Here is a 57,671-nt window from a genome sequence, read left to right on the forward strand (position 1 = left end):
TCTCGTCGTAAACGCCCAACACATGAAGGCTGTCCCTGGTCGAAAGACGGATGTAAAGGATTCCGAATGGATCTGCGATCTCCTCCGACATGGATTGCTCAAAGCAAGCTACATCCCTGACCGAAACCAACGGGAATTGCGGGAACTGGTCCGTTACCGCCGAAGCCTCATTCAGGAGCGAGCTCGTGAGCATAACCACATACAGAAAGTTCTCGAAGGCGCCAACATCAAGCTTGCTTCCGTGGTGTCCGATATTATGGGACTTTCCAGCCGGGACATGCTCGAGGCCATGGTAAATGGCGAGTCGAATCCGGAAACGCTGGCTGGTTTCGCACGCAGAACGATGAAGAAAAAGAAAGAAGAGCTTGAGCTGGCGCTCCGCGGAAACATGAGCTCGCACCAACGCATGATGCTAAAAACAATGCTTACCCACATCGATTTCCTTTCGGAGCAAATCGCTGAGCTTGACACAGAGGTAGCCAAACGGCTCGCCCCTTTTCAGCAGGACCTGGATCGACTGGACAGCATTCCGGGGGTCGCTCGGCGAACCGCTGAGCAAATCCTTGCCGAAGTTGGAACCGACATTGCTTCGCGTTTCCCGAGTGCAGCACATTTATGCTCATGGGTCGGTCTCGTTCCAGGTCAAAACGAAAGTGCCGGCAAACGCAAGTCCTCCAAAACGCGCAAAGGCAACAAGTATCTCCGTTCCGCCCTCACCGAAGCAGCTCAATCCATACGGGGATCTGATAACTACCTTGGAGCCCAATACCGGCGAATCGCCGCCCGCAAAGGAAAACGCCGGGCCGCTGTTGCCGTTGCGCATTCGATCATGACGATCACTTACTATTTGCTAACCCGACAGGAAGAGTACAGGGACTTAGGTTCAGATTACTTTGAGAAACGACACCAAGACGCTATCGTTAGACAAACCGTCCGAAAGCTCGAAAACCTTGGCTTGCTGCGCCTTGTTTCGTATTGCCTTTTTTAGGGATACGCGCTATGAGTTATTTTCAGGGTAGCGTAATGATTCACTGTGATACTGTTCACCGCAACAGGGCTATCAGTTGATACTGGTTAATCGGCTTCGACATTCAAACTCTTTGTGTAGCCTTATAAAATACGTCACCATGCATATGTTGAATTCTGTCCCAATTGACGGGATTGGTTGTATCTGGGGTGCGGTGCTCTAGTATGGCTTGATATAGGACTGTTTTCTCTTCCAAATGAGCAACGTGCAGTTTGGCCTCTTCGAGCTTAGCGAGCGCCGCTTCCTTATGTTCCATCATGAGTGTGTAACGTTGCGAAATGGTGGAGTCCCCCTCGAGACATAAATCGATATACATTTTAATGGCCCCAATCGGCGTCCCGGATTGCTTGAGGCATTTGATGCCATGCAGCCAGTTGATCGATTCTTCGTCGAATAATCGAATATTATTCTCATTGCGCTGTACGCTTGGCACCAGACCTTTATCCGTGTAAAAGCGCACAGCGTGCTCGGTGAGTCCCGTGACTTGTGCGGCTTCTTTGACTGTATACATGTGGAATCCTCCTTGAAAAAAAGAATAATAGCCTCTTGCCTTCGTGTAACACGAAGGTACTAAGCTTATTGTAATGCAACTGAGCCGTAATCGGAATTCCCTCTCCAGTCCCCGATTTCCGGGATACGCACCGGTTGCTGTTATACATTTGATCCATAGGAGGAATTTCAATGCAAACTGTAACTTTGAACAACGGTGTGAAAATGCCGATCCTAGGCTTCGGCGTCTACCAGATTCCCGATGCTGTAGAGTGCGAGAACGCGGTGTACGAAGCACTGTCGGCCGGTTACCGCTTGATTGACACCGCCGCCGGTTACCTTAACGAGGAAGCGGTCGGACACGCGATCAAGCGCAGCGGTGTACCGCGTGAAGAGCTGTTCATCACGACCAAGATTTGGGTTCAGGATGCCGGCTACGAGAGTGCCAAGCTTGCGTTTGCAAAGTCCCTGAAGAAGCTGCAGCTCGACTATCTCGATCTGTACTTGATTCACCAACCGTTCGGCGATTACTACGGCACTTGGCGCGCGATGGAAGAGCTTTACCGTGAAGGCAGAACCAAGGCTATCGGGGTCAGTAACTTCATGCCGGATCGTCTGATGGACCTCATTGTGCATAACGAAATCGTGCCCGCTATCAATCAGATTGAAACGCACCCGTTTTACCAGCAGACAGAGAGCGGTGCTTTCTTGAAAGAGCAGGGTGTGCAACACCAGTCGTGGGCGCCGTTCGCTGAAGGACGTAATAACCTGTTTTGCAACGAAGTTCTGACCTCGATCGCAGAAAAACACAACAAATCCGTCGCCCAGATCGTATTGCGCTGGCTTGTTCAGCGAGAAGTTGTTGTCATTCCAAAATCGATACACAAAGAGAGAATCGTCGAAAACTTCGACATTTTCGATTTTACGTTGAGCGCGGATGATATGGAACACATTTCCGCCCTCGATACACGGGAGAGTCTATTCTTATCGTACCGAGATCCGGGAGTCGCCAAGATGATGGGAAACTGGAGAGTCGAACTGTAAACCTTTTGGCCTGGTCTAGTGAAGAGCAGATAATTCTGCCCCTCCTCATCAAACCATACGTGAGGTTTTCCCTCATACGGCTTTCCGATGTTCGTCATTCATGTGCTTGCGGATTACAATAGCGTTTTGAGTCCACATAATGCAGACAATGATTTTACTTCGCGTATGCATCATCGAAAGACGAAAGCCGAAACATCCAAAGGCCGCGTCTATTATACGACCCAGCAATGGTTGTGTCGTAAGGCCGAGGAGAGGATTATTTGAAAGTGATTAAATGGATGACCAGGCTCAATATCGTTCTGAACAAAGATTATTGTGAAGCCTACACATCTATTGATGGAAATGCATAGATTAGCTATCACAACAAGGAATAGGATAAGGAAGTTATCCGGATGCGACGGAAATGCTCTATACCGGATAAACCCTGATACTACCCCTTGCTTGTAACACTTGGAGTTCTGGGCAGCGTACTCTACGTGCTCTGAATGGGGGGCTCACCCAACCCTCCCATTCTTTTTATTTCAAATAAAATCCAGTCTTTTAGGTGTTGGCAATGTTCTACTCCTGAAAAGGACCTCACTGGTAGAGTATTCCCCTACATACTAAGTGTTGCTGAGAAATTTAAATTACTTAGTAACAGGAATACATTTTTATCAACACAAGAACACCCTTCTGCTAGATTCATAAACTGAGTTCAGAAAGGAGAAGATGATAACATGGGAGCAGCGACATTTTGCCTGGTTACGATTACTCTGGCCTCTATCGTTCAAACCGTTCCACCACTTCCGCCTGTAACGATTCCGGTGGGGGTCAATCTGATAACAGCCGTTCCATTTCCCGAGGTTGGAGGCAATGTCACCATTGATCTCTTGCCCATACTAGGGGTCGACCTTGATATTACGGTCCCTTGTCCGAGTGTCACGACTCAAGCTGTTGTTATTACTCCGGTATTAACTGCAAACCTCGTTATTACCGTAACTGAATCTCCGTAATGAGAACGTTAGGGATCGGGTAGCAGTGTCCCCGCTGGCTTCGGCTGGTGGGGATCTTGTTGATCCGGCTTAATTGTTCCCTTCGCCTGCCTTTGTAAGCGCGCTTACACCAGTGCGACATAAAAAAACTTTACAGAAGGGACATTCTGTAAAGTGGGTTGGCAAGTATTCTATCCAATGTTAAATAACTTGAGATGACGCGATTGCTAACCACTAGTTGCCGAATATGTAGATTGATTTTGAAAAAAAGTATCACTTTTAAAAATAAGTAAATAAATAATAAAGTTAAACTCTTGATAAATGTTTGACATTTAACGAGGTGTGATCTAAAATAATGTTAAGGCGTACTCTGTTTACACTAGGAGGTGAATGGTAAAAATAAGTCAAAGATAGTTACCACATGATTTTAAACAACCTTATTTCAGAAAGTAATGGATGAACACTTTACTTAGTAACACTTTTGGGGAACATTTTATTAGGAAACTTTAGCACCAACAAACGTGAAAAATGACAAGCTGTGCGGCAGACCAGCGTCATACAACAGAAAATTAATTTAATTCAAAGAATTTGTTGTAGAACTAGTTGATAATATGCCGTAAACAGGCGCCTATAACACTATTAAATGCACGACCAAACAGACCAAACACCATATAACTTTATCTACCTTATGGTACCTTTCAGGGTCGCGCTTAAGGAGACACAAACAATATTATGAAAAAATTTGAAACCGGAAAGCTGTCTGCCAAAGGAGTCGTTGCGATACCCATCAAAGTCAGAAACTTACTCGGTGTTGAGGAGGGTGATAAGCTCGAATTTGAACAAATCGGTGATGAAGTCATTGTTCGTGGTATTAAGAAAAAATCGATTTTCGACGCCTTTGGTGTATGGGATATCGATGAATCTTTAATAGACGTAAGAGAAGTCAGAGATCAATACCGAGAGGAGCTGATTACTGATGACTTGGCCCGTCAAAGATAACAGGAGGCATATGGTTCATGCAAAAGTACGCGGCGGACGCAAATATTGGATTAAGGATTCTCGTTGGCAACCATGACGTTGCCTTAGCGAAAAGTGATGCGGAACGGGCTGCGGCGGAGCTCATGTATCTTCGCACCCGATCCGTTTTACAAAAAGTGAACAACGGAGAAATCGTACTTGTCTTTACCGATGCAGTAATTGAGGAAATGGTATTCGTAATGGATAGAATTTATAAAGTGGCTCGTGAAAAAATATCATCGATGATTCTGCTGCTTATTGAAGCAGATGGCGTCGAAGCCAGTACAACCATTCGTGATACGTTAAGGTTGTTCGCAAAAATAAAGTTGGATTTCGTTGACATAAAGCTCAGCGTTATAAGCAAAGAGCTTGGTATTCCGATACTTACATGGGATAAAGGCTTCAAACAATTAGATAATTGCGAATATTATGCCCCTAGTGAGCTTTCCATACAAGAAGACGAGGGCAAGAACTAATATCGATTTCATAGTGTAAAGGTAGCTCTATTGGCTGTCTTTTATTATTTGAGAACATCACCATTCCAAACTCATGACAAGAGGCCGATGTAAGCTGGCAAGCCGGTCTCTTCGTCTCGTTAAGCAGTATCAAAAAGAAAAAAATTCTTTTGGGGAAATTTTTTAATGCTCTTAGATCCTCTTGAGAGTCTTTACAGAAATATTCTGATTACCACGCTCTACATGGCCTAAAAAAGAAACGTGAACCCTGACACGATCTGCGAGCTGCTGCTGAGTAAGGCCTATGGATTTCCGAAGTTTTCTTATTCTTTGGCCTATATGCTCGAAAATCTATTAAAAACCGCGTAAAAACAAGGCTTTACCATTATTTATGGTACGGTTCTCCCCGCTGTCTGTAACGGCAAGTTTTAATGCCATCATTTACGGATGGCCTTGGACTTTCCATTTTGCCTTTTACTTCCATAACCTTCAAGACACTCATCTTCTCTAAAGATGGGCAGTTATCCATTCACGAGCACTGGACAAACGGTGCAGGATAGCAGCCTGTTTTAAATTCAATAACCCCAAATCAACTGATGTTTCTATGTAACCTACTATTTGATCAAACGTAAAAACATTAAGTTTTTGATTTGCAACTTCCTTTGCGTACTCCATATCTCCCAGAACATAAGGAATGAATTCTTCGACATCTTTGGACTTAACCTCTTGTAAGTCAATGATTGTTGGAATGTAATATAATAACTTTCTCAATTCATCTCTTAAACCATAGTGCTCCAGTAATTTTCCGTTTAGTAACCTGAAATCATTATGGTATAAACCATGCATTTCTTTATCGGCATCCATTCTGTTTCTCAACCAAGAAAGATAAAAACCTTTCAGCCATATTTCATCACCAATTAAATGTGTATAATATCCCAATATATAATGACTATCTGCTTGTGAACTATATTTATTCAAAAATCCTTTATAGTCTACACTTCTAGAATAGTCTTGATGTTCACCTGTAAAGAAATGTGATTCGTTTTTAGTTGTAACAGCATCTGGAGCAATGCTTCCAAGTAAAAACGGCGTTCTATCTTCTATCGAAAGACGCTCAGCAATTCTATTTGCAATAATTACATGCATTATTCTTGAACCCACTCCTTCGTCCTCCCATTCGTCCATGAATAAACAATCTTACCACTACCTTCCTAAAAGCGGTATACCAAATCATGTTTCTCGATTCAAGATACGGGTGTTGCAAACACCCAAACCTACTATGCGATAGATATTTGGTTTGGTTCTGCCGAGTGAACGCTTATACTGAGGCAAACGTAAGCGTACTGGTCTGTGATAAAGAAAATGATCAGAAATTCCTGGACTCAAAAGATTGCACCACTAATTCAATTCTATAGAGCTGACGCCTTCAAGGCGTCAGCTTTTACTATCTCATAATTCACATAAGTTCAGATGACCAAGATGCGATTAAAACTTTCCCCTTATCAATGTACCGTCTGCCGTCCAGAGCGCGATCGCGGGCTGGCCTTCAGGACTGCAGCAACTGGTGGTTCGCCGGCATCCGGGAAACTTCTGCACTTGTCCAGCTTTGCCGCAGCACTACTTCTGCAGCCGATAGGGACGCTGATCGCAGGCTGGCCAGCTGGGTCTGCAGCAGCTGGTTCGCCGGCGTCCCAGGTACCAGCCGCACTGGCCTGCTTCGTCGCGGCATTACTCCTGCAGCCGGTAGCCAATACGCTGATCGCGGGCTCGCCTTCCGGATCTGTAGCAGTTGATCCGCCGGCTATTACTCCAGCAGCCGGCATCCAGGAGGTTGATCGCGGTTTGGCCATCCGGATCTGCAGCAGCTGCCCCGGCAGCGTCCGGGCATGCCGCACACGGCCAGCGTCGCCACTGCATAACTCCAGCAACCGGCATCCGGGACACTGATCGCGGTCTGGTCTACTGATCCGCTGAAACTGGCCCTCCGGCTCAAAGAGGACGGTCCGCACGCAGCCGGCTCGCCGCGACATTACTACTGCACCAGGGTAACCAGGGCCCCGATCGCGGTCTGGCCATCCGGATCTATAGCAGCTGGCTCACCGGCGCCCCGGCGTCGGGTGAGCCAGCCTTGTCGCGACATAGCTCCTGCTGCTGGGCATCCAGGACTCCGATCGATGTCTGGCCATCCAGATCAGCATCAGTTGGATCGGGCCCGGGTACCGGCCGCATGTGGCCAGCATCGCTGCTGCATATCTCCTGCAGCAGGAGCCAGTACTCGATCGATGCCTGGTCATCCGGATCAGCGGCAGTTGGTTCGCCGGTGCCCCGGAATACGGCCGCACGTGGCCGGCTCGCCACGACACTGCTCCTGCAGCCAGGGAGCCAGGACTCCAGCGTAAGCTTGGTTCTCCGGATTTCCCCAAGCCGGGCCGGGTGCCGCTGGCCGCGCTCTTGGTTCTCCGTTTCAGGAAACTTTTGCAACTCTATTGTTGACACTTATAAATAACAATACACTGATAATGTAAATAAATTGTTCCTGTCCAAGAATAAGGGAGTGATCTTGTATGCATAAACTTTTTTTTATTCTTATCATCTGCACAGCATCACTACTCGTATCATCATGCCAACAAAAAGAACCTAAATTTGAAAGTCATGCAGAAGTCATCAAAGTTATGGATAAAAAAGAAGAAGAACAAAAACTTAAGTGGTGGATAGAAGGCGAAAGGGCCAATACAGGTGAAAAAGTAATTATTAATATGGAACAAAATGTTTGGAATTTATTGGAGTTAAAACATTCTTACCTGATAGGTTATGAAAAATCCAAGAATAAGACATTTGTTCTAACTCAAATATTTCGACGATAGTTTATAGGTAAATCATGCACACAATAAATGGAAGTAGTTTTAATGAAAGACCCCCTTAATGACGATTAACCGTTATTATTTTTAATGAGTTTTTCAATTTTTTCATTTGGAACGCTTACTGTCAAGTCTCCCTCCCGCGCTTCCCAATCTACAAAGACAATAAAATCATCCGTTATATCTAAGATTTCATTCCATTCATATTCGTTCAGTCTCATAGATACTTCAAACATAATCTGTTCCGTTTACTTCCACCACTCACCGTAATAAGCATCTAGCGTTCTTACTTATCTTCTTCCTCCTGTAGACCGCTGTATGCAATGTTCTCTTTCACATCGGTACTGTGGTCATCCACCCAGCGCTGCGGATTTTGGGAATTAATCATCTCCTGCAAATGTTCAATTCGTCCACGTAGAGCCAGGCAAATTGCATTAGCGCGATCTTCGTCCACAAAGATCGAACCATGGAAAATATTCCGCACCTCTTTTTCAATCCCGTCCAGCGCGGACAAGTCCAGCCAATCGAAAGTGGTCACCAGCTTGATCTGCTCATTATGATCCTGCTTGAACGGCTTACAGGTTAGCTTGCCGTCTGCACGAATCAATCCGATCGGCTTGGAAAACCAGAGTGACGAGCCGCTATCGTAGATCGGCGCTGGCCCGACCCACTCCAACGTCTCCGCATGGCGAATCACGCCAAAATTGTTCTGATGCCGATCTTCATTGGCAATCAGGTAATCCACCACCATCATTTGGTCAAGTGCCTTAACAACGCTTGGGATACCCATCGCCTCGCAGCAGTTCACATAATGCTGATACACGGAAACATGATTTGGCTTTTGCTGGGTATGCATCACATACCAGGCAGTAATGAGTTCAGTCTGCGGGGTAATGAAATTTTCACAAACACTGTAAGGGTAATCTTCCTGCTCCATTAACGTGTACGGAACATGAGGGATGCCCAGCCGCTCCATGATCTTGCTGGCAATTACTTCATTATACGGTTCTTGCTGGGTCGCCCCGCTTCCCCCCTTGACCAGACAACGTTTGCCAGCCATAATCGCCCATTTCTTTTTCAGCCAGCCATCAGATGTGTTGTCCGGCGACATCAGGCTCATCGCTTCTGACGAACCTTTTCCAAACAATACATTCCCCACATCCTCCGAAAAGGGATTGTCGAAAAAGTTAATGGCGCTCCACCTTAAATCCGATGCAGACGGACGTATCCAGTATTGATCCGACAAGCTGAGTCCGTAGCTTTTATCCAGCAGCTTTTGAGTCGTAGACAGGTTCAACTCAATAAGCGCTTCTTTAATCCCGTCTCGGCTGGCCGGAATCGCACGGCCTCTCCACCATTCATTCAGTGCTCCGCGGTCTATTTTCCCCTTCTTGACAGGTATTCCTACTGGCACATGCTGCTTCGAATAGACCTGTCCAATTGCTGAAATGGAGACTGTCGCTTCATCCAGTTCAATCTCAGCCACGAGTTCATTTTTGTGCATGAGTGTGAATGATTTATTCCAGAAATCGGCCATACCGTTCACTCCATTTCTCGATACCTTCCTTCTATTATACCAAGTCAGCAGCAGCTTCGTCATAAAGGCTTTAATAATTTCCTATTTCTTCTAAAGGAATCTCAATTAATCAAGAGCCGCAACCTTATATATCCTGATTGGCGTTAAGCCGGTTGCCGCATCCATCATTGCGAGAAATTCAAGGCTTTCAGTCATTTCTTGGGAGTGCTGTTGATTCTGCTCCTTGATGCGCTAACGGTTGCGTGGTATGCGAAAACGGTTTTTCCGTGCAAGTCCTGACAAGCAATAATTCGGTTACCGCTCATCAAGAAATTTTGTCAATCTTGTCTTACTATAAATATCCAGAGTCATCCAATTCTATAAGTTGAAAACCGAATATACGGGGCTGAAATCGAGATGAATAACCTTGTTCTCTCTTCAAGCGAGACTGTAATCGTATATCGTCCGCACGTAAAAGTCCCTCCTAAATGGTTTTAAACCAATTATACGGACAAAATCTTCGATCGAAAAGGAATTTACTTTCCCCCTCCATCCCCTGCAGTATATTCAATAAAAAAATGTTCACAATGGGATTTATACCTTACAAATTTGAGGAGGATCATTGTGCTTAAAAGAAAAGATACATGGAAACCTGAAGAGGACGAGTTACTAGCCACTGTTATACTTGAGCATATTCAATCGGGACAATCACAACTGACTGCGTTCGAGATGATTGGCGAAAAGCTTGACCGTACTCCAGGAGCATGTGGTTTTAGATGGAATTCGACCGTAAGAAAGCAGTACAGTGAAAGAATACTTGAAGCTAAAAAAAGCAAACAACATCTTAAAATGAGGAGTACGAAGAAATCGGTACCAAAACCCCATGATCATCCGAATGTTCAACTACCTCGCGCAATTGTTGAGCAATTGTTGGAGACCGTTAACGTCTTGATGGAACAAATTGAAAAGCAAAAAGGATTATTGATGGAGCGAAATAACGAAATAAACTCCCTCAGAATCAAACTTGAAAATGAAAAACCACAGCAATTACAATCGGAAGATTACCAGAGCCTGATAGAGATTCTCAATAGAGCTAGACAGCTTGGTGTTTACGAAAGGCATGGTAAGATTGGCTGAACGAATAAAGATGCTTCCGATTTGACGCACCACCACAAGCGGAGTTGGCTGTACCTCGCTACTTCTCGCTGAATGGAATGCGTCCGCGACTTAACAGAACAGTTTCATGCTTAATGGGTAAGTGTACTTTGGACGAGTGGAGAGAAATCATTGATGTGTCGAACGGCAAAAAGGCTATAATCACAGAAATCCGATGAAGACGGTCACCGTGAGGCTATGCTTGACGATGGCTGCTTCACTCGGAATGAAGCCGTTTCGGGACATGTCGAACTATCAGCTGGAGTAACTACTTACGAGACAACGAATACTGAGTATGCAGGTGAGACTGACGGCGCTGCTCGTGTTCAAAAATGTGCCAGTCCGTCCAGTGAAATGGACCATTACGCCTGACGGTACGATGATGGTTCCCGCCAGGGAACTACTAGTAAGCCTTGTAGCCCTTGGATACGAACTGAAATGGGAACCGGAAGAAGAGAAGCTGACAGCGTCCCGTCGTGCCGGTCCGACATGGATCTTCCGTGCCAGTAAGCCGGATGCTGAAATTTAAGAAGACGGCGTCGTACGGAAGATCCCGCTTGACGCGGTACCTTATATGGTACCGCACCGGATCTGGATTCCCCTCAGAATGACGGCCGAGGCGAGCGGGCTTGCGGTCGAATGGAGCCCGTACGACCGGATGGTAACGGTTGGAGATCCAAACGAGCGGTTCCACTTCAATGTAACGACACGGGCGGACGTCAGCACGTCCAAGCCACCGGACTGCTTCAAGCGTAAATGAAGGCGCATTAGTAAACCAATTCGCTTCTCGATGATTCTTTCCGGATTGCTACAATGAAAATACGAACGTCATGCCCGCGGCCGGAGAACCGGCGGACTTGGTGTTGATCGGAAACCCTTACCGGTTCGACGAGACGTCAGCATCTATAGCATCTCACGCCCCCGGCGATCCCACGACACTGCGTTTCCTGCTGTTCGCTAAGACTGGCACGAGAAGCTTGGTTTGCAGCGGCCACCACGATTGATGAGATGTACGAGGTTCTTCGTCATTTCGCCAAGTATGACCGGGTACGCAAATAGTGCCAACCTTGGCTCGTTCTCCCTGGTTGAGCAGGCTTTTACCAGCAGTCCCAGCTGGTTCGGGGTGGTCATAGATATGTTGGAACGGAAGGCTTACAGTGGCTGTCCCGGGTTTACACAGAAGGCCTGGTGGATAAGGAGTATCCGCTGCTCGAGTATAGCTCGGCGATTGAACGGATGCGTAACAGATACGCGGGTGTCGGGTCGGTTGCAATGGATCAGGCGGCACGCTTGACTGTGGAGCACGTCAGCACCGAACAAAAGCGGGCGTTGTGGGTTCCGTTGTCAGGTTGTAAAGACAGACGAAATTGAGCCGATCGCGCCTTGGAATATCGAGGGAGCGGGAATATACATCATACCGCTTACTGTCCCAGTCTGCAAATGCCCGGATTGAAAGAAGTTACTCTCCTTCCTTTAGTGCCTCCCTCGCCTTTTGGCCCAGGTCATCCTCGATTGGGGCCGGGTAGAAGAATACAGCATCTTTTTGTCTGCGGTGGTAATTATTTTCGTCGCCGTAGAATTGCAGCGCTTTACGCAGTCTCTTGGACTCCTGTCCAAACTCACCTATGTCGTTGGCATAATCAGTTTCGAGGGTTTGGACTCGTTTTTGAAGTCTATCGATTTCTTCGGCCTGTCTCTCTACTTCCCCAAGTAGAAATTCAGTCGTTTCGGGAGCTATGGCGATTAATTTAGCATTAGCCCCGTTTTCCAGTTCTAGATATTGACTTTCAATTGCTGTTCCCATTCGAACTACGTGCCCATCGTCCGTTTCTTCCTATACCCACGGTCCCGGCGTTACCGCTGCAAGAATCTTTCCTTATCTCTGCTATATTCTCCTCTAAATTAGGTTTTATGGGGTTACCACACCTTTCAAATGAAAATGCGGCAGGCTGTCCGTTGAACAGTGCGGCATCTGTATGTTGTATCGTAATCTATCCTTTTTCTTTGTATTGTGGACAGTTACCAGCGAAGCCTTTTCAACTCGATTCCGTTTTCAGGTTAGACTACTATACTCATAGTGATAATAAAAAGCCTCATCCGCGGTACTGTTTTGGGTTAGACTTTCCATTTTAATTGAATCAACGTTTCGTACCAGTGATCGCTCTAGATTCCATATCCCATTCCTTAAAATGCCTCATACATACACCCATCCCATAAACTTCACCATTACACTTCCATGCAGCACACTTTTTAATGGTTGTTGGTGTTGCCGTTTCTACATTGGCAAGTATGGATGACTTTTTATTTATGTAAACAGAAGATAGCGTGCCACTTTTTTTCCTATTTCGATGATAACACTTTACGCATAATCCTTTTGCGTAGTGTTTGTTCCCGCATTCAGTGCAAGCTTTATTTTCCAAACTCTGCCCCTCCTCAAATCCGAAACTCATTAGATTATTTATATGTTAAAATGACATACAATCTGCTGTCAATGCTTACCGCTTTAGGAGATGTCTGCTCTACATCACCGACTTGGATATCAGGGGAAAGTGGTGCTGTAAATAAAAGAGCAGGTTCCAACTGATCAGACGCTCTTTCTTGTGATGCCTTTGACCACACGGCAGGCTTCGAATTACCCCCTACTGCAAATAGTTATTGTCTTCGATTTGTATCCATACACCAATTCAATGAATCTCTCTTTGTTCTTGAACCTCCAGGAATACGAGTGCTCGTCCTCCTTGTCGATATTGAACTCAAGGTGATCTTGTTCCGGCTTGGTATACATTCTATCGAGTTGCTTTTGAAGCGCTTTTCGCGCACGTTCTTGTTTCGTCATGGGTTATCCCTCCAGTTTGTTATTCAAAGCGCGAAAGATAGGAACCCCCGTTAAGGAAAGGTCCGTTGTAACAACGCTTTTACACGGCTAATAGCCCGTGATTCCAATGGGCTGGCATATTGCTCTCAACTTTAAATGCATATTCAAGATGTTCTTCATTTTCGTCATCGAAGACGATACCAATATCTGCATAGGGACCATAGTCGTGAGAGTTCCATTTAATCGTGTAATATGCTCCTTCGGGTGGCTTAACGTGGATTTTTTTGAGCAGTTCCATGAATCTCATGCATTCATCCCGCATTGCCGGTTTGTAATCAACACTTATTCGAACATGTGCGCAATCTTCCTCATATGGCGCCGGCCCAAGTTCCAAATAATTTTTTGCCATAGTAATAATCCTCCTATAAGTACAAATCCGAGTACTTGCTTTTAATTGCCGTCTTATTGCCCGTACCCACTTGGAATACTGGATAGACGGGCCATCCGAAGAATCCTGAAAATTCACCTGCCAGAGCCCCAATTCCCCTGCTCTTTAGATTTTTCGCTAATCGCCTCTATCCCCGCACCGACTCGATCCGATCATTATTCATTGTTCGTTTCCCCCATCTCAAATGCATATTTATAAAATAAAAGCCGAAAGGAACGGTCACTAATGTAACCGAATCTTTCAGCTTGTAGGCGCCACGGAAATAAAAATAGCCCTATAGGCGCACGTCTTCTCGAAAGACATACTGCCCATAGGGCTTGATACTCGCGATAAGGTAATAGAAAGAATTGTATCTGAGAAGAATTATACCACAGGATATTGAATTCGTCATATCTCCTTTTAAAAGAAAAGTTCCTTGTCGAATTAACGACAAGGGATTGGGCGTCAGGCAAACGCCCACTGCTTTTTTAAGATTTTTTCTCCGCGGTTACGAGTTCGCTTCAAGAAGTAAGGTTTCTGGCCAGACAATATGGACTTAAAACGCTCTTGTAATCTGTATGCACATGAATGACGAACATCGGAGAGCCGTATGAGGGAAAACCTCACGTACGGTTTGATGAGGAGGGGCAGATTCTCTGCCCTTCACTCTAGTACTCCAACAGTTTCTTTCTTAATCTACCGTTCAATCTAGCTTTTCAAGCTGTGCAGTTTTGTAGTCGCAGTGGTATAGCGAGAAGTACTGGTAAAACTCACGGAGCATTCTTGTAAGTTGCTTTTGCTGATCTCGTCGCTTCCAATGGCTATGCAATTTGAGCCACGCTCCGACACGTTCCGTGAATTTCCGGCAACTCTTCACGCTTGGTATCCGTATGAGGGCAAATTCACCTTTCTTACCTGTTCCATAAACATGTTTAAATCCCAGAAAATCGAAGGTATCCTGCTTCTCGCCGTATTCCGCCTTGCGTTCCCTTGCAAATCGTCCAAAGATCATAAGGCGCGTTTTTTCCTCCGCCAGCTCCAGGTTGAATTTCTTCATCCTTTCATTCAACAGCGTTTGGAAGCTTTCCACATCTCTCTTGTATTCGAAATATGCAACGTAATCGTCTGCAAAACGAATGAGGTAAGCTTCTCCTTGCACGCATTTCTTGAATCGCTTCTCGAACCAGAGGTCCAGTACGTAGTGGAGATAGATGTTCGCTAGCAGCGGACTAATTGGCCCACCCTGTGGCGTTCCTTCCTCATTGCGTGTAACGACGCCGTGTTGCATGACTCCGGCTCGCAACCATTTTCCAATGAGATGCAAAATGGTCGGGTCGGCTATCCGTTGCTTGACCATTTGCATCAGCCATTCATGGTTGATGTGGTTGAAGTAGCCGCGAATATCTGCTTCGAATACGTGTCTCACTTTCTTGGTAACAATGCAAGTCCTGAGCGCTTTGAGCGCCATATGGGGATTGCGTCCCGGTCGGAATCCATACGAGAAGTCCAGAAAATCCTGTTCGAAAATTCGCTTCGACAATCCTCGTTACCGCGCGTTGAACCAGTCGGTCCTCCACCGAGGGATTCCCAGTGGTCTGGTCTTTCCATTTCCTTTGGGAATGTCTACTCGCCTTACGGGTGGGGCTTTGTAGCGATTTTGTCTAATCCGACTCCACAGGTTTTCCGTCAGCTCCTTCAAGTTCGATTCGAATTGCACCGTTGTTTCTCCGTCCACTCCGCTTGCTCCCTTGCGGTTCATCATCCACCATGTCTCCTGCAGAAACTCTGGGGTGATGAGGTGCGCCAGTGACGTGAAGCGAAGCTTCTTATCTTGCCGAGCTTTCTCTGCTATCTTATCCAGTTGTGTTGACATACGGTGTCCACCTCTGCGTGTGGGGTATGTTTCGCTGATAAGAGCTCGACTCGGCTGCGTTGGTGCTGTCGGTTTCGGGTATCCTTGCAGAAATGTACGCTCCCGCATATTCTCCATGGTACCTTTCATTGACCCACGCCTCCTACGGTTCGGCCCTTCCCTGATGACGTCGACTTCATCAGGTACTACTGCGTCTGCTGGACTTCTCATGATAAATCTTGTTTCAACCGCGATTTGTAACTCATCTCCTCACGCCCATGAGACCTCCCACGGTAAGACGATTCACTTTCCTTCAATGTACCCGCATCATTTACACGGGCATGTCTGTGTAGTGAATTGGACCTTGCTTTGTTTGGCAAGCTCATCCCACGCCTTGTGCCTGATGATGTTCGTGTTCCTCAGGTTTGAAGTTTGCCTCCGGCTTCCTTTAGATTCCATCTTGCGATGGACACCCTTGCCCTTGGCTAGTGGTTGGCCACTACCAGCCCCCACAGCGGACTTTCACCGCCTAGTTAATCGCCATGCGTGGCACACCAAAAAGAAGAGCTGGCATTCACAATCGCCAGCTCTTCTAAAAGTACATTATTGGGGTAACTAAACCCACCAGTTAATTGCTCGGCTTAGATTCCAGCAATTCTTTCACCTTGACTACCGGGATCTGAGTAGCTTGGGAAATGTCCTCAAGTGACATACCCATTGCGTGCAGGCGTTTTGCTGTTTCGAACTTTTCGTTATCTCGAACATAATCGTCCCGTGAAGCGCGATCCGCATAGCCCTTTTCCCTTAGATCCGCCATACGTCGGATCTCTTCATCTGCGCTAAGGAAAGTAAGTTTCTCGTCCGCCCGTTTTATCATTTGATCCATTTCAATGACCTCCTTCATAATTGATTCGGAAGCATCCCCTGACAGAAAGAGTAACCATCGATGAAGGGGATTATTCAATTGACTGTCTAGCGCTTTAAATTTTGGATATTCAATGAAATGAATTTCCAAAAGATCGGTCAGTTTAACGTGGGTTTGATCTTCATAAAGATGGTAATGTGAATGATAGGGTACACCGTTTATGAGATCAAATCCAAGTATATTAATTACAATCGTTTTGCGTAGATCAGAGTAAACTCCCCGCTTCTGGAAATTCTCCGTATACAGCCGCGACCAATAGAAAAGTGTCCGAGGAATCATGTTGTACTGATTTAATAATTGTACTTCGATATCGACCTTTTCGCCATCAACCAGCTCGGCCTTAATATCGAGGATACCTTGTTTGTCATCAATCTTCTCACGGGTCAATTTTTCTTCCCAAATGGTCAAGTCGGTAATATCCGATTCGAGCAATGCATTCAGAAACTGAATCAAAAGCTCTTTATCGTGGTTTTCACCGAATAACTTTTTGAACACGACATCGTTCAAGGGTTTGAGTTTCTTCATGGTTCTTCCCCCTGTTGTCTCCATTTTATCATATTTTACAAAAATGTGGGCATCTGTTAGCCCTTGATTCTTGAGTTCATCCACAAGCTGCTCGTGGTTCTTCGTAGCTTCGTGATATTTGGCTTGCAGATATCTTGTTTTTGAATTATTGAAGCCTAGTTTGTACATGGCATCCGGAAGATGTTTAGCTCTTTCTAGATTTCCATTGAAGATACTCCGTTCGATTGTCGAATTCCATACTTGATGATATGGCGGATTCCGTTTGCGGGTTTCCCCGCAAGGTTCTTTTCCTTCAAGGATGATACTTTCTAGTACTGGTAGCATTCCATGATATTCGTGTGGCCTTCTTTACGATAAAGGCGTGTCGTAAGGAGAGCTTTTGTTAGAATCCTTGTGCCAGATGCGGGTCGTAAGTTTGATTTGTTAAACGGGAGATGAGATTCGGACCGATAATCAGTAAGGACCGTTACCAAGAACCTCATTCAGGTGTTCTTCAGAATTTTTGAAAGTAAACTGAGTACTTGCTTTTAATTGCCGCCTTATTGCCCGTACCCACTTGAAATACTGGATAGACGGGCCATACGAAGAATCCTGAAAAATTCACCTGCCAGAGCCCCAATTCCCCTGCTCTTTAGATTTTTCGCTAATCGCCTCTATCCCCGCACCGACTCGATCCGCATTATTCATTGTTCGTTTCCCCCATCTCAAATGCATATTTATAAAATAAAAGCCGAAAGGAACGGTCACTAATGTAACCGAATCTTTCAGCTTGTAGGCGCCACGGAAATAAAAATAGCCCTATAGGCGCACGTCTTCTATAAAGAAAGACATACTGCCCATAGGGCTTGATACTCGCGATAAGGTAAAAGAAAGAATTTGATCTGAGAAAAATTATACCATAGAATAATTAATTCGTCATATCTCCTTTTAAAAGAAAAATTCCTTGTCGAATTAACGACAAGGGATTGGGCGTCAGGCAAACACCCACCGCCTTTTTAAGATTCGTTCTCCGCGGTTAAGTAATTCCTGAATGTAGCTATCCGGCCAATTTTCCAGGGGTGCTTCCATCCTCTGAATGTCAATGATGCATTGGGTTTGCTTACATAGACGTACCATGAAGTACGGACCGCCCTCTGAAAACTTCCGCAGCACCACAATGAATGAAGCCTTACTGAAATAATCAAGAATCATATGGTTCCCACCCTTTAGCCGGGCGGTCTGGGGGATAACTCAATTATAAATTGATTCGGATAATTGTTTAGTCCATTTGTATTTGAAATCATATATTCGTTTTTCAACTCGCAAATCTACACATCATGCGTTCATCGTTTCCCGAAATTTATTACAGGTCAGACAATTGATTGTTTCCTTCGTGAATCTTGACAAAGATCGATATACCTCATGCCGTGTCATGTCTCACAGTTATTGCATCGAGTGGCTTTAGATTAAGAAAGAAACTGTTGGAGTATCTATATATAAAGCCGGCAGATGCAGTCCTCGAATAGAGGTGATTGCAGCTGTCGGCTTGTAAGCGCAAATAAATAAAGCCCTATAAGGGCACTCTTCTAAAAAACATACTGCCTATAGGGCTTAACACTCGCAATAAGGGCATAATCATAGAATAAATGAATATGTGTTTAAAATAGCATAAAATAAGAGTTTTTGAAATTTGGAATTCTTCGAAGATGGATTCCATATATTAATACTCTTTTAATAATTATTAAAGATATGTTTTATTCGGCGTAAAAATTTTATGGCGGGGGCATGTACATTTTTATGGGTATCTTCTACCCATCAAAAATTTATGAATAACCCATAAGATTTTTGGGGGTAGCAGAGGTTATTTAAAACATAACCGTAAAAAATTTATGGGTATACATTGGTTGTCGATATGTACCCATAAAATATTTATGGTTAGATAACGTTAAGATTTTATGCCCTACCCAAAATATTTTTATGCCTATGGTTATGTTGTGCATAAGTGTCCCAAGTAAGGTTGTACCCAATGCCGGCCGTATCCATGAAGAAGCCAGCACTAGGATATCCCACTTCAGACAAGCCTCGACGGATGAGAAGTGCTTGTTTTAAAAGTGAAATTATAAAGGGTAACTAGCTATCGTATCCGATAGCTTACTCAAACACAAAGAAGTAACAAACCTACCTATTCAGATCCTTAAAGGTCAATCAACCTCGGATGGTAAGTAAGGGGATTTAACCAAGAGTAATGTGAAAATAACCCCCAAGCCACTACAATAGTGAAACTGAGGGTTATTTTCAAGTAAATACTTACAGTAAGAATGCTGTAATTCAAAAAAATAATTTTTGGGTAACCACTCAAATTATTATTACCTTAAATCGAATACTTTTTCTTATTTTTTAATAAATCAACACCAAGGCTTTGCCCCAAATCCTTAATTGATTTTGCAGAAATATTTAGATGTACTTCTGCTTGTGCTTGATTTGTCACGGATAGTTGGATGTTTGATGGATTTAGATCGACAAAAAATTTCTTTGCATAATAAATCTCCTCAGCTTTTGCCTCGTATCCGGTTTGATAATTGTCTATTATATGTTGAAGTTTTTTACTTTTCTCTTTCGACAATCCATTAGGTAGCTTTAGATTCTTATATCCAAGAGCAGCATCCCTAAACGTATTCTCTGCCTCATTCAACAATGACATCTCCAGCTTTGAGTCAGCCTTTGTCAATTGTAGCCTCGTTCTATCAGATAGGCCCCTTGCCTTTTCTTCCAAATCGTACAGTCGATGTACAACCGCAACAACTGAATTAAGTTGTTTAACTTCACTATCCTCCCATAAACCTTCAATAAATCTCTTACCCATACTACAACCATTTACAACTATCAGTAATACCACTAAAGTAATAAAAATTGTAGTAGGCTTTGTTTGTTTTTTCATTCCTAACCCCCGCAAGTGTTTAATTAAGTCTGGGAATATTTGGCATTATTAGTTTTAGTATCGGAAATGTTTCGATAAAATTAATATCCAATAATACAATTTGATTTGCATATTATATTCAACGCCTGATTTCTGGTTTCAACCCCTTTCCCTACACTTGAAATATTGCAAGCAATGGAGGGGTCTTTAGATTGTTCTCTAAACTGACTTCCTGTGAGGCGTTCTGAGGGCTCTACACCCAAAATAAGCTTTGTATATAAGTGGTAGTTAAGGGGCTGTAATGAGGAATAAATGCCTTTTGCCCATTGTTACCTTTACTCTTCACTTCACGAGAATGAACATTCTGACATTCATGCTAATCCTTCAATAACTCATACTTCCGATACTGAATAGTCCCGTTGTAGTACAAGTATAATTGGAAGTAAGTGCAGTTTACTACAAATACCTCCAGTCGAGATATTTTCGCCCTTTCGAACTTGGTAATCGTCGACGGCCCAATGCCTCCCTCCTGTAAAGATCGCGGTATATGGGGAACTGCTGCTTGCCGGATTGGATATCGGAAATCCCCAGCTCAGCGTCGTCCCCTATATAGAACAGGAAGGCGATTGGTTGTTCACTAAGGGCAAAACGAAGTCAACACCGTATCGCGGCAAGGATCGGAACGGCACTTACTTCCATCTTCCTAAGGGTGTATCGTTGTTGCGTCTGGGTACGCCTGGTGCATGGTACCTTGGTCGGCGCATTTCTAGACACGATCCTCTTTAACGTGCCGCTTAACGATGCTTTTGCCGCCTTCGCTCCGACAGCACCAAAGGTGCGGAAGTCTGGTAGCGCTATTTATCTAGCTGGGGATCGTAGCCCCTGGCTTCTCTGGCTGCGTTCATCCTCGTGTTGCGCTTTGCTAGGTCCAACACGAGCGATGATGAAAAGAAGCGAGTAAAAGAAGAAGAAACCGCCATCCTTAAAAGCCGGACAGCGGTTTTTTCTATTTCACGCCTGGTAGCGGGACATTTTCACGATCACGAACGCTATGTATGTAAATAGACTTCATATCATCTGCAAGCATTTGTTGAAAAGCATCTTCAAGTAAGGTAACGTATCGGGAACGAATCCAATCAGCTACAAATGGATTCGGTGCGTATATATGTATGCCCGCATCATCCAATATGCAAAACGATGGAACCAGCCATGTTTGTATGGAGTGAAAAGCTACCCTTCTACCGATAATTTCTAGGAACATCTCCCATATTTCTTTATCGGATGGTTTAATTTTCGATAATAATTGTGCTTCCCGAATTCGGTGATATTCTTCTAGTTCTTCGGGGAGCATGCGGCGCCGCGGCGCAGGGGATCCTTCTTCGAGTATTCTGGAAAACTCAGCAGAAAAATCATACTTTTCCGGGAGTTCAATTGTTTCGTTATACTTGCCCATGAGCTGTTTCAGAAAACGGTCATGTTGACTTTGAAGTTTTGGTGAGAGCTTGAGTAGGTGCTCTTCGCTTAAATACGGGACAGAAGTTCGCAATTTGTAAAGTATAGAATCATCCGTATGGTAGTGATCCGGGTCGGAACGCCAGAATCGATATATAAAATAATGATCTTCCAAAATGTCCAAATATTTTTTAACCGTGGGAACAGTCTTCCCCCATTTTTCAGCCAGGGTTTCGAGCTCTGGAAAGGAAAAGTCTTTTTTATTGCCGTCGGCATCATATCCGTAGCAATGACGGATGAGCAATATAAACGTAAAGACAGCTTCTCCTCCTATGACGGGAGACCAAAAATCGAGAAGATAGTTTTCGACGGTTGTATAGTTTGCTATTTTGCTATGAATCGGCAAGCCGAAACGGTCTAATGAAAAGTTTTTCACGTACTCTTCATCGAAAAAAATCTTGGTTACTTCAGATTCCAAGTAGTCCTGATCTTTCCCTCCCCGTTTTCGGGTACGCGGAATCATATTACCGGTGCGTTGATACCGGTAATATCTGGGCTTATTTTGTTCTCCCACTGCAAGCCACCTCTCTGATGTTCTCATTGCAACCAGAGGGAGAATTCGCTATAATATAAGCACAATGAGGATTACGCGCTTATCGGTTGCGAATTCTCTATTTCCTCAGAGAACCTTTTTAGTCCGCCAAGACAAAGAAAAAGGTTCTCTTTTATTTTGTTCGACAATTATTGTTGGAATATCTCTCTATGAAATTATTGTAGACTTTAGACGTCCATGCATCAACAGTGTACCTTAATCGACGTTTTGGTGTACTTACATCGACGTTTTGGTGTACTTAAAAATGCGGTTAGTGTGGTTAAAAACGCGAAATGGTGTACTTAATTCAACGATATAGTGTACTTAAATCGACATTATGGAAAGAGAGATAAATAAGATCTTTTTAAAAGAAATAACGACCGATCCTCTCCCGCTTTCGCGAGAATATGGGTGTACTTAAATCAACGTTTAGGTGTACTTAAATCGACTTATGGAAAGATGGTGTACTTAAATCGACGTTTACGTGTACCTTAATCGACGTTAAATTGAAAGCTCAATTGAACTGGATCATGTAACTGCGGCGGTCTTGAATTCGCAAGTATTGGAGACGGATCAATTCTTATTTTTTCAGCTCCGGATTCGTCCAAAAAGTGTTTGAAATCATAGATTATACCCAGACTAGACATCTCTTGAAAAGCGTTAATTAGGGTACTGAGACGCTCGGATGGTCTGGGAGCGGTGATATTAACTGTCATGCAGAGCTCGTTAACATACCACTCCTGAATCCCTTTAAGAGATTGGGCTGCTATAAAAGGGTAAAGTCCTTGGGCCGCGCTGCTGCTTAAATCCTCTAAAAGGGCCATACTGATATAAATGAAGTAACCGGACTGAAGGGAATCGTAGATATAGTCCGAAAAACGCACCCTGGCCTTCTCGCCGGCTTCAATTTCTGCGACACCCTGCATGATGTGGATAAATTGCGTTTTAACTTTCTCGCCGTTTAAAACAAAATTCTCGAATTTAATTTCTGTCCGGAATAACGTAAGCAGCGAGTTTCGAATATCTTCATAGGTCTTGCCGCTCTTTGGGCGGTTCAATTTTTTGGCGATTTCGTAGAATGAAACCTCAATTTCCTTTCCGCGCCCCTTCTCTTCCCATAACTTATGCATAACAAGAAGCAATTTGGCATCTGTAACCGTTAATTCCATATCCCCGAAATGTCGGATGACAGCTCCCCTGCTCTTCCGCTCAACGAGCAATGACTGAGGGGCTTTCTTTCGCCGTTTTGTAACAGAGAATGCGCCGGCCTCAGCTACATTTCCTTCGAGCGGGTATTTGGGATGCTGATATAGTTCTTTACGAAGCTGTATCGCTTCTTCCCAAATCTTTTGTTCTATTTCATACTGCTTAATTTTTTCAACGAGTTTATTATTGCCTGGATCAATTTTTTTTTGCTTCCGTAGTTGATCCAGCTCCGTTGTGCACGAAACAAACTTTTGATTTAATTTATGCTTCGGATATCTTTGATAGTTTTGAGCGATTTGCGTAATATTTTGGCTTCTTAGGTCGGCGCTGATTGTTGTGGAATGAAGCATTTCATCCATTAAATGTTGCAGTTTTCGTGGGAGCGCTTCAAGCAAGCTACTTCCCTCCTTCATGATCACTAAGGCTAGTGTACCATGAAAATATTCATAAGTAAGACTATTTTTGCCCCAACCGGATTTATACTACCAAGAATGACCGCCTATCATATTCGACCGGCGTTTTGATTGGCCCGAAGGAGTAATGGAGGAAGCTCCCATAATCGCGGAGCTGCCAAACATCCGTTTAATCTCATCTGTCGTTCTCTAACGTAATCAGTCGGTCACGATCGGTCGGAAACATGGGCATCTGATAGACTTCGTTTTTCGCTAGATCGGATAGTGACAAGCTAATTTTCTTACATGCAAGCCGTTCCATTGCAAAGCACATTATTGAGATTCGCAAATATTATCCAACAATAGATTGAGATTCTCTTTTTTCATCTTTGACACAGCCTCCGATCTTTATCATTTTATCAGTCTAAGCTGTGTCTACTATTTAGTCTAGAATCACTGCAACTGGAGAATACGCGAATTGTGGAATATGGGCGGGAGAAGAAGGATTCGACTTCATCGGCATGCACCAACGTTTATTTTCCGAACACCTAGGGATCCTGAAAAAGTTAGTTATTATCTGTATGAACTGATAAAATAGTCCTAGGGGGTGGAAGAAATGAATTGGACATAAGACCAGATGACTACAACATAGAGAACGACCAGGAGGAGGGTCTTCGTTGGAAGAAGTGAAGTGGTTCATGAACATACTCGGGACAAGGGATTACGCCCCAATTAGCCGCCTTATCTCAGGATTTCCCCAAGACATGAGAAGTCCCGGTGATCTTAAAAAGCAAATCGAAGCGGCCTTACTAAGGGGGTTTACTAAAAGCCCATCCTCAAGACGCCGCGTCAAAAATCCTCAGCTACATATTCGTGAGCTCTATCAGAAAGTCGGCACCGATCTTATCGAAAAAACTCCCCGACTTGAAGTACGTGGAGATCTCAATGGGCTAATTCTTACCTTGGCCGGTTACCCAAAGCTTAAGCCATATCAACATATCTCCCTTATCTATATTTTATATAAGGATGATTTCGATAATTTGCTGCAAAGCATAACGGATGGCGCAAAAGAGGGAAAGGGAATTTTGGATTGCTTTCCTTCTTCGCCATACGACCGCGTACACAGCCTTCTTAGGGTAGAGTATTATTTCGAAAGTATAATTCCTGATCTCGAAGAGCACTGCCAGAGAACATTATCCGAGGTTCCGGTATCATTCGAGGACATCGAACAACTATTTACGAGGCTTCAGGCGGCAGAATTGCATGATGATCGGCTAGCTATAGTTGCCTTATATCTGTTGGAAAATGATCGTTATAAGGATGATGCTAACGCGAAGCTCATTAATTACGTAATTAGCCGATACTACTCTAATCTGCATGCCGAAAACAGTATTCGTGTAATTAATTCAATGCATGAAGTGGAAAAATTAAAAGAAAATGTTAATCAACTGGAAACAAGACTTGAAGAAGCCAACAAGGAGGTTTCACGCCTTAATGAGCAGCAACGGGCACACTTGGAAGTAGCAACTAGCACAATTGGAATCAGCAAGGATTTTGAGAAGCAGATTCAAACTCTCATAAATGAGAAAAACGAGCTGATGGGATTGTTACAAGGCTCCCAACAACAGCTAAACCTGTTCAGAGATTTCTCCAATTACATTGACGTATTACGAGGCTCAGCCCGTTTTCTGTACATTTGCGAGCGTCCACAGTTTATCGCTTCCCTGTTTGGTTTTGATAGCGCCTACACAAGCGACGTCATAAATTGGGGAAAGACAAAGTGGACCAAATACAGGGGTGCAATTGTCTGTATCAACCGCAGTTCGTTTTCCAGGAGCAAAGATTGGGTTTCTCTCGAAAAGACTCTAGAGAAGAATACAATACCATACTTTACTGTCTCCGGATATGACGAAATTGGATGCGTGCAGCAAGTTATCACTTATATGATGGGAGCTGACATACATGACGATGAACATGTCTTACTTTAATCCGATGGAAATGAACACGTGCTTAATACTAGGAAAGTTAGCAGATCCGTCTGAAGCTATAATTCCGAACTTAGGATTAACACGTGAAGCGATAACCCAGCACCATTCAAACGATACCAAACTGATATACATACAACCTATTTCAAGAGAACCAAAAGCCATCACTGGATATCTAGGAAAGGATCCCAAGTCTGTCTACATTTTGTTTGATAATACAAACCCGGCCTTTCTACGCTCAATAAACTATAGCAATGCAGAAGATAAGATACAGCACCTACACGATCATCTCCAAAACAAATTGATTCTGTTTAAGCCCCGCCTGCGTGAGCGAAGGGGGGAAGGGCTAGACCAATACCATTTCAATCTCGATGTGGTATGGGTAGGCGACCAATTAGATGCACAATACTATCTGCCGGTTCCGCGAGTGGATCGGGATTTGTCTTCCCAGCGTCTTGATACTGCATTACAAACTAAACGTCCGTTCCGGATGAAGTCGTACCCGAACTTAATGGATACACCTGAATTTATCATTTGTGAAAACCACTTGTACCATATTCCTAAGCAAGAAGTCATTATCTCTGAGAATATCCGTACGACTTACTACTGCACAAGTTCAGACGAGATCCAAAAAATTCGTATTCCTGATGACTGGGATGACATGACTAGAGCAGTTCATGATGACCTAATGTATATTTCTGACCTGTATGCTCTTGATTTGCGGGATCGTTTTGCCAAACATGGACAGCCTCTTGGACATAAGGATTCCGTTGTAGTACCTTTGTCTGTTATTATTCCGGAGCCAGTTCCGATTTCACCTGAACCGGCGTCTTCCGCGACCGAACCAGAACCAACTTTGGCAATCAGAAACACCGACGAGATCGAAGAGTATGACTTTCTCAACAAGCTGTTGTACCTTGCGCACAAAGAAAGCCTAGTATACGAGGAGGCAGATCTATATAATTTTCACGTCGCACTCAAAACCAACTTTATCACTGTCTTGGGAGGCATGTCCGGTACCGGAAAGACAAAGCTTGCGATGCTCTACGCCAAGGCTCTCGGACTAAAAAATGGAGACAACTTGCTTGTGCTCGCAGTAAGCCCGGCATATTCTGAGCCATCAGACATTCTTGGGTATCTCAACCAACAGCTTGGAATTTACATGGAGAGCGAGACGGGTCTTGTTTCTTTCCTGCAGCGGGCCGAAGAGCAACCCGATCGTCTTTTCATGGTTATTTTCGACGAGATGAACCTCGGGCAAGTCGAACATTACTTCAGTCCGTTCATTTCGCTCCTGGAAATGGACGATGATAACCGTTTTCTGACGCTATTTAGCGATACCGCAATGTGCCGAGACAAGAAAACCAAGAGTAAAATTCAAATCGGTAAAAACATCATGTTTGTAGGGACCGCTAACTTTGATGAGACGACCAAGGATTTTAGCAAGCGTCTTTTAGATCGAGCTAACGTGATACATCTCCAAAAATACAAGTTCCAGGACGCAAATGCGAAAATTAAAGAGTTCTCCGGACCTGCATTAGATTGGGAAGGTTCTATTAACAGCAACATGTTCTGCAAAAAGTGGACGAGCGAATCGCAAGGGCTTCACGGCTTAGAGTATGAAGAGATGGACTTGTTGGACAAGCTCCATGAGAAACTTCGAAACATTGATGCCCAAACCGGCGTTTCCTTCCGGATTTTCCGCGGCATCGGTGATTATCTCGCCAATATCCCAAAGGATGAGAACAGGGATGCCATGCTGCAGCGGGAGCATGCTTTTGACTACCAGGTTCGCCAGCGCATACTAACTAAAATCCGCGGTCATCGTGAGCAAATTGAATCCCTCGTCGGCACCTATGATTTCCAAAAGAATGAGTACGTATATGGTGACATTGCACAGTTATTTAAAGAAGAGGGTTGGGACTTCCGCTATTCGATTGATTACTTAACTCAAAAAGCGAAAGAGTTGACCCGTAATGGCTACACATTCTAAAGAGCAATTACCGTTTCGTGTTGAACTCGTCTATTCCGCAGACTTTCAAACCGCTGGAAGGGCCATCCCGTTCTTTTGGGACTCCGAACAAGAGATCGATCGGCACAATTTGCTTGAAGTGAGGGAAATGGTACCTCTTCAAGTTGATTTCCACCCAATAAGTGATATAGAAGATGGAGGCCAACTGGTCTTTGATACTTCCCGCTTTAACGAAGAAGGAGAAGTTCGCCATATTGAACTCGAGTTATCCCCGCGCGGGGATATGCAGACCATATTTACGCGAGGAAGTAACGACGACACCGAATTTCCATGGCGTATGGGGTTTTACCACCTTACCGTCCATATTGGGGGAAAGACATACTATTCCGGCATTCAGGTGACACCCAATAACTTAACACTCGCTCAAGTACAGTGGATTCATCGTACCTTGGAAGAACAAGCGAGCGGCATCTGCTACGAGCTCATATTGAGCCAAAGAGGATTTGCAGACGAATTTATCGAGGAGCCCCCCGACAAGTGGTATTACGACTACATCCGGTGGCTGATAAACGAAAAGCAAGGCATCACAGCAAGTATTGAGTACATTCGGCTCCATATCCATGAAGAGGTACAGACACAGTATCGTGTATCTACGAAGAACGGCAGACAAGATGCCCGTACGGAGCGTTGGTCACAGTCCTACGCAGGCATTGCATTTAATCAAGGCGTCCAGCCAATGGAGTTCCATCTCGTACGCCGAAAGCATCTCGAAGTGGATAACCCTCAAAACCAATGGATCAAATTTATCATTCACCGATGGAAAGCCGATCTTTCCATGATTCATGAATTACTCGAGCGGGATCTCACCGCCGTCGATCGGGAATTGCGAGCTCAGGAGGAGAGAAAGGCACAGTTCGAACACCGGATTCAGGAGATCCGTAACATGACCGATGTACCCGAAGGTTTGCTTCGCGACCATAGTGGTCTTCGGTATGCGACGATGAATCAAATGAGCAAGCTCACGAAATGGAGGGGGACTTTGCTTCGATGGAGTCAAGCCGTCGTACAAATGAGGGGCGTCTTTGCTTACCTCCTCCACTCACCCATCTTTCAAGGGATCGAAATGTCCGGAAGGAAGCCCTTCGTTAAAAATCGCTATTATCACTTATTAACAGAACTGTTCGAAAAGGGAATACATATCAAGCATAAGGAAGGTGATGTGAGGCAATATAAATCAATCTTGTGGCCAACATGGCGCATCTACGAATACTTCTGCTTGTTCCAAATTCTTAAGGCGCTTAAGGAACTCGGGTTCCGTCCTATTAAGGGTTTGCCGGAAACAGTAGGCTCTCTGCAAAATCAAGGCATCGAGGAGGGGAAAGAAATCATCTTTTCTCATGAGGCTGGGGAAATCCGCATTTATTATGGGAAGATGATCGTGTATTCACCGGACGATGCGGGTCAAACGGGTGGCTTCTATTCTCAGAACGAGCACCGCTGGCCGGACATGCGACTCGATTTTTATGAGAGCAACCGCGGGGATATGCGCTATAACGGGCACAGCCTTGTATTCGACTCGAAACTTTCGAAGTTTAGGTGGCTTGCGCGCGACGGAATTATTAACAAGGCGTACCATCAGATGAACGCGTATTCCCACATTCAGCATGTTAATAGCCTTCGGGCTGTCGTGGATCGTGTTTGTTGCCTCTATACTGGCTTTGGGGACACTCAGGAGTCTCGTAGGCATCATTCTCTGACATACATCCTACTGCGGCCTGAGAGTGCAGAAGAAGGTCACAACGACAGTTATGTGCGGGGGTTTAGCGCACTGGTGGAATTCATACGGGACTGGTTGCATTCTGATCTCCGGCTCTCTGAGTTTGCGGTACCAGGTCATGAAAGTGGAATTGGTTAGGGATTATCGCTCGGTAAGGGCTGCATCAAATAGTATGAGATGTATGGAGATCGGCGCGGCTTGAAATCGGTGGCAGGTTCTATTTGTGTACTTGAGGAGATAACGGATAGGATTTCCTCGATTTGCTTATCCGAGAATTAATCGAGGACCTGCCTCGAAAACCGGATTCTCATATCAGATTGTTCAGGTTAATGGACAAAGACGGAGCTAGGCTGCCAAGAAGATTTCTGGTTAGCCTAGCTCCGTCTTTGTCGAAGATTGAACTATCGCATCCGTCAAGCTTTACCATAAGTATCAGCTTTTTTAGCTTTAGAATGCATGTGACATTACTATCTTGGAACCTTCTGGGCATGCCGCCCACGATCTCATTTGATGTAGGTAGACACCAGCGTCGCTGTCACCAGGTGCAAACGTATGAATTAATTTGGTACAAAAAAACCGCCCTGCTACGGACGGTTTATTGTGCTATAACCAGCCCCCTTGAAGGGCAACTATTTGTTGGCCCAGGTGTCAGCGTACCTGGGTTGTAGTTTGTCTGGAGGGAGATTTCTAATACTTATTTTACTTTAAAATAAATTAATTTCCCCGTAAATGAGGAGTGGTTTGAATATTCCGCTATAGGTCCGGGAATGGTTACACCGACACATGTTCGACGGGCAATGACTTTAAGTTCATTAAACAGGAAAAACTTCCGTAGCTCTAGCCCAAGCAAGATTGGAACGGATTTTGGTTCGCGTTTTCTAAGTTTGCTCATCTGAGGGTTTGCGATGCTAGTACTACTGCCTCTGCGGATATACGTCCCCCTTTGCAGAAGCTACAACACATGCTACTACGAATAAAAGAATTACAAAAAGTAAGCCCGCGGAATTTATCGAGACAGTTATCAACACCGCACTAGCTATGATTAAGATCAGAGCCATAACAATTGTAAGCCGCAGTCGCAGAGATATTCGATTAAACCGTTTCATCATTCGCCTCCTCCGCGATGAAATAGCCGATTCCTCTCGTATTTCGAATGAATTCTTTGTCGCCAAGATGCACAGCAAGCTTCTTTTTCAACGAATTGATATGCACCTTAAAGGAGTTGGAAAATAAGTCGGCGTTACTGTCCCACACATGTTCAATGATTTCGCCTGCGCTTACGACCTTATCTTTATTTAATTGAGGTACTCCAGAATGCCATATTCCTTCTTCGTTAAGTCAATCCTTGAATGATGAACTTGCACGACCTTTAATGCGGTGTCTATTGTTAATTCTCCGTAGGACAGCAGCGTTTTCGTCTGGATGAATTTTCGGCGAAGTTCCGTAATAATTCTTGTTTGTTTTCTTGAATTAGCATTTGGTGCAAGGGGTCGGATTCCGTGTTCGTTTTCCTAGACGTGTTCACATCGGGCTCTGGAATATCTCCTATCGGTAATATGCTCGAGGACAAGCCGCGAATATGATTGATTGCTATTCGGCGTACCACTTGTCGGAACATTCACAAAACTTATTAGGGTCTTTCAGGTTGCTGATTTTTTCTTTCATCTGGAAGAACGATTCTTGAACTACGTCTTCAGCTAGGTAAGAATCTCGAACAATCCGTATCGCCCACACCTGAGCCTGTTCGCGGTATGTATTAACAAGAATATCGAAGGCCTCTATATCTCCCAGCTGTAAGTTGGAGACAGTATCAATCTGTTGTTTGGGTTCCACAGTTCTACTCCTATTGGGTAGGAAACTATTACCTGCCGCCGTTCTCACAGGGTAATTCGCTAGAAGTGGATAATTCCCTTCAATTCTTTTTCTAATCGTAATCATTAAACTAATAATCTTACGAAAACTGCATGTTAGCGAAATAGGCCGCCGAATCATCGGCCACCTAGGTAGAAAACATTATTGAGCTATCGTTTCTTGTTAGCGGAACAAACAGCAACCCCGTATAAGAATAACTTCTTATGATTTGGCTTTTATTTCTTAGCATTTATATAAAGTTTTTGTACATCAGATAAAATAGTTAATTTTCACTGTACACCCGCACCCCCGATTCGTTTTCATCGCGACTATTTTAACCATAAGTAGCCCCTATATTTAAAAAATCGCACTGGGCTTAGTTTCTTAAATAGGGGTGATACCAGCGTAACTGTCACCAGGTGCAGATGAATGGATATAAATGTAAAAACCCTCCGTGTTGGATGGTTTTTACAAAATTGACAGTACCATCTGCTGCCCGGTTTGTTTAGACACTACCGCCCCGTCCCTCGGTTTAGTTTAGTGCGGAGTATCTACCAGCTATCAAAAATGATATCCTTTATCTCCTAATTGCTTAAAGTATTTTCCCAATGCACTTAAATCAAATCTTATCTGAAGTGGTGTTTTTTCTATCCATGCGCCTATATGAATGTGTGGACACCTTGAATAGCCGTTGTTCCCAACTTTGGCGACTATATCTCCTGCCTTTACAGAATCGCCCACAACTACATTTACATCCTTTACATGTCCATAAAAAACCCTCACACCATCATTCCTGAAAAACGTTATGCTACTTGCCCTTGATGGATTAATCTCTCCTATTTTGTTTGTGATTGGATTGATGTGGATGGCTTCAACCATACAATCAAATGGAGCGAGAACCTCGGCATCCCAACCATACCAGTCTTCGTTATCCCTTCCATCATTTTTGTACTTTCTCATGAATCCGTCAACAAATCTCTCAATCATACAATCGCAACCTAAAGCGTCCCCAATGTATTCATATTGCCCCTCTGGGTGTTCAATTACAGAGAAAGCGTGCTTATGGATTGGATGAATAGTAATTATTTCAATTTCGGTACTCACTATAAACACTCCCATTATTAATGAAGTTTAAAATAAATTTAAGAATAACTTCTCCATATTTATCCACTTTCCTCCCGCGCGTACATTTTTACGGACGAATGATGAAATATCCTTTAATAATGACTCTAATTCCTCATTGGCCACAGTAAACGTACTTTCATTAAGGCATTGATCGACCATTTGAAGCCGACAAAAAAAGGGCTTCCCTTCGGGTATCGATAGGAACCGACGAAGCACTTCATCTTTGATAAATACATACACATCTTGCACATCCCAGACATATAAAAGCAATTCATAAAGTAGTGTATTTACAGTTGCGTCGATGGTTCGGGCTTCAATTGGACGTTTATCGATGTAAGCGTCAAACTGTCCCCACCTTCAAGCGGATTGAATCCCATGAGAAAATGAGGTAACCGAGAACGTAAGGAGGTTGCCCCATGACGGCAAATGAACAACTTCGACAGCAATGGGCTGCACGCATCGCCAAGTACCGGGCCAGCGGTCTGACCCTGAAAGCTTGGTGCGCGGCCCACGACTGTACGGTTCACCAAATGAAATACTGGCTCTACAAATCCAAAACGCGCACGCCTTCCGACTCGACCGGCTCCTCCACGCCAGCCCCGGCGACACGATTTGTACCGCTGACCGTAGCCGAGCAGGGAAAACGTGCGTCTCTTGTCCTTCGCGTCGGTCCGGCACAGATTGACCTTTACGCCGGTTTCGATCCCCGGTTGCTTCGCGAAGTCGTGCATGCGCTGGCGGAGGCGGTGCCGTGCTGACGCTCCCGAACCCCCAGCACGTCTATTTGGCCTGCGGACCCACGGATTTGCGCAAGTCCATCGACGCCCTCGCCGCTCTCGTGCAGGAGGGCTTCGGCTTGGATCCGTTCGCGCCCAGCCTCTTTGTGTTTTGCAATCGCCAGCGCGACAAGCTCAAGATGCTGCTCTGGGATCATAACGGCTTCTGGCTGTTGTATCGGCGGCTGGAGCGCGGCACGTTTCAGTGGCCGACCGGCCGTGAAGGAACGGTCACCGTTTCCAGCCGCGAGTTACGCTGGCTGCTGGACGGCCTGGCGCTGGAGCAGCGCAAGGCGCATCCGCCGGTGCGGGTCGAGGCCGTCATGTAGCCGAATTTTTTTTCGGTGTCTTGCCCTCATTTCCCGGCAGGAATTTTGCCCACGCCATGTCGAATCTTGTGAATATGGAAAACCAAACGAACCTCCCCCCGACAACTGAAGAACAACTGTTCAAGCTGGCCCATGAAAACGCAGAGTTGAAAGCGAAGCTGCGCTGGTATGAAGAACAATTCCAACTGGCGCAGCGCCGGCGTTTCTCCTCCTCCAGCGAACAGACGCCTCCGGACCAACTGCTGCTGTTCAATGAAGCAGAGGCCGAGGCAGACCCCGCCCAGGAAGAGCCGACGCTGGAGAACTTCACGCGCAAGAAGCGCAGGGGTCAGCGCGAGGTGAAGCTCGAAGGGCTGCGTACTGAGCGTGTCGAGTACCGTGTGCCGGTAGAAGAGCAAACGTGCGCCTGCTGCGGGGGAGCACTGCACGAGATGAGCACCGAAGTGCGACGCGAGCTCAAGGTGATTCCGGCCGAAGTAAAGGTTGTGGAACATGTTCGCTACGTCTACGGTTGCCGTCACGGCGCCCAGTGGCTCACCCACGTATATGAGCGGATGAAGGCACACCTGCTGCGGCAGGACATTGCCTACGCCGACGAAACGACGCTGCAGGTGCTTCGGGAGCCCGGACGGACGGCGGAGCAGAAATCGTACCTGTGGCTATACCGAACCGGACCGTGGAGCCCAGCGATCGTCCTGTACGAGTACCGGCCGACGCGGGCGGGCGAACATCCGAAGCGCTTTTTGGGGGGCTTCACGGGTTACCTGCACACGGACGGATACGACAGCTACGACCAGGTTGCCGGCGTGACACGGGTGGGCTGTTGGGCGCACGCCCGGCGCAAGTTTTTTGATGCCGTTCAGGCGCTGCCGAAGAACGTCCCGTTCACGGGCACGGTGGCGCAGCAGGGACTGGACTTCTGCAACCGCCTCTACGCGATCGAGCGACAGGCCGAGGGGCAGCCGCCGGAAAAACGCTTCGCCATCCGTCAGGAGCAAAGCCGCCCTGTGCTGGATGCTTGTTTGGCGTGGCTTCAGGAACAACAAGGCCGGGTGTTACCCAAAAGTCTGACCGGAGCGGCCATTACCTACTGCCTGAACCAATGGGAGCGGCTGAACACTTATCTCTTGGACGGACGGCTAGAGATCGACAACAACCGAAGCGAGCGCGCCATCAAGCCGTTCGTGATTGGCCGGAAGAATTGGCTGTTCGCCAACACGCCGCGAGGTGCTCAGGCGAGCGCGACGATCTACAGCCTCGTGGAGACGGCCAAAGAGAACCGGTTGTATCCGTTTTACTATCTGACCTATCTGCTGGAGAAGCTGCCTCAGCTACCTGATCTAAAAGATCAAGAGGCGCTGGATGCTCTCCTTCCCTGGTCTTCCTCGCTTCCCATAACTTGCCGCGTGTTTAACACTACAAAATAGCTTATCCGAGTCCCCGTCTGCTGGCCAGGTGGGGACTATTTTACGCTTACTTAGCCAATGAGCCGATTAGTACAACTGCCTTTAAGCTTGCGTAATGTGTCTCCGAAGTTGCTACTCGGGCGTACCATAATCTGTATAAAAAATAACTTCTGACGGTTCTTCGGGGGGTGGGGGTTCGCAACGCTTCCATCACCGTTGTTCCCCGTTCCGCCTCTGTTTCCACTACATGCCGTCAAAAAGCGAATACCAAAACTACCGGAATCACAAAGCCGATTTTAATACGATGTTTCAAGCAAATCCCCCCTATTTGATTTAAATCAATCGAATAGATATCATTTTCGAATCAACCGATCTTCACAAAGCTGATGGCGCTTAGTCCCGAATCCTTCTCGATGGTCAAAGAGCCTGTGTTTTGATGCTGAAGTGTAATTTTATACTGATAATTTTGGAGAGCGCTCATAATGAACTGGATCGGCACCATCACCGGTGAAGACCCGGACGCCGACACCGGCACATTCAACTGCTGTGCCGTTGAATAGGAGCCGCTTCCAATCCGCTGCTTTAACCGAATCTGCACGTGAGTGGCACTGCTTAACCCATTGACGTGGATAAACCCTTGGACCAAATAAATACCGCTGACATTGCCGCAGCTAAAAGTACCGGTCGCCGGATCAAATGCATTAAAATAATCCTGCAGTTCCAGACCGAATATGACATCCGTTTCTACACCGCTAGAGACAGTTGGAGCCGCGGGCTCGGACGGATTCAATCTGGCGAGCGCCGCCCGGTTTTTACTGAAGGGCCGATCCTCCCACAAATCTTTGCCCCCATAATCCTTCACGACATTGCGAAGATTGGCCGTCCCTACATTTGCCACCAAAGCAATGCTCGTGTTGGTACCAAGGTCGTAACGCATGCCGGTTATGCTGTTCTCGTATGCTCGACCTTCGAACTTGACAATCGTGTATGCAGGACTGGACGTATGCTGGGACACCCTTACATTGATGACATCAACGAAATTTCCAAACGTATCGCGGGTTGCATGTCCGCCAATTACGATGGCGGCTGAACCATAGTATTGATGGGTGAGCGAATTCTCTCTGTCGATAAATCGGCAATTCGTAATCCGATTGGCGAATACGCCCCGGAGGCAGACCCCGTAATTATAGTTGGTATCGATTTCGCATCCGTCGATCATGTTGTAGTGCGGCGTTTGTCCGTCATCGGTGTTGTATTCGATCAATATCCCGCCTTCTGTGCTGCTGCCGCCGTTTACTGAAATGCTGCAACGCAAAATTCTGTTTACGGCATTGGCCAACCGGAGGCCGCCCGTTCCGTTATCCGCAAACTGACAATGCTCGATGATGGAAGCCGAGCTCCAGGGCTCGATCATGAGCCCCCAACCGCCGCATGCTTGGAACAAGCAGTGTTCAATCGAGACGTACGCATTGGCGTAGGCGTCTGGACCGGCCCCGAAATTTCCGAGCGGAGCTTCCAAATCCGCGCGATGCGGCACATAGAAACCGTGTCCTTGCATCCCGATAACCGCAAGATGCGACAATGTGAGATTGACAGCCCCGATCGAACGAATTCCACCGCAGGCGCTGCCGGTACCTCTGATTTTGAATCCATGAAGCTTCAGCCCCACAGCGAACCGGTATTTGGCAGCCTGCTGCTCGGTCATGTCCTGGTTGAAAACATACCCTCCTCCGGTAATTTCACTGACGATTTCCGTCGCTTCTTTGCCCGTCCCGAGGATCGAAAGCGATTGTCGATGCTCGCCGACGGGAACGCTTTGATCCCAGTTCAGTTCGAGTTGCTGCGTTATCCGGTAAACGCCCGCCGGAATGCGCACTGTCCTGCTCGGCGTGGCGCCTATGGCATCGATCGCGGCTTGAAACGCCGCTGTACAATCTGTCGCGCCATCCCCGACGGCGCCGAACCAGGTCACACTCAAACCGTCCTCGCATATGCGCTTAAACCGGGCGCCGCTTATCGAAACGACTACAGTACCGGTATTATCCAACGACACGGTATCCGTAGGGTCATAATAAAACGGCCCTTCTTTTCCGCGGTCCATCACGTAGTACATACAGGCCGGATCAGGGCTCGTGTGCACCCGCAATTCCGCAATCGATGTAGCGTGACAACATACAGGCGTATCTTCCGGTCCATACACAGAGTTTGTAACCGAATGGCGGTCATTGCTGCTTGCAATTGCCGAAGCTCCCAGCAAAGTAACAGCTCCCGCTGCCGACAGAGACGCCAGCAACCGGCGTCTGCTCATTTTCCCTTCTTCCAACATAGGTTCATCCTCCACTTCCTTATGTTTTAAATCAGTCTTTGAAATCCGCTTAATGCAACTATTCCATCTAACCGATCGTCCACCTCCCCTTTCTTCAAAGCGTCGGCCAATCCCCCGAACACTTCATCAATCGCTGAATCGTATCGCTGGACGACAAGCTCGTCATGGGCGAGCGTCGGGTAGATGGAGTTTCCGGCCAGGAAACCGCGATCCAGCATCATGGACGTATACAAAGTTCGCAGTTTGTTCGCCTCCGGATGCAGGAAGCCAAAGTGAGCGAGGCAAGGGTATGCCCCTTCTGTCGTAACGGGCAGCCCGTGACGAGCTCCGTGGCGGCGCCAGCTGTCCATGACCAGACTTCCGATTCGCGTGACGTGCACCTGGGCATCAACTCTGCCCAGTTTGCGGATAGTGGCTAGAGCCGCAGCGGGACCGACGCTTTCCGTCCAGTACGTGCTGCTGATGAAAGATTTATGAACGCCCTGCATCGCATCGGCCGTACCGATCACGGCACCAATCGGATGCCCGTTGCCCATCGCTTTGGCAAATACGGCGATATCAGGCGTCACGCCGAGCTTCAGATGCGCTCCTCCATAATGCAGCCTCCAGCCGATCGTAATTTCGTCGAAAATAAGTAGTGCCCCGCAGCTTCGCGTGACCGAACGGACATATTCCAGAAACCCGGGCTCCGGGTCCCCATTCCGGCACGGCTCCATGATCACTGCGGCCAACCGGTCGCCGTAACGGTCAACGACGTTTTGCAATGCCTCCCTATCATTATAGGGGAAGGCAACCGTCGTTCCGCGCAATTCGCGGGGGACGCCAAGCGGATTCAGACCGGAAAGCAAGTGACCGCGTAGAGCATCGTTCTCGCCTAAATTAGCAGCTAAGTACCAGTCGTGCCATCCGTGATACCCGCAAATGGCTACGATGGAACGATCCGTTGTCGCACGCGCTATTCGGACGGCAACCGCGCACGAATCCCCGCCGCCCCTCGTAAGCCGGACATGTTCGGCCCAAGGGTGAATGGCACAGAGCATGTCCGAAAGCTCCACTTCTTCCGGAGCGTTCAACGAGCACATGCTTCCGAGATTTACCCTGCGTATGACCGCCTTAGTCACATCATCGTCGCGATAGCCCAGCAGGCAGGACCCGACGGCGTTCGTGGACATATCGTAATAATGCTTTCCGTCCAGATCCCATACTTCACAGCCTCTCGCTTCCCGGAAATAGGCCGGCCATTTGTCAGGAGCCATATTTTCCGGCCGTTTGCTCAGCAGCTGCACTCCGCCGGGGATACGCTTCTTGGCATGACGGTATAGCTGCTGCGTTTGATCTGCGGCTGGTTGCTCCAACCCGAGCAGACCGGCTGCGTTGTTGTAAAATATATCGTTCAAGTCTTCCTCATTTAATCCGAAATCTTCGGCAGCGCGCCGTAGTGCCCGCAGCGATTCGATGCCTACGAGAACCGGATGACCCAGGTGGGCCGTGTTGTTCCAATCGCACAGTCCCGGTTCCAGCCAGATGAAACCATCCCCGACCGTAACCGCTTTGCCGCGCATCTCCGATACCGGAAAATCGCTTCCCCACATCAGTCTGCGGGGGCCAAACTGCTGCAAAATGACCTTAAACGCTTCCGGTTCGCAGATCGCCGATGTGTCAAACCATACGTTATCCAGTCCTCTCAGCTTGCCGATCCCCTTCTCGGCATTCGGAGCATGAAAGCATCGCGCGGCGTGGGCCAGCACGAGCTTGACGTTCGGATAACGCGTGCACAAATCGCGGATTTCCTCTACGTTATCCGGATCGGCAACGGCTTTATCCCGCACCAAGTGCAGCATAATGACCAAGCCGCGTTCATTCGCTATCTCCCATATCCACTCCGGACAAAACCCTTTAATCGATGATTGCCAAGTAGGCGTTTCATTGCTGTACAAGTGATAAATTTTAATTCCGGAAATTTGTGGATGATCGAAATAAGAAACGAGCTGCTCCTCCCGATCATCCGGCTTCACGAGAACCAAGCCCCTGCTGGACGGCTCCCGCTCCAATTGCTCGATCACATAATCGTTTTGTCTGCGCTCGTCGGAGCCGACCATAGGGACCGGAAAAAAAAGCCCGCCCATTAAACGATGTTCCCCCATATAGGCGGATAGATGTCGCCTCCAGCTCCGGATCGACGTTTCCTCCGGGCCTTCCGTCCATAGGCTTTGTCCGGTCGCATGGAGATCGGCAAGACGGTATATATGCGCATGGATGTCCAATATTTTGCCTGGCAGCCAAGTTAGGAGTTCATTCGCCGCCTGTTGGTCGAACTCGTTAAAGGTCCAATTCTGCTTCATTTCTTTTTACAGCCTCCTTGATTTTCCTTACCGTACATACGATCATGACGGGCTGTCCGTACTTTGGCTAGTAGGTATTGGGCACCACGATCATTGTTTTGAGCTCCTCGACTTTTTTTAGAGCTTCTTCTTCTGCCTGACGCAATGCTGTGTTGATGTCCGAAGTGCCCAGCAGCACCGCGTTGCCGTAATTGGTGTAGATCCCGTTCAGATCAACGGCCATAGCTCCGGTATATGTAAAGCTCGCCCACTTGTTGTAGAACACCGCACTCCAGTTTTTATCTTTAAAATAATTTTCCGTTCCCAGGAGCTTCTGTACATCAACGTTTTTTACGACAGGAACGATCCCGCGCTTGGTTAACTCACTCTGTACGTCGTTCGAGACGATATGCTTCAACGCTTCCATCGCCGCGTCTTTGTTTTTAGCCATCTTCGTCACAGCGATCCCTGTCGTAATCGGCTGCGGGCCGATGCCGGGATTTTCCTTCAACGTCGGCATAGAAATGACATCGAAGCTCATAGGCTCAAGCTGCGTCCGGGAACTGATCATGTTGCCGGAGACCAGCGTGACTACAGCGTTAGTGCCCTGGAAAAACTCGTTGAAGTCGTTGCGTCCCTTGTAGTAGCCCGGATCGACCGAATTGGCGGCATCGGCGATCAGCTTTTGGAAAAACAGCTTCCATCTATCGTCGCTATTGATCGTAGGTGTTGTTGTGCCCGGCTTCAATATCGGTATCGAAACGGGGTTTCCGCGAAACAAGTAATTGGTCGACGGAATATAGCCCGAATACTGCACGCCTCCATCATTGCGGGTCATTCGGCGGGACATGTCATAAAACTCGTCCCAGCTCATGCCGTCCTTCGGATACGGAACGCCGAATTTATCAAAAAGCGCTTTATTGTAATAGAGAAGAGGCAGATTGGCTTGCATCGGAAAATAGTAGATCCCGCCCCCAAACGCTTTTCCTCCCAGTATGTCGCTGTATGAAGGATTAAATCGGTCCAAATCGACTTTATTTTTTTTGGCAAGCTCCGTCATATCATAGGCATAGCCGTATTGAAACAGCTGCTTCTCAAGCCATCCGGTCGTCGCAAAGACGAGATCAACTTGTGTTCCGTTCGCGGCCAGCCTATCGAGCTTTTCGAAGTTATTTCCCGTCATATCCGTAATGAACTTGAGCGTATAGTTTGGATATTTTTTGTGAAAAGAGTCTCCATAATCTCTGTTGAAATCTTCTGCCGAACCGCCGGCCATTGTATAAACGATAATTTCCGCCGGTTCCTGCGTCGTTTTGTCGACTTCCTTTAAGGGTCCCTTCGCATTGCTTTCGCCGCCGCCGCCGCAAGCCGAAAGCAATGCGATCGCCGCGATCGAAGCAACTGTGCTGCTGTATTTCCTCATCGAAACATCCTCCTAGTTTGTTGTTTCCAACATCGTTAGTACACTCCGCATGTCCCGCTTGCAAAGTTCTTAAGAAGCGCCCGCTATCTGCATGGCGAACAGATCGGCATCTCGAAGCACGAAGCGAAAACGAACGGTTTGCCCCCGCCAAGCGGATAGATCGGCAGTCGTCCGCCATTGTACGGCTTCCGCCAAATTGTCTCCGTAAAGCGCTTCCATATCGTTCAGCGCCAGTCCTTCGATCAGTTGTCCGAATTGATCCTGCACTTCCACCTGGATCGATCCGGCAGCGGCAGTCGAGTAATTCAGCAGCAACCGATCTCCTTCCAGTACGATGGGGCGGGTCGTCATTTCTCCCGGCTCATACCCGGCCGATACGGATGCGAATCCGTGCTTGGCACAGCCAGTCGACGCAATCGATTGTCATCCCACCTGTAATGCTCGCTGACATAGAACGAAAACTCTTCAGGGCTTGTCTCAATGCATCCGTATGCTACCATATTGCTTCTTTCGGTCCAGTTGCGGTCGTCTATTCCGGGCCGAAGCCAAGCTTCCATAAACGTGCGGTTCCAGTGTACGCCGTCCCTGCTTGTCATGAAGCAGGTATCGCTGACGCCGCCGTACGGATGCTCCGCAATTTTTTTCCGTTCCGGAACGAATCGTTTCGGAAAAGCCAAGTAAAGGTGCTCTGCGCCGGGACAAGGAATTGTTGCGTTCGTATAAAACTGCTCCATCGGTACGTCCTCGGCATACCGGTTCGGCCGCTGCTCGCCCCAATCGATGAAATTATCCGATGAGCAGCTCTGGATCGCGCGATACTTGCCGCTGTCGAAGTAACGGTTATAGCAGCGATAAACGCCGGTATATGCATCCCAGAACACGACATTCTGCGAATCGAATCCGCCGCTCGGCATGTTCAACGGGACTTTCATCTGCTTCCAGCGGATGCCGTCTGATGAGATCAAGCCATATAGCGTTCCGTCGTTTTGGCTCGGGTCCGCCGTACCCGTTCCGCCAATGCCTTTGTAGATTTCGTCGGCTTCCGCACAAGGCGAGCGATCGAGGAACGGGGTGAAATTGTGAGCGAGCGCCCCCTCGAACAGGATGTTGTTGTGGCTGGAGCCTTGAAATTCGCATAATCCCAACTCCGGCCGCACAAAATGAATGCCGTCTTCGCTTTCGGTGTAACAGACCCGTTGGTCATCGCTCACGTCCGATGCTTCCGGCGGGATGTATCCGCGATAGTACAGGCGGACTATGCTCCCGTCCTGCAGCACTGTAAAATAAGTGCATAGGGGACCTTCCCACGGTTGATCGAGAACGAGTACGACTTCCTTCCGCTCCGGCCGGTTCAGCTTCAACCGAGTCCCGCACATCCGTTCGATCAGCCAATCGTCGATAAACATTTCGATGCGTGAGCCGATGGTGACCGGCGACCTCCCAACTGGGTTTGCCTTGAAGTGTGATAGGTTCATCTTTGACCCCCTTGCTTACTTGGGTACCTCGTTCCATACTTCCCAGTTCTCTTGGTGTATGTAGCTATTGTAAGACGGATCATCCTGACCGAACAATGATCAGCATGGACGCTTTTACTCGAATGATGACCGAAAAGCATAGCCCGACCGTTATTGCCGGCAGTAAAAACCAAAGACCTTTGAACCCCGCTTTGTTGGATTCAAAGGTTTCACACTCAGCCTTCTATGCTCGAATCTCGTCCGTTCAACAACAAAAAATCCCTCAAACATTGAAATATTGTGTCGCGACCTTGCTGTGTAAAGTGGGTCGCACGATAAAACCAATCGGATAAATCGGTTCCACTACCACAAATTCCGGATAGTGCGTTCCGCATCGGCAAGGATCAATCGATGCTCAGCCGTCAAACTGCACAGCGCGGCGTTATTTCGACAAAATGGTGAGGAAACTCAATGTCCTGCCTAGGGCTGCCATACCTTTAGCATTCACCTTTTGCCGCCACCATCGGTCATACGGCTTCGTCTCTGCTTTCAATTTCGATCTGACCGGTAATCATGCGGTCTTCCCGCCCTATAAACGGCTCCCTGGTGACTCGAATTAAAGGAGTCTCTGCCAATCCTCCTGACAATGATCCGCACAGACGCTTTTATTCAAATGACGACTGAAAAGAATAGCCGTACCGCCTTTACGACCTATGAGAAAGATGATAAACTTTGGGCAAATCCAAAACGGATGTACGGTCAGGGGTGATTTCATGAACAACCTCATGCCTGACGAGCACGAGGGGAGTCTGGTATTCCCGGAACAATTCGAACTCAAGGCGGAACTGGGCACGATACGGCTTCACGTTTTTCTCGATTCCGGATTTTTTAACACCAACAGCGATGTACCTGTATTAAACCATAACCACGCCTCGTACGAAGTACAGTTCGTTCATAAAGGAACCGTCGCGCTGTGCACGGAAAATGGCGATTTCGCCATACAGGGCGGCAGCTTCTGCCTTATTCCTCCGGGCATGTACCATTCCCAAAAGCGAGCGGAGCCGTGGGAAGCAGTGCACAAATCGTGCTTTACTTTCCGCTACGACCTCTTATCTATCCCCAAGCCCGATTATCCGACTGTCGAGACCAATGAACTGCTATACGCCTTGGCGAATATCCCGTTCTTCATAGCTGAGAGCAGTCGGGAAATCGAAGCATGGATTGTAGCGGCAAAGGAAGAGTTCCAAAGCCGGCCCGTTGGCTATTATGCCAAGCTGCAAAGCCTGTTCGCCCAGCTAATTCTGGAAGTCATACGCTCTTCGCCCCGAATCCGGTCCGCGCCTCGCCGCGAGCTATCGAGTCAACCTACGGCCGACAGCAGGATCGGCATTATCGATTGCTTTTTTTCGGAGCATTTCAGCCGCCCTTTGCGGGAGAGCGATCTGGCCAGCCGGCTGTATGTCAGCCAACGCCAGCTCAACCGCATCCTGCACGATCTATACGGCATGTCGTTCCGGCAGAAGCTGTTGTGCACCCGAATGAAGGTAGCGATGGACTTGCTAAAAAATACGGAGCTTTCCGTTAAAGATATCGCTTCAAATGTCGGTTATCCATTCGCTGAAAATTTCCATGCCCATTTCAAAAAACATGCAAACATGACTCCTAGTTCCTTCCGCGCCCGGTCAAAGTGCGCTTTCTAACAGTGTTCCAGCAGTACCGTTTACCACAGGCCGCCCTGATTCGACCATTGGAACGTCTTGATTTCGAAAGGCTCTCCCGCCCGAAGCGCATGCTCGAACGGTTCGTATCCGACTGCGGGTATCTGTGTCCGGGAGCCGAGCTCTGCAAAATCGAGTTTCGCTCTCACTGTGCGTGAATTCGTAGCGGAGCTCCTGCTGTACCCGCGCATCCTTACGGGTATGTTAATGTACCTATGTTTATGTCGACGGACAAAAAAACTTTGTACGTTCTTACATAACATTATCGAATAACAAAATAAAAATCTCGTCCATGTCGGGAGGCGGCTACTCAGGATACGTATGCATTACGGCGGGAACCCCCGGCACATGGAAAGGACTTGGACTCGTGGAGGCCTAAGTTGTGTTTGGATTAGCCCGTATGATGATAATCCACAAGCATCAATTCGACATACTGGCAGCCATGGCTGAAAAATTGTCCGCCTCCCAACTGCTAGGTGGAACGAACCCAGTTGCCTTCAGGGTACCGCGTGTACTGCTCAGTCCAAATCGTTTACCCCGGACTTCTACAAGCATATCTTGCTGGTACGACATATGCTGTCCTATCGAGAGAGCCCGCGAAGTTTTTTTCTAACCGGTACAGTATCAGGTTTCGGAGCCAGCTTGGGGAGATGACCCGAAATTCATAAGGTATTGATAGCAGAAGGCGCCATCGTGTTCCCTGAACTCAGACAAGTCTTTAAATCTTAACTTGTAAAGGTGCTCTAGTAACTCTGCGGATGTTTCCTCTCCCTGCTGACCTATGCAAGTTAGAACCGACTAGTAGTTCATCGCCTCCTAATGTTCACTAGCGATATGTTCGCTTGTAGACACTAGGCCAGCCTGAACGCCGACAGTCCCACTTCTCTCGAAAAAACGAAACCTGCTACAAACCGCCGTCTAAGCGATCTTTTCCGTTTGGTAGTCCGTCGGCATCCAGGAGTACCGCCGCATGCCTGCACCATTCCCGCGCACCTAGTTTCAATGGCGAATGTTACGAACGCTATGTCCAAATATTTCCAGCCCAATTTGTTTTCCCCTAATCCCCGGTTTTCGCGCATCGCGCGCCGCCCCCCCTCCCGATCGGAATCTAGGTTCTTGATGCGTGTAAAGAAGTAGAGTATGGATTTAGAAACTAAGTGCATAAGAAACCAAAAAATAGAAACGTGTTTAGGTTTTTAATTACTTGATAGTGACTATGTACGAGTCTAGGTACAGAGAATAGATGGGGTTGATCGGATTATATAAATTCGTAGCATAATTGCTGAGATGTTGCAGGTGATAGCGAAACCGAAGGTATACAAGCGAACATATCTTTAAAGATCATGTTGTAAGTAAACATATTAAGAGATATAATGGTAATAGAGGAACGTATATTCTCGTTCGGGTGCGTTTGATGCCCTAAATTAGGAGTTGAACTATGAAGGGGTTCAAGCACTATTTTCAGCGCGGCCGCGCCCAGGTTCTTCTTTACGATCCTGTACATGGTCGAGAAATCAAGGAATTTCGTTTCCCGCGAACTGCTAAAGCTTATATTCGGTCGTTCGAACACTCGTACAAGAAATACGGTTGGAGTAAGGCTGCCGCGGGAACCAAGTATGATCACATCTACTTTATTGTCCATCGGAACGATCATATTAACTTTCAGCGAAAACCAATATTAGTATATAAGCAGGCGGATAGCAGACGGATTCTTCCGTTTGATCCCGAGGATCTCGATCATGTCGAGCTAACTTTCAGATATTGCCGTGCCGTGGGGGTTGTAATTGAGGCGTTGCTTGATTCTTTTAATCCAAATAAGTGGGCCACGCCTTTGAATATCCTTCGAGAGCTTGCGGATGAAATCCGACTTTAGATGGAGCGACAATCGATTATGTCAAACCTTGGGCGTACTTCAATCAAGTTATAGATAAAATCGCTCTGGAGGTTCGGCCAATCCGTTATGCAAAGGCCATTTTGGCAGTATCGGAATTTGTGGACCATCAAAAATCGATTGAGGAAACCGTTTCGATGCTGAATTCGCTAGACGAGTATACGAGACCGGAACAAGTCATTCTCGATGCTACCAAGGAAGTATTCGATCTCGGTATCGATGAATTTGACTGTTTCAAGCAACGTACCGGAGTATGTTCCCTAATGCTCTCGGAGAACGAATTCGAACAATATGCGAAAACAGAAGATATGCATCTAGGCAGTGAAAACTCCATACATTATTGCCGGAATATGCTTATGCTCATGCGAAAAAACGGGACGCCTCCCATACGTGCACATCGGAATTTGACTTGTAATCACATTTCCCTAACCGATGGCCAACATCGATCGTGCATTTCAAAAACGATGAACATGGCGCTGCCGGCTGAACTTAGCTCCCAGCATAGCTATTGCAGTAGCTGCACGGGGAAACGTAGAGCGTTCAAGGATGATAGGTACTATTTGTTGTGAACAGCCAGATTCTCAGCTTATGGAGTGGGTACCACACTGAATGACATCGAACCAGGAGGTCCAAATTGTGGATGAAAGCAAAGTTTCGAAAAGAATTCAAAGTGAAGAGGTAGTTCGAAAAGAAGAGTCACTCGGCCAAGTCGTCAAGGTTCAGCAGGTGATTGACTTCTTCGTTTTATCGGAGCTCCAGCACGGCCGCAGGTACCAGAGCGAATTAGAACAGAGTATAGTCAAAACGTTGGAAAACGTAGGCGTTTCAAAGGCCTATCTTTCGCGACGTCTTCAGAAAATGGCTGCAGAAGGTCACGTAATCCGTCACTGGCCAGATGATGAGCGGTACAACCGGTATTATGAAATTAGCGAGTCCGGATTGAACTATTTCATAAACATGCTCCGGGATTTACCCCCGCGTGTAAAATTGGCGCAGCAAGTGTACAAACTGTTCGAGGATTACATTTCGCAATATAGCAAAATGAATTTAAAATGAATTCAGGATTAGATGTCCACTTTGTTTTTTTGACTGGCTCTTCGGTTTATTAATGCGTAAATTGGATTGTATGGTGGTAGCATCAACTATACGCCCTTTTCCACAATAAACTCCGATTACAGTATTATTAAAATACGTTGGGAGGGATACTTTTGGATGATGAACAATACAGCCAGAGAATAGAAAAGCTGAAGGAATCGTTTGAAGCCGGCACTGTCAAATTTCGAAATGACAATAATCGTGCCTACATTCCGAATCAGGTCTATACGGATCGATTGGAGCGAGTATTAGAAGGTAAATGGAGCAAAGAGATCCGTGAAATTGAGATTAATATCCCACATTCATACGTGAAGGCGGTCGTACGTGTTTACATCGGGCCTTACTTTCGAGAGGGATCTGCCATTGCGGATATCACATCTCAAGGAGTGAGCAACGCAGAAGACCGCGCTAAGAACGCAGCCTTTATAGAAGCACTTGATACGTGGGAAATGGGATGGCGGGACCTGTCGCAGTATAACGATGATTGGGGCAAAAATCCAGCTCTCGCTCATTTACGATCCGCGTCCGCGCCGGAAGGAAGTAAGCCCCCACCTCCTCCTCACGAGAAAGTTGACCGTAGATGCATCGGACCGAATTGCGGGAAATTTCTGACAAATGAAGATTACAGCGTTTTAAAGAAGATACCGAACTTCCATATTCAAAGGATGGTTTATTGTTCTGATTGTCTCCCAGATGCTTTTATGAGGAAGCTCGAACCGGTGGCCAGCAGCCTCCCTATTCATTATCAAACCAGACTTGCTATGGCCCTTGAAAAAGCGAAAAAGAGGAAATAACCAGCTTCTCGGTTATTTCCTCTTCTATAAGATTATTTTCCGTTCCTCAGTTTCATCTCCGCACACAACACGCACCTATCACGAGTCAGAACTTCCGCGTCTACCGATCGACCATTATTTTGTGGAATACATCATCAGAAGAGATTTTGACCTGGAGACTATCAAATTAACACGCGGCTATATTCGTGAGGTAATCGCATGAAAACGTGATGAAGAATATGAACCGCTCAACCTTTGCCAAGCGGTTCATATTCTTCATTCCATTACTATCCATTTACTTTGCGGGTCGTGTCAGCTTAGCTGGTGTATTACCTCGGATAAGGCAACTCGCCTTTGCGAGCGGAGCTGACATGCCTCTCCCGGCCGGTCACGAAAAAGGTGCGCCCGGGTCCACCTGACCCTGATTTTCGTTGCCACCCACTGTTAGAACAATTTGCCTGGGCCGCTCGCGTTCCCTTGAGAAGTTCGACTTCAGCCGTAACTAACCCAGTGTGTTTTCAGGTAAGCTTGCAGCCCTACTACCATTCTACTGTCCACGCCGGGATCTCCTCCGTTATACATTTTGCGCTTGTTAGCCCGATCTCTCTTTCGAGATTTTCTGCTGTCTTTGCTCTTCGTTCGAACGCGTCGGTTTCCTCTCTCCTTTCGGTTCGGACCTTCTTCTGCAAGCTATTGCAAACATCTAGCGCACTACTTCTCTGTTGACTCCTGCGGGATTCAGCAGAGCCTTCCGGGCCTGGTTACGAAATCACTTCGCGTGTTCCGCTAGCCTCCCCAGATAAGAACGTCATCTTTCAGCCCGCACTTGCCCAAGTTTACGGCTGCAGCCCTTGGCAGCTTTGGATTTTGCCTTGTAATTGAGACTCATAGATGACGCCCACGCTGGGCGTACATAAAAAAGAGTCCGCTTGGTTCCCCAAGTAGACTCTTCGTGCTTCTTATGTAATACTCCGATGCATGTCCAAATTTAAGGTTTGGTGAGAACCTTAGTCAAACCTAATTGTGATTTGATATTCCAAATAGCAGATATACCAGTCGAGGTAGTAGAACCGTGGGTTGCCAAGCCTGCTGCATTAATAGTTGTCCAGTTAGGTGTTACAAAAGCTGGTCCGCCACTGTCACCGCCAGAAATTTTCATGTTCGCTTGTATTTGATTATCGAAATAAGAAGTATCAGTCCATGTTGTACAACTAACACAAGTGATCGGTCCGGATTGGAGATTATTAATAATTCCTTCGTATGCAATATAATTACCAATGTCTATATTGTTAACGCTGGTTAACTCTCCCTTCACCGGATCGTTTTCCCAAATCAATGCATCCACGTCATCATAAGGGATAAAGGCAGCATCTGCTGTTGTAGTTTCCCCGGACCAAGCCGTAGGTTTAGCGGTTCGATTTGTTGTACTGAAAGCTTGTACTTCAGGTTGCCATACATATTGACTGGTATTAAAGCAATGTCCTGCTGTTATGAAACCATTGGTTCCGCTTTTCTCCACTGCAAATCCAGAAGTACAAGGGATATTCCCAAAAGCAGTATCTTTTTCAATTTTTACTCCAGCGATAAGAGGACGAAATCTATCTGTTCGCGCCATTGGTTGATATGGCTCCCCATCGACTTCAATGAGAGCATAATCTTCACCAATGATTTCTTTTATTTTTTGTATCTTTTCTCCCGAGGTCTTTTCGGAAACCACTATTCGAATTTTATTATATTTGGGATCGAAACCAGAAGAAACTAGACCAAACGCTTTGAATTCCTCTGGACTAACGGTTTTCATAAAATCTTTAAGAGGAATTTCTCTGTCTTCAAGTTCCTTCTTTGTGTACTTAGCAGTAAAAAACTTAACTCTTTCTTTATCTTTTTCGGAAAGAGGCGAAAGAATCTGCGCCTGGATATTTGGATCGTGATTAGTGAAACCAATATGCAGAATACCTGTCTTTGTATCGATGTATTGTCCAGCAAAGGAGTCCATTTGCTTATGCTTATTCCCAATTTCTGAAGGCACCCTTTGTCTATCAAACAGCTCTTGTGCTTCAGCTTCTGTTAATTCAACGCCATACAACTGCTTTGATTTATTATTCTCACTTTCTTTTTTCGCTTGTTCAAGAGCAGCCGGAGTAACAGAAAAACCAGCCTCTTCTCGAAATTTGATACTTTTAGGGTCAGACAAAGTATCCGCGGAAGCTGAACTCATCACAACCGAAACAGCTAATACACACGATATTGCTGCCATTGAAGCGAACTTCTTAATTTTCATAAAAGCACCTCCAAAAATTATTAAATCTTCTCCACGTGTTAAAGTATTTAAATATCACCTCCTAATTTTAGTATTCACCCTAAAGTATGTAAACCAACCATCATAAAATACAAAATATAGGTGATTATCACTTAAACATATAATATATCAATACTCTACAGTAGTCCATGGCACCATACTCCTATTTTTTCCCAAACTAACCCTCCCAAAAAAAGCCCGTCAGTGTCGGGCCTCAATAGAGGCTCGCCTATCTTGCTAAAAAGAATGTAGTGTAAGGAATGGCACCCTGTACCTTATATAAAAGGCGAGAAAGTTCATTAACCATAAGTGATAACCGTATAATCGTTTGGAGTTGAATATCCCGCTCTCTACAGCCGCCTTTAATCGCACAACCGGGCTCTTTTCTATGTTGACAGTCTTTATAGAAGCAGTCTACCGCGAGTGTTTCAATATCCTCAAAAGTATTGCTCAATCCTTCATCCATTCCCCAAAGCTGCAATTCACACATTCCAGGAGTATCGATAACAATTCCTCCATTAGGAAGTACAATAAGTTCACGATGGGTGGTCGTATGCTTTCCGCGATCATCAACTTGGCGTATTTCATTCACCCAGTGCCATCTTTAAAGTAAGAATGCAAGAAATATAAGGCGAAGGTACAAATGTCTGCGCCTCCGATTCAAAAATAATCGGAGCATGGGATCAGAATCTCATGACAGAGTGGCACATCCGGTACCACGCCGCGGCGTCATGATATATTGGCACGTTGAGAAGAACTCGACATGCATCTACTCACAGCTCAAATCATGAATACGCCATTTTTCTTCCACCGATCCGTCCTCCGCCTGGCCGCCCCATTCATTTTCAAACAAAACTTTCTGAAGCCCTTTAAAAAGCAAAAAAGAGGAAATAAACGGCTGCTCCCTGCTCCTGATTATTTCCTCTTTTTAAAAGTTAATTTTTGTTCCTCTACTTCATCTTTGTTCTCATCCTTAACCGTTCTGCTTTTTTTCCTGTTCCGTTTTTCAATAAGAATATAGACAGTGAGCACTATAATGGTAAGCATGACAACAACGATCGCATCTATTGGATTATCGCTGACGCCATTATATGCCATATCGGGTCCGATCAAATCAAACAGCTCCTTTACCAACTCTACCGAGTTTAGGATTCGATAATTCGCTTGTGTCAGCCAGCCATTGCCTGGACACAAGTTCTAAAACAGAAACTACTTCTTGATCATAGCTTTCTGCTGCATCTCGAAGGTAAGCAAAAATGTTTGGTACCGCAACGCTTTCGGGTCGATATTTTCGGGGGAAGCACATTGCCCCAAATACGTCTGCAACGGCGGCTATTCGCCCGATCAATGGTACCTCATCGCCCCTAATTCCATTCGGATATCCGGCACCATCTAATCTTTCATGATGGTACAAGCAATAGTTAACCACATCTTCTCCGAATCCAAGCTGCTTTAGCATTTTGACTCCATGAGATACGTGGGCCGGCAATAAAGCTTTATCGTCTGGACTAATTCTTTCAGATGACTTTAGAATTCGATCTTCCATACTCAATTTGCCTACGTCGTGCAGCAAACCGGACAAGAAGTATCGATCAACCACACTTTGACTGGAGAAGTATTGTTGCGCAATGAAATATGAAACATAGGCTACCAGAACTGAATGCTCGGCGGTACTAATGCTCCCCCCCTCTCGCGAATCACGAAGTGCAATGCATTCAAAAATTGCATTCCCTTGAATCCATTCCCGGTCTCGTGTATGAACGGTCAATAATCGTTCATGCAACCTGGATGCATTGGTAATTATACCCATTATAACACCTCCACAATGAAAAAAGGGCACAATTTACCCGTTTTCGGATAATAAAGCGCCCTACGCTATCAATTAATTAATTTATATACTCAATTATAGGACAAACGAAGCACGACGAAAAGTCTGTTTGTGAATATTCCAATTTCCTATCTCTAGTACATGCCTCTCCTATCATCTCACAATTAGTACGAAGGCGTCTTCTAAGCATTAAGATAAGCCCTATTCGGCGGCGCTCAACCACTCCATCCTTGCATTCTTGCACTGCTTGACGGAGTTTTTTTCCTGGGGAACGTTCTTCTAACGCGTTGATCGAACAGGCACTTCTAGAGAAGAACCGAGAGTGGGCCGCAGTTTACCCTGCATCTGGCCCGGTGCCACGCGCTGATTGAACCGGCACTTCTGAAGGAGGACCAAGAAGCGGCCGAAGTTTCCTCTGCAGCTGGCCCGGTACCTACGCGCCGATTGAACCAGCCCTTCCGGCGGAGAACCGGGAGCGGGCCGCAGTTTCCTCTGCAGCTGGCCGGTGCCTGCGCGTCGATTGAACTAGCGCTTCCAGAGGAGAACCGGGAACGGGCCACAGTTTCCTCTGCAGCTGGCCGGTGCCCGCACGTCGATCGAACCGGCGCTTCCGGAGGAGAACCGATGCAGGGATCATTAAAGCGGCGGAAGGAATGAGGTTCGTAACGCGAACCGATATTGATTTGCTTTCCAATATAACGAAGAACTTGAACTAGCACTTCTTTTACGTCAGAAAGCGTCCAGCTGAGATAGTGAAGTACACACAGCTGCATGGCAAAGCCAAGACGATTATAATCTCTTCGTCGCTGCTGGATGATCTCAAGGTCATGCTGAATAAATATAAAATAATTGCCCAATTCCCATTCGCCGTGATCAGGCGGTATTTGCAAATATTGCAGCCGTTCCTCTGGAGTTAACAGTTCCCTTACTCTCACCATCGTTCTCATCCCCTTATTGCTAAGGCTATTTTTAACTTCGATTGCTGATCCGGTGACGTAGATCGTGGGCAACCAATTCATCGAGCCGCGCTGCTCACCGCCGCTGTACGAAACCAAACATATTGATGGGCAACCAACGCTTCGAATAATTTCCTTTAATCGGGATGCGAAATAAAATAGGGTATAACCCGCAAGGCGCTGCCAGCTAACCGGCAACGCCTTATTATTTAATACCGTAACATGCTCGACTCAACACGAGCTGCAACAGCTCGGCCCGTCATGGCTCAAGGCTTGATGGCACGTATCGCGGCGGATACCAGGTATTGTTCGACATTTGCGCCAGGAATCCAATCCTTGATGAACGTCCGGGATTCGTCTTTAGGTTCGATCTCAATTTGGGTAAACCAGCTTTGCGCAAGCATGGCCTCCAGTTCGACGATGGAAGAAGCTCCTGAAATGCACCCTGAATAGATACGGTCGATATCCTGCTTGATTTCATCCGGAAAATCGGCTGTTGCCACGACATCCGATATGGCCAGTCTGCCGCCGTTACGCAGCACACGGAACGCCTCGTCAAAAACCTGCTGCTTCGATGGGGACAGATTAATGACACAGTTTGAAATAATCACGTCAACCGAGTGGTCCTGAACCGGCAGATGCTCGATCTCGCCTAGCCGAAATTCCGTATTGGTAAATCCGCTTTTGCTGGCATTTTCGCGGGCGCGGCTGACCATTTCCGGTGTCATATCCACACCAATGACGCGGCCGGAAGCGCCCACCTGACGGGAGGCAAGAAAGCAATCAAACCCGCCGCCGCTGCCCAGGTCCAGCACGACTTCTCCCGGTTGCAAAGCGGCAATGGCTTGCGGATTGCCACAGCAGAGGCCCAGATTCGCCCCTTCCGGAACGGCTGTTAATTCTTCTGACGAGTAGCCCATTTTAGCGGAAACATCCGCAGCCGAACCACAGCAATCATTGGCTGGCGCTGGCGTACAACAGGACCCCGCCCCTACGTCCTGTAAGGCGATTTCTTTATACCGATTCCGAACGTTTTGACGAATTTGATCATTATTCACTTGATTCATGAAAGATCACTCCTTAGTTTTTTATACAATCAACAGCAGCTCGCAGCGCAGCAAGCCGTTGGTGTTGCACGAATGATTGGCCATCGGTTAAGGAATCGGACCGATTGCTTTTGTATAGCGTCTGACCATTTCCACGCTTTTCTAGCAGATCGTTCGATTTCCCTTTGGCGTTGTTTCATGAGCATTTCCGCAGCAAACCAATTGAGGTTCAAGTCGGTCCCATCCTTTTATCAAAAAATGTAAGCATTCAGTGTTTAAGATGATGCAAAAGCTTTTTCACAACAAACTGCGCGTCCGGCCCCACCCCCCTTAAGGTAGCAGAAGCAAAGGAACGCTGTGCTTCCAGCCCCACATAATAAAGCCCCGGAACGTCGCTTATGCCTGCTTGATGTAACGGCCTTCCTTCCGCATCCAGCGCGCCAATCGCTTGAAGGTAGGGAAGATGCGGCCGGTAGCCTGTCGCAAAGATCACCGTATCAACCGGCTCTTTTGTCCCGTTCGGCCAAATGACGCCATCCTCATAAAAGGATGTAAACATCGGTTGTTCATCCGGTTTTCCTGCCGCTACTTTTTCTTTGTACCCGCCCGAATCGTTCACCGCACTTGAACTCGGCGCGGTTTTCCCGAACCGCCAAAATGGAAAGGTGTCAAACCCAATCAGTTTGATCCAAAAATGCACATCCTGACCCAACAGCCTCGATTTCATAAATTGGACCGGCCGGAGTACCGCTAAAGACGTCTTGCTAACCTCGGCCAGCTCAACACCGATCTGTACGGCAGAATTGCCACGCCCGACCACCACTACGCGTTGATTGCGAAATGGCTCCGGATTCCGGTATTCGGAGGAATGAAGTGTGCGGCCTTGAAACGCCTCCTTCCCCAGCACAACTGGCGTATAGGGATTGTGAAAGGAGCCGGTCGCATTAATGATGGTGCGCGCCCGAAACGTATCCCCTACCATCGTACGGACCGTAAACCCTTCTCCATCCCTTTCGACCGATGCTACGCGCTGATTGATCCGAACCGGCAATTGGAATTTTGCCTGATAATCCTGTAAATAACGAATGACTTCATCACGCTTGGGATAGCCATTCGGATCGCCGGGGAACTTCATGCCTGGCATCGACGAGAAACGTGCCGGAGAGAACAGTTTGAGACTATCGTAATAACGCGGCCACGAGCCCCCCGCCTCGTCGCCCGCGTCCAAAATCAGAAACCGAAGTCCTTTCTTCTGAAGATGATAGCCGGATGCAAGACCCGCCTGCCCCCCTCCAATGACAATTGTCTCAAGTGCCTCATTCATATCAAACATCCTCCAAATTATTTGCAAATTGCAAGTATGAGAGAAAAGAAATCACCCGATGGGGGTGGAACAGCATAGGCTGGATTTCGACATCGCTTCATTCAAAAGCTTAATGGAGCGAATGACCGTTTCTTTTTCAAATTCGTTCATGTGAGAGAAAACTTCAGCTAAATAAGCGTTCATTTGCTGGTCAATCGTCGTGGCCACGTACTTCCCTTCTGTCGTGAGCGAAAGCACATACACCCTGCGGTCCTCCGGATCGGGCGATTTTTTGACCAAATTCATTTTAATTAACCATTGGATTTGTCGGCTAAAGGTTGTAATATCGGTCCCTAACGCCTCGGCTACCTGCTGAATGGACGGTTGATGCTGATGATCGATCTCGTAAAGAATATGGCTTTGCACTAAGGAAATATCGCAGCCACCGGCGGAACAGCAATGTTTATTGAGAAACCCAAAACGGCGTGTCATGATCTGAAATAGTTCGCGAACATTTTCCACTGTGATTCACCTCATGTTTTAGTTATACAATGTTTATTTGCAAATTACAAATGTTATTAATCACACAAAAAGAAAACCACTCGGCTGAGTGGTCTCCTGCTTGCTTATTTACCGGGATATAACTTATGCAAAGATTCTCTCTGTGATGGCGTAATATCAATGATGTTGCGAATGCTCTTCGCCTTGGCCTCGGCTTCGTCAAGCGTATCGCTTAATCCCAAGGCAAGTAAGGTGCCAGCGGCTACCGTACCGGTCCGTCCTTTTCCTCCGCCACAATGAAAAGCCACTTTCTTGTTTCGGTGATAAGCTTCGGTGACGGCCGGATCGCTTGCTCGAACGCTTTTTCTTGCGGCACAACAGCATGATCCCCTAACGGAATTTGAATCCATTTCGCATTAGCTGCTGGATAGGCGCATTCCGTCGCTTCGCCGCGCAGATCCACGATCACGTCGATACCTTCATTTTTCACCATCGATTCCACATCAGTTGCCGCGCCCATGAAAATTTTATCCGGAATCAAAGCATGGTAGGTTTTTTCAGACGCCATAGACTATACTCCTTTTTTAAACGATCCAAACTCAATCGGAACCGGGGCTGCTGGCGGTGCGCAGCACAAGGACAAATCCCTGGCTTCTCCGGCGGATTCGAATTCGGAATCTTCTTTTGTGTAGAAAATCTCCCAAGCGTTGCCGTCCGGATCATATACCCAAACTTTATCCTGTACCGCATAGCAGCATGTGGTATTCATCTCGTCAATCAGCAGCAGTCCGCTTTGACGAAGCCTCTCCCCCATGGCCAGCACTTCTTCCGTATTATTCACTTGAAATCCCAAGTGGTTCAGAACACCCTTTTGTTCGAAGGGGCGTACATTGAGCGAAAAATGAAGCGCCGGTTCTTCTAACTCGAATTTGGCGTAGTACTCGGTTCTGCCCCAAAAAAAGCGCGATAGAACTCCAAAGACTTGTTCAGCTCCGTGCAGTTTAAAGCAACATGCATTCGTTTGATCATCGTCACCACCTCATTTCCCTTCTTTGACGAATTGTTCAATCCGGCTCTTAATCGAATCGCGAACGGTGCGGAACTGGTTCATGATTTCGTCTTCCGTTCCGGTTGCTTTTGCCGGATCATCAAAACCCCAATGCCATTTCATTACGTTCTTGTTGGAGATCACAGGGCAATGCTCGTCGGCGTGGCCGCATAAGGTAATGACATAATCGGCGCGATTCAAAAGTTCCGGATCGATCACATCGGAGGTGTTTTTGCTAATATCTACGCCAGCTTCTTGCATGACTTGCACCGCACGCGGATTCAGTCCGTGTGCTTCAAGACCTGCGCTTTTGACTTCATATTTGTCGCCGCCTAACGTGCTTAAAAACCCGTCCGCGATTTGGCTTCTGCAAGAATTGCCAGTGCACAAAAAATAAATGAACGGTTTTTTCTCCATGGTGAACAATCTCCTTTGATTTCAATTCGTTAATCGCCTTGATGAACTCTTTTCGCTTGTTTACTTCCCATAAATGTCTTCATGATCATGGCAACTACCACTAGGACGACCACGATCACCGCGATACATAACCATACATTCACCTGTAGCGTCTGGAGAACATAAAGCCATACATAAAGACCGGTGAGCGTAATGAACAACGTGGGAACGGTTAACAGGATGCCGACTTTAAAATAATAGCCCCATCTGATTTTCACGTTTTTCGTGGATAGTACATGCAGCCAAAGCAGCGTCGCCAGGGAGCCGATTGGCGTAATTTTCGGTCCTAAGTCCGAACCGATCACATTCGCATAGATCAGCGCCTCACGAATAAACCCATCGGTTTGCGTGCCTTGGATGGCGAGCGCATCGATCATGACCGTGGGCATGTTGTTCAT

The 57,671-nt window shown here is 46.6% G+C and carries 53 protein-coding genes and 3 pseudogenes (1 of these 56 running past the window's edge); 19 read left to right on the forward strand and 37 right to left on the reverse strand.

Translation table 11 applies throughout. The features are described from left to right. A partial coding sequence (locus PV433_RS18310; protein WP_332073506.1) for an IS110 family transposase occupies positions 1-988 on the forward strand: 988 nt, incomplete at its 5' end. Positions 989-1,091: 103 nt separating this feature from the next. On the opposite strand, the gene PV433_RS18315 is transcribed toward PV433_RS18310, so the two are convergent. Then, positions 1,092-1,538, reverse strand: a complete 447-nt coding sequence (locus PV433_RS18315) for a MerR family transcriptional regulator (protein WP_332073507.1) — start codon at positions 1,536-1,538, stop codon at positions 1,092-1,094. Between the two features lie 170 nt (positions 1,539-1,708). On the opposite strand from PV433_RS18315, the gene PV433_RS18320 reads away from it, so the two are divergent. The 4 genes from PV433_RS18320 (at position 1,709) to PV433_RS18335 (ending at position 5,024) form a co-directional block, all read left to right on the forward strand. Beyond that, positions 1,709-2,560: an aldo/keto reductase gene (locus tag PV433_RS18320; protein WP_332073508.1), complete on the forward strand. Its 852-nt coding sequence runs from the start codon at positions 1,709-1,711 to the stop codon at positions 2,558-2,560. 716 nt (positions 2,561-3,276) lie between these two features. Beyond that, a complete protein-coding gene (locus tag PV433_RS18325; protein WP_332073509.1) occupies positions 3,277-3,552 on the forward strand; it encodes a hypothetical protein in 276 nt (91 codons plus the stop codon). A 711-nt stretch (positions 3,553-4,263) separates the two neighbouring features. Next, positions 4,264-4,530 carry an AbrB/MazE/SpoVT family DNA-binding domain-containing protein gene (locus PV433_RS18330; RefSeq protein WP_332073510.1) on the forward strand — a complete coding sequence of 89 codons (267 nt, stop codon included), beginning with the start codon at positions 4,264-4,266 and terminating at the stop codon, positions 4,528-4,530. A gap of 17 nt (positions 4,531-4,547) precedes the next feature. After that, positions 4,548-5,024 carry a hypothetical protein gene (locus PV433_RS18335; RefSeq protein ID WP_332073511.1) on the forward strand — a complete coding sequence of 159 codons (477 nt, stop codon included), beginning with the start codon at positions 4,548-4,550 and terminating at the stop codon, positions 5,022-5,024. Positions 5,025-5,195: 171 nt separating this feature from the next. Here PV433_RS18335 and PV433_RS34155 read toward each other — a convergent pair whose 3' ends face one another. From PV433_RS34155 to PV433_RS18350, 4 genes are all read right to left on the reverse strand, one after another. Continuing rightward, a complete protein-coding gene (locus PV433_RS34155) occupies positions 5,196-5,354 on the reverse strand; it encodes a helix-turn-helix domain-containing protein (RefSeq protein ID WP_442951548.1) in 159 nt (52 codons plus the stop codon). Between the two features lie 156 nt (positions 5,355-5,510). After that, a complete protein-coding gene (locus tag PV433_RS18340; RefSeq protein WP_332073512.1) occupies positions 5,511-6,164 on the reverse strand; it encodes a zinc dependent phospholipase C family protein in 654 nt (217 codons plus the stop codon). A 385-nt stretch (positions 6,165-6,549) separates the two neighbouring features. After that, positions 6,550-6,711, reverse strand: a complete 162-nt coding sequence (locus PV433_RS18345; RefSeq protein ID WP_332073513.1) for a hypothetical protein — start codon at positions 6,709-6,711, stop codon at positions 6,550-6,552. A gap of 388 nt (positions 6,712-7,099) precedes the next feature. Further along, a complete protein-coding gene (locus PV433_RS18350) occupies positions 7,100-7,243 on the reverse strand; it encodes a hypothetical protein (RefSeq protein WP_332073514.1) in 144 nt (47 codons plus the stop codon). 324 nt (positions 7,244-7,567) lie between these two features. On the opposite strand from PV433_RS18350, the gene PV433_RS18355 reads away from it, so the two are divergent. Further along, positions 7,568-7,867 carry a hypothetical protein gene (locus tag PV433_RS18355; RefSeq protein WP_332073515.1) on the forward strand — a complete coding sequence of 100 codons (300 nt, stop codon included), beginning with the start codon at positions 7,568-7,570 and terminating at the stop codon, positions 7,865-7,867. Between the two features lie 280 nt (positions 7,868-8,147). On the opposite strand, the gene PV433_RS18360 is transcribed toward PV433_RS18355, so the two are convergent. Beyond that, a complete protein-coding gene (locus PV433_RS18360) occupies positions 8,148-9,398 on the reverse strand; it encodes a HipA domain-containing protein (protein ID WP_332073516.1) in 1,251 nt (416 codons plus the stop codon). A gap of 603 nt (positions 9,399-10,001) precedes the next feature. Between PV433_RS18360 and PV433_RS18365 the strand changes: the two genes are divergently transcribed. Beyond that, positions 10,002-10,514 carry an RsfA family transcriptional regulator gene (locus PV433_RS18365; RefSeq protein WP_332073517.1) on the forward strand — a complete coding sequence of 171 codons (513 nt, stop codon included), beginning with the start codon at positions 10,002-10,004 and terminating at the stop codon, positions 10,512-10,514. A 568-nt stretch (positions 10,515-11,082) separates the two neighbouring features. Beyond that, a complete protein-coding gene (locus PV433_RS18370) occupies positions 11,083-11,292 on the forward strand; it encodes a stalk domain-containing protein (protein WP_442951549.1) in 210 nt (69 codons plus the stop codon). Positions 11,293-11,991: 699 nt separating this feature from the next. On the opposite strand, the gene PV433_RS18375 is transcribed toward PV433_RS18370, so the two are convergent. The 9 genes from PV433_RS18375 to PV433_RS18415 all read right to left on the reverse strand — a co-directional run bounded on the left by PV433_RS18375 (position 11,992) and on the right by PV433_RS18415 (position 23,617). Further along, positions 11,992-12,336, reverse strand: a complete 345-nt coding sequence (locus tag PV433_RS18375) for a hypothetical protein (protein WP_332073519.1) — start codon at positions 12,334-12,336, stop codon at positions 11,992-11,994. A 334-nt stretch (positions 12,337-12,670) separates the two neighbouring features. Continuing rightward, positions 12,671-12,952 carry a hypothetical protein gene (locus PV433_RS18380; protein WP_332073520.1) on the reverse strand — a complete coding sequence of 94 codons (282 nt, stop codon included), beginning with the start codon at positions 12,950-12,952 and terminating at the stop codon, positions 12,671-12,673. A gap of 495 nt (positions 12,953-13,447) precedes the next feature. Continuing rightward, entirely contained in the window at positions 13,448-13,756 is a 309-nt protein-coding gene (locus PV433_RS18385) for a hypothetical protein (protein ID WP_332073521.1), read from the reverse strand. Between the two features lie 721 nt (positions 13,757-14,477). Beyond that, on the reverse strand, positions 14,478-15,314 hold the full coding sequence (locus PV433_RS18390) for a reverse transcriptase domain-containing protein (RefSeq protein ID WP_332073522.1): 837 nt from the start codon (positions 15,312-15,314) through the stop codon (positions 14,478-14,480). A 6-nt stretch (positions 15,315-15,320) separates the two neighbouring features. After that, positions 15,321-15,647, reverse strand: a complete 327-nt coding sequence (locus tag PV433_RS18395; RefSeq protein ID WP_332073523.1) for a hypothetical protein — start codon at positions 15,645-15,647, stop codon at positions 15,321-15,323. 607 nt (positions 15,648-16,254) lie between these two features. Continuing rightward, positions 16,255-17,400: an Rpn family recombination-promoting nuclease/putative transposase gene (locus PV433_RS18400; protein ID WP_332073524.1), complete on the reverse strand. Its 1,146-nt coding sequence runs from the start codon at positions 17,398-17,400 to the stop codon at positions 16,255-16,257. 2,026 nt (positions 17,401-19,426) lie between these two features. After that, on the reverse strand, positions 19,427-19,993 hold the full coding sequence (locus PV433_RS18405) for a hypothetical protein (protein WP_332073525.1): 567 nt from the start codon (positions 19,991-19,993) through the stop codon (positions 19,427-19,429). Positions 19,994-20,978: 985 nt separating this feature from the next. Further along, positions 20,979-21,998 (reverse strand): DnaA N-terminal domain-containing protein, encoded by a 1,020-nt coding sequence (locus PV433_RS18410; RefSeq protein ID WP_332073526.1) that lies wholly within the window; start codon positions 21,996-21,998, stop codon positions 20,979-20,981. A gap of 509 nt (positions 21,999-22,507) precedes the next feature. Further along, a complete protein-coding gene (locus PV433_RS18415; protein WP_332073527.1) occupies positions 22,508-23,617 on the reverse strand; it encodes a replication initiator protein A in 1,110 nt (369 codons plus the stop codon). 674 nt (positions 23,618-24,291) lie between these two features. Here PV433_RS18415 and PV433_RS18420 point away from each other — a divergent pair. Genes PV433_RS18420 through PV433_RS18430 form a run of 3 tightly spaced genes read left to right on the forward strand, consistent with a single transcriptional unit; the run spans position 24,292 to position 29,486 of the window. Then, complete coding sequence (locus tag PV433_RS18420) at positions 24,292-25,602, forward strand: hypothetical protein (protein WP_332073528.1); 1,311 nt, start codon at positions 24,292-24,294, stop codon at positions 25,600-25,602. Continuing rightward, positions 25,577-27,592, forward strand: coding sequence for an McrB family protein (locus tag PV433_RS18425; protein WP_332073529.1), 2,016 nt, complete (start codon positions 25,577-25,579; stop codon positions 27,590-27,592). The genes PV433_RS18420 and PV433_RS18425 overlap by 26 nt, the downstream gene beginning before the upstream one ends. Further along, the gene (locus tag PV433_RS18430) at positions 27,576-29,486 is read left to right on the forward strand and encodes a DUF2357 domain-containing protein (RefSeq protein WP_332073530.1); all 1,911 of its coding nucleotides are present in this window, start codon (positions 27,576-27,578) and stop codon (positions 29,484-29,486) included. The genes PV433_RS18425 and PV433_RS18430 overlap by 17 nt, the downstream gene beginning before the upstream one ends. A 954-nt stretch (positions 29,487-30,440) precedes the next feature. On the opposite strand, the gene PV433_RS34160 is transcribed toward PV433_RS18430, so the two are convergent. From PV433_RS34160 to PV433_RS18440, 3 genes are all read right to left on the reverse strand, one after another. Then, on the reverse strand, positions 30,441-30,602 hold the full coding sequence (locus tag PV433_RS34160) for a helix-turn-helix domain-containing protein (protein WP_442951546.1): 162 nt from the start codon (positions 30,600-30,602) through the stop codon (positions 30,441-30,443). 336 nt (positions 30,603-30,938) lie between these two features. Next, on the reverse strand, positions 30,939-31,181 hold the full coding sequence (locus PV433_RS18435) for an RNA polymerase sigma factor (RefSeq protein WP_332073531.1): 243 nt from the start codon (positions 31,179-31,181) through the stop codon (positions 30,939-30,941). Between the two features lie 579 nt (positions 31,182-31,760). Then, positions 31,761-32,303 (reverse strand): M23 family metallopeptidase, encoded by a 543-nt coding sequence (locus tag PV433_RS18440; RefSeq protein ID WP_332073532.1) that lies wholly within the window; start codon positions 32,301-32,303, stop codon positions 31,761-31,763. 437 nt (positions 32,304-32,740) lie between these two features. Between PV433_RS18440 and tnpA the strand changes: the two genes are divergently transcribed. The 3 genes from tnpA (at position 32,741) to tnpC (ending at position 34,856) form a co-directional block, all read left to right on the forward strand. Beyond that, positions 32,741-33,082: an IS66 family insertion sequence element accessory protein TnpA gene (gene tnpA / locus PV433_RS18445; protein WP_332073533.1), complete on the forward strand. Its 342-nt coding sequence runs from the start codon at positions 32,741-32,743 to the stop codon at positions 33,080-33,082. Beyond that, entirely contained in the window at positions 33,076-33,429 is a 354-nt protein-coding gene (gene tnpB / locus PV433_RS18450) for an IS66 family insertion sequence element accessory protein TnpB (protein ID WP_332073534.1), read from the forward strand. The genes tnpA and tnpB overlap by 7 nt, the downstream gene beginning before the upstream one ends. A 74-nt stretch (positions 33,430-33,503) precedes the next feature. Beyond that, entirely contained in the window at positions 33,504-34,856 is a 1,353-nt protein-coding gene (tnpC, locus tag PV433_RS18455) for an IS66 family transposase (RefSeq protein WP_332073563.1), read from the forward strand. A 343-nt stretch (positions 34,857-35,199) separates the two neighbouring features. Here tnpC and PV433_RS18460 read toward each other — a convergent pair whose 3' ends face one another. The 5 genes from PV433_RS18460 to PV433_RS18480 all read right to left on the reverse strand — a co-directional run bounded on the left by PV433_RS18460 (position 35,200) and on the right by PV433_RS18480 (position 42,380). Further along, positions 35,200-37,161: a right-handed parallel beta-helix repeat-containing protein gene (locus PV433_RS18460; RefSeq protein ID WP_332073535.1), complete on the reverse strand. Its 1,962-nt coding sequence runs from the start codon at positions 37,159-37,161 to the stop codon at positions 35,200-35,202. Between the two features lie 26 nt (positions 37,162-37,187). Next, on the reverse strand, positions 37,188-39,503 hold the full coding sequence (locus PV433_RS18465) for an aminotransferase class III-fold pyridoxal phosphate-dependent enzyme (protein WP_332073536.1): 2,316 nt from the start codon (positions 39,501-39,503) through the stop codon (positions 37,188-37,190). A 67-nt stretch (positions 39,504-39,570) separates the two neighbouring features. Continuing rightward, a complete protein-coding gene (locus PV433_RS18470; protein ID WP_332073537.1) occupies positions 39,571-40,905 on the reverse strand; it encodes an ABC transporter substrate-binding protein in 1,335 nt (444 codons plus the stop codon). A 69-nt stretch (positions 40,906-40,974) separates the two neighbouring features. After that, positions 40,975-41,256, reverse strand: a complete 282-nt coding sequence (locus PV433_RS18475) for a hypothetical protein (RefSeq protein WP_332073538.1) — start codon at positions 41,254-41,256, stop codon at positions 40,975-40,977. Next, on the reverse strand, positions 41,253-42,380 hold the full coding sequence (locus PV433_RS18480) for a hypothetical protein (RefSeq protein WP_332073539.1): 1,128 nt from the start codon (positions 42,378-42,380) through the stop codon (positions 41,253-41,255). Before PV433_RS18480 ends, PV433_RS18475 begins: the two co-directional genes overlap by 4 nt. A gap of 752 nt (positions 42,381-43,132) precedes the next feature. On the opposite strand from PV433_RS18480, the gene PV433_RS18485 reads away from it, so the two are divergent. Further along, positions 43,133-44,059 carry an AraC family transcriptional regulator gene (locus PV433_RS18485; protein WP_332073540.1) on the forward strand — a complete coding sequence of 309 codons (927 nt, stop codon included), beginning with the start codon at positions 43,133-43,135 and terminating at the stop codon, positions 44,057-44,059. A 20-nt stretch (positions 44,060-44,079) separates the two neighbouring features. Here the strand turns inward: PV433_RS18485 and PV433_RS18490 are convergent, their stop codons facing one another. Continuing rightward, positions 44,080-44,226, reverse strand: a complete 147-nt coding sequence (locus PV433_RS18490) for a hypothetical protein (protein WP_332073541.1) — start codon at positions 44,224-44,226, stop codon at positions 44,080-44,082. A 1,289-nt stretch (positions 44,227-45,515) separates the two neighbouring features. On the opposite strand from PV433_RS18490, the gene PV433_RS18495 reads away from it, so the two are divergent. The 3 genes from PV433_RS18495 (at position 45,516) to PV433_RS18505 (ending at position 47,857) form a co-directional block, all read left to right on the forward strand. Then, entirely contained in the window at positions 45,516-45,950 is a 435-nt protein-coding gene (locus PV433_RS18495; protein WP_332073542.1) for a hypothetical protein, read from the forward strand. A gap of 654 nt (positions 45,951-46,604) precedes the next feature. Further along, entirely contained in the window at positions 46,605-47,024 is a 420-nt protein-coding gene (locus tag PV433_RS18500; RefSeq protein WP_332073543.1) for a PadR family transcriptional regulator, read from the forward strand. 152 nt (positions 47,025-47,176) lie between these two features. Beyond that, entirely contained in the window at positions 47,177-47,857 is a 681-nt protein-coding gene (locus PV433_RS18505) for a hypothetical protein (protein WP_332073544.1), read from the forward strand. A gap of 967 nt (positions 47,858-48,824) precedes the next feature. Here PV433_RS18505 and PV433_RS18510 read toward each other — a convergent pair. Together PV433_RS18510 and rsgA are read right to left on the reverse strand one after the other, a co-directional pair. Then, a complete protein-coding gene (locus PV433_RS18510; RefSeq protein WP_332073545.1) occupies positions 48,825-50,117 on the reverse strand; it encodes a trypsin-like peptidase domain-containing protein in 1,293 nt (430 codons plus the stop codon). A 247-nt stretch (positions 50,118-50,364) separates the two neighbouring features. Beyond that, entirely contained in the window at positions 50,365-50,727 is a 363-nt protein-coding gene (rsgA, locus tag PV433_RS18515; RefSeq protein ID WP_332073546.1) for a GTPase RsgA, read from the reverse strand. A 38-nt stretch (positions 50,728-50,765) separates the two neighbouring features. Here rsgA and PV433_RS18520 point away from each other — a divergent pair. After that, a pseudogene (locus PV433_RS18520) lies at positions 50,766-50,923 on the forward strand (Tn3 family transposase); the annotation flags it as partial. A 127-nt stretch (positions 50,924-51,050) separates the two neighbouring features. On the opposite strand, the gene PV433_RS18525 reads toward PV433_RS18520, so the two are convergent. The 11 genes and pseudogenes from PV433_RS18525 to PV433_RS18570 form a co-directional block, all read right to left on the reverse strand. Continuing rightward, positions 51,051-51,248 (reverse strand): hypothetical protein, encoded by a 198-nt coding sequence (locus PV433_RS18525; RefSeq protein ID WP_332073547.1) that lies wholly within the window; start codon positions 51,246-51,248, stop codon positions 51,051-51,053. A gap of 1 nt (position 51,249) precedes the next feature. Continuing rightward, complete coding sequence (locus PV433_RS18530) at positions 51,250-51,945, reverse strand: HD-GYP domain-containing protein (RefSeq protein WP_332073548.1); 696 nt, start codon at positions 51,943-51,945, stop codon at positions 51,250-51,252. A gap of 650 nt (positions 51,946-52,595) precedes the next feature. Next, positions 52,596-52,901 (reverse strand): annotated as a pseudogene (locus PV433_RS34165) (DUF4158 domain-containing protein); the annotation flags it as partial. A gap of 284 nt (positions 52,902-53,185) precedes the next feature. Next, entirely contained in the window at positions 53,186-53,986 is an 801-nt protein-coding gene (locus PV433_RS18540) for an arsenite methyltransferase (protein ID WP_332073550.1), read from the reverse strand. A 247-nt stretch (positions 53,987-54,233) separates the two neighbouring features. Further along, positions 54,234-55,289 (reverse strand): flavin-containing monooxygenase, encoded by a 1,056-nt coding sequence (locus tag PV433_RS18545; protein ID WP_332073551.1) that lies wholly within the window; start codon positions 55,287-55,289, stop codon positions 54,234-54,236. 51 nt (positions 55,290-55,340) lie between these two features. Beyond that, on the reverse strand, positions 55,341-55,790 hold the full coding sequence (locus PV433_RS18550; RefSeq protein ID WP_332073552.1) for a MarR family winged helix-turn-helix transcriptional regulator: 450 nt from the start codon (positions 55,788-55,790) through the stop codon (positions 55,341-55,343). A 104-nt stretch (positions 55,791-55,894) separates the two neighbouring features. Continuing rightward, the gene (locus tag PV433_RS34170; RefSeq protein ID WP_442951547.1) at positions 55,895-56,077 is read right to left on the reverse strand and encodes a protein-tyrosine phosphatase family protein; all 183 of its coding nucleotides are present in this window, start codon (positions 56,075-56,077) and stop codon (positions 55,895-55,897) included. Continuing rightward, positions 56,032-56,337 carry a hypothetical protein gene (locus tag PV433_RS18555; RefSeq protein ID WP_332073553.1) on the reverse strand — a complete coding sequence of 102 codons (306 nt, stop codon included), beginning with the start codon at positions 56,335-56,337 and terminating at the stop codon, positions 56,032-56,034. The genes PV433_RS34170 and PV433_RS18555 overlap by 46 nt, the downstream gene beginning before the upstream one ends. Before the next feature lie 3 nt (positions 56,338-56,340). Next, positions 56,341-56,798 (reverse strand): annotated as a pseudogene (locus tag PV433_RS18560) (ArsI/CadI family heavy metal resistance metalloenzyme). 10 nt (positions 56,799-56,808) lie between these two features. After that, on the reverse strand, positions 56,809-57,234 hold the full coding sequence (arsC, locus tag PV433_RS18565; protein WP_332073554.1) for an arsenate reductase (thioredoxin): 426 nt from the start codon (positions 57,232-57,234) through the stop codon (positions 56,809-56,811). Between the two features lie 29 nt (positions 57,235-57,263). Beyond that, positions 57,264-57,671, reverse strand: partial view of an arsenic transporter gene (locus PV433_RS18570; RefSeq protein WP_332073555.1) — the final stretch only. Its footprint extends 1,005 nt past the window's final position; the window shows 408 of its 1,413 coding nt (coding positions 1,006-1,413); the start codon falls outside the window, past its right edge; the stop codon is at positions 57,264-57,266.

Source organism: Paenibacillus sp. GYB004 (genome assembly GCF_036577605.1).
Classification (GTDB): Bacteria; Bacillota; Bacilli; order Paenibacillales; family NBRC-103111; genus Paenibacillus_AB; species Paenibacillus_AB oceani.

What these genes read in the sequence shown, in the direction of transcription:
- PV433_RS18355 (WP_332073515.1), top strand. Translation starts at nt 7,568, where the DNA reads ATGCATAAACTTTTTTTTATTCTTATCATCTGCACAGCATCACTACTC.
- PV433_RS18375 (WP_332073519.1), bottom strand. Translation starts at nt 12,336, where the DNA reads ATGGGAACAGCAATTGAAAGTCAATATCTAGAACTGGAAAACGGGGCT.
- PV433_RS18330 (WP_332073510.1), top strand. Translation starts at nt 4,264, where the DNA reads ATGAAAAAATTTGAAACCGGAAAGCTGTCTGCCAAAGGAGTCGTTGCG.
- PV433_RS18530 (WP_332073548.1), bottom strand. Translation starts at nt 51,945, where the DNA reads ATGGGTATAATTACCAATGCATCCAGGTTGCATGAACGATTATTGACC.
- PV433_RS18475 (WP_332073538.1), bottom strand. Translation starts at nt 41,256, where the DNA reads ATGACGACCCGCCCCATCGTACTGGAAGGAGATCGGTTGCTGCTGAAT.
- PV433_RS18555 (WP_332073553.1), bottom strand. Translation starts at nt 56,337, where the DNA reads ATGGCGTCTGAAAAAACCTACCATGCTTTGATTCCGGATAAAATTTTC.
- tnpC (WP_332073563.1), top strand. Translation starts at nt 33,504, where the DNA reads ATGGAAAACCAAACGAACCTCCCCCCGACAACTGAAGAACAACTGTTC.
- PV433_RS18465 (WP_332073536.1), bottom strand. Translation starts at nt 39,503, where the DNA reads ATGAAGCAGAATTGGACCTTTAACGAGTTCGACCAACAGGCGGCGAAT.
- PV433_RS18405 (WP_332073525.1), bottom strand. Translation starts at nt 19,993, where the DNA reads ATGAAAAAACAAACAAAGCCTACTACAATTTTTATTACTTTAGTGGTA.
- PV433_RS18510 (WP_332073545.1), bottom strand. Translation starts at nt 50,117, where the DNA reads ATGAAAATTAAGAAGTTCGCTTCAATGGCAGCAATATCGTGTGTATTA.
- PV433_RS18545 (WP_332073551.1), bottom strand. Translation starts at nt 55,289, where the DNA reads ATGAATGAGGCACTTGAGACAATTGTCATTGGAGGGGGGCAGGCGGGT.
- PV433_RS18325 (WP_332073509.1), top strand. Translation starts at nt 3,277, where the DNA reads ATGGGAGCAGCGACATTTTGCCTGGTTACGATTACTCTGGCCTCTATC.
- PV433_RS18480 (WP_332073539.1), bottom strand. Translation starts at nt 42,380, where the DNA reads ATGAACCTATCACACTTCAAGGCAAACCCAGTTGGGAGGTCGCCGGTC.
- PV433_RS18350 (WP_332073514.1), bottom strand. Translation starts at nt 7,243, where the DNA reads ATGCTGGCCACATGCGGCCGGTACCCGGGCCCGATCCAACTGATGCTG.
- PV433_RS18335 (WP_332073511.1), top strand. Translation starts at nt 4,548, where the DNA reads ATGCAAAAGTACGCGGCGGACGCAAATATTGGATTAAGGATTCTCGTT.
- PV433_RS18430 (WP_332073530.1), top strand. Translation starts at nt 27,576, where the DNA reads ATGGCTACACATTCTAAAGAGCAATTACCGTTTCGTGTTGAACTCGTC.
- PV433_RS18540 (WP_332073550.1), bottom strand. Translation starts at nt 53,986, where the DNA reads ATGAATCAAGTGAATAATGATCAAATTCGTCAAAACGTTCGGAATCGG.
- PV433_RS18485 (WP_332073540.1), top strand. Translation starts at nt 43,133, where the DNA reads ATGAACAACCTCATGCCTGACGAGCACGAGGGGAGTCTGGTATTCCCG.
- PV433_RS18395 (WP_332073523.1), bottom strand. Translation starts at nt 15,647, where the DNA reads ATGTCAACACAACTGGATAAGATAGCAGAGAAAGCTCGGCAAGATAAG.
- PV433_RS18385 (WP_332073521.1), bottom strand. Translation starts at nt 13,756, where the DNA reads ATGGCAAAAAATTATTTGGAACTTGGGCCGGCGCCATATGAGGAAGAT.
- PV433_RS18495 (WP_332073542.1), top strand. Translation starts at nt 45,516, where the DNA reads ATGAAGGGGTTCAAGCACTATTTTCAGCGCGGCCGCGCCCAGGTTCTT.
- PV433_RS18400 (WP_332073524.1), bottom strand. Translation starts at nt 17,400, where the DNA reads ATGCTACCAGTACTAGAAAGTATCATCCTTGAAGGAAAAGAACCTTGC.
- PV433_RS18315 (WP_332073507.1), bottom strand. Translation starts at nt 1,538, where the DNA reads ATGTATACAGTCAAAGAAGCCGCACAAGTCACGGGACTCACCGAGCAC.
- PV433_RS18470 (WP_332073537.1), bottom strand. Translation starts at nt 40,905, where the DNA reads ATGAGGAAATACAGCAGCACAGTTGCTTCGATCGCGGCGATCGCATTG.
- tnpA (WP_332073533.1), top strand. Translation starts at nt 32,741, where the DNA reads ATGACGGCAAATGAACAACTTCGACAGCAATGGGCTGCACGCATCGCC.
- PV433_RS18320 (WP_332073508.1), top strand. Translation starts at nt 1,709, where the DNA reads ATGCAAACTGTAACTTTGAACAACGGTGTGAAAATGCCGATCCTAGGC.
- PV433_RS18360 (WP_332073516.1), bottom strand. Translation starts at nt 9,398, where the DNA reads ATGGCCGATTTCTGGAATAAATCATTCACACTCATGCACAAAAATGAA.
- PV433_RS18460 (WP_332073535.1), bottom strand. Translation starts at nt 37,161, where the DNA reads ATGTTGGAAGAAGGGAAAATGAGCAGACGCCGGTTGCTGGCGTCTCTG.
- PV433_RS18425 (WP_332073529.1), top strand. Translation starts at nt 25,577, where the DNA reads ATGACGATGAACATGTCTTACTTTAATCCGATGGAAATGAACACGTGC.
- arsC (WP_332073554.1), bottom strand. Translation starts at nt 57,234, where the DNA reads ATGGAGAAAAAACCGTTCATTTATTTTTTGTGCACTGGCAATTCTTGC.